At 46.9% G+C, this 57671-nt stretch carries 42 protein-coding genes (1 of these 42 running past the window's edge); 23 read left to right on the forward strand and 19 right to left on the reverse strand.

From position 1 onward, the window contains the following. Nucleotides 1-259: 259 nt before the first annotated feature. Nucleotides 260-700, reverse strand: a complete 441-nt coding sequence (locus HMPREF0650_RS06150) for a hypothetical protein (protein ID WP_004349245.1) — start codon at nt 698-700, stop codon at nt 260-262. Between the two features lie 158 nt (nt 701-858). On the opposite strand from HMPREF0650_RS06150, the gene mnmA reads away from it, so the two are divergent. The 8 genes from mnmA (at nt 859) to ahpF (ending at nt 14569) form a co-directional block, all read left to right on the forward strand. Beyond that, the gene (gene mnmA / locus HMPREF0650_RS06155) at nt 859-1941 is read left to right on the forward strand and encodes a tRNA 2-thiouridine(34) synthase MnmA (protein WP_004349247.1); all 1083 of its coding nucleotides are present in this window, start codon (nt 859-861) and stop codon (nt 1939-1941) included. Nucleotides 1942-2535: 594 nt separating this feature from the next. Next, on the forward strand, nt 2536-5847 hold the full coding sequence (locus HMPREF0650_RS06160; protein WP_004349249.1) for a SusC/RagA family TonB-linked outer membrane protein: 3312 nt from the start codon (nt 2536-2538) through the stop codon (nt 5845-5847). Between the two features lie 12 nt (nt 5848-5859). Further along, on the forward strand, nt 5860-7437 hold the full coding sequence (locus HMPREF0650_RS06165) for a RagB/SusD family nutrient uptake outer membrane protein (protein WP_004349251.1): 1578 nt from the start codon (nt 5860-5862) through the stop codon (nt 7435-7437). Between the two features lie 26 nt (nt 7438-7463). After that, on the forward strand, nt 7464-8387 hold the full coding sequence (locus HMPREF0650_RS06170) for a zinc-binding metallopeptidase (protein WP_040562665.1): 924 nt from the start codon (nt 7464-7466) through the stop codon (nt 8385-8387). An 11-nt stretch (nt 8388-8398) separates the two neighbouring features. Next, nucleotides 8399-10009: a DUF4302 domain-containing protein gene (locus tag HMPREF0650_RS12445; RefSeq protein ID WP_004349253.1), complete on the forward strand. Its 1611-nt coding sequence runs from the start codon at nt 8399-8401 to the stop codon at nt 10007-10009. A gap of 10 nt (nt 10010-10019) precedes the next feature. Next, nucleotides 10020-11333 carry a BACON domain-containing protein gene (locus HMPREF0650_RS12450; protein ID WP_155813592.1) on the forward strand — a complete coding sequence of 438 codons (1314 nt, stop codon included), beginning with the start codon at nt 10020-10022 and terminating at the stop codon, nt 11331-11333. Between the two features lie 954 nt (nt 11334-12287). After that, complete coding sequence (gene ahpC / locus HMPREF0650_RS06190; RefSeq protein ID WP_004349256.1) at nt 12288-12854, forward strand: alkyl hydroperoxide reductase subunit C; 567 nt, start codon at nt 12288-12290, stop codon at nt 12852-12854. 155 nt (nt 12855-13009) lie between these two features. After that, a complete protein-coding gene (gene ahpF, locus HMPREF0650_RS06195; protein WP_004349258.1) occupies nt 13010-14569 on the forward strand; it encodes an alkyl hydroperoxide reductase subunit F in 1560 nt (519 codons plus the stop codon). Nucleotides 14570-14745: 176 nt separating this feature from the next. Here the strand turns inward: ahpF and rsgA are convergent, their stop codons facing one another. The 3 genes from rsgA to rsmA form a co-directional block, all read right to left on the reverse strand. Next, a complete protein-coding gene (gene rsgA / locus HMPREF0650_RS06200) occupies nt 14746-15678 on the reverse strand; it encodes a ribosome small subunit-dependent GTPase A (RefSeq protein ID WP_004349260.1) in 933 nt (310 codons plus the stop codon). Nucleotides 15679-15917: 239 nt separating this feature from the next. After that, complete coding sequence (gene frr, locus HMPREF0650_RS06205; RefSeq protein WP_004349261.1) at nt 15918-16478, reverse strand: ribosome recycling factor; 561 nt, start codon at nt 16476-16478, stop codon at nt 15918-15920. Between the two features lie 168 nt (nt 16479-16646). Further along, nucleotides 16647-17462 (reverse strand): 16S rRNA (adenine(1518)-N(6)/adenine(1519)-N(6))-dimethyltransferase RsmA, encoded by an 816-nt coding sequence (gene rsmA / locus HMPREF0650_RS06210; protein ID WP_004349263.1) that lies wholly within the window; start codon nt 17460-17462, stop codon nt 16647-16649. Nucleotides 17463-17795: 333 nt separating this feature from the next. Here rsmA and HMPREF0650_RS06215 point away from each other — a divergent pair, with 333 nt between their 5' ends. From HMPREF0650_RS06215 to HMPREF0650_RS06240, 6 genes are all read left to right on the forward strand, one after another. After that, nucleotides 17796-18872 (forward strand): disaccharide 3-dehydrogenase, encoded by a 1077-nt coding sequence (locus HMPREF0650_RS06215; protein WP_004349264.1) that lies wholly within the window; start codon nt 17796-17798, stop codon nt 18870-18872. A 42-nt stretch (nt 18873-18914) separates the two neighbouring features. Then, entirely contained in the window at nt 18915-20399 is a 1485-nt protein-coding gene (locus tag HMPREF0650_RS06220; RefSeq protein ID WP_004349265.1) for a glycoside 3-dehydrogenase, read from the forward strand. 17 nt (nt 20400-20416) lie between these two features. Continuing rightward, the gene (locus HMPREF0650_RS06225; protein ID WP_004349266.1) at nt 20417-21259 is read left to right on the forward strand and encodes a 3-keto-disaccharide hydrolase; all 843 of its coding nucleotides are present in this window, start codon (nt 20417-20419) and stop codon (nt 21257-21259) included. Nucleotides 21260-21281: 22 nt separating this feature from the next. Then, nucleotides 21282-22166, forward strand: a complete 885-nt coding sequence (locus HMPREF0650_RS06230; RefSeq protein ID WP_040562712.1) for a 3-keto-disaccharide hydrolase — start codon at nt 21282-21284, stop codon at nt 22164-22166. Nucleotides 22167-22178: 12 nt separating this feature from the next. Further along, nucleotides 22179-23102 (forward strand): sugar phosphate isomerase/epimerase family protein, encoded by a 924-nt coding sequence (locus HMPREF0650_RS06235; RefSeq protein ID WP_004349269.1) that lies wholly within the window; start codon nt 22179-22181, stop codon nt 23100-23102. Between the two features lie 125 nt (nt 23103-23227). Continuing rightward, nucleotides 23228-23638, forward strand: coding sequence for a hypothetical protein (locus tag HMPREF0650_RS06240; protein ID WP_004349270.1), 411 nt, complete (start codon nt 23228-23230; stop codon nt 23636-23638). On the opposite strand, the gene mutY is transcribed toward HMPREF0650_RS06240, so the two are convergent. The 3 genes from mutY to HMPREF0650_RS06255 form a co-directional block, all read right to left on the reverse strand. Next, nucleotides 23639-24670, reverse strand: a complete 1032-nt coding sequence (gene mutY / locus HMPREF0650_RS06245) for an A/G-specific adenine glycosylase (RefSeq protein ID WP_245543467.1) — start codon at nt 24668-24670, stop codon at nt 23639-23641. A gap of 128 nt (nt 24671-24798) precedes the next feature. Further along, the gene (locus HMPREF0650_RS06250) at nt 24799-25284 is read right to left on the reverse strand and encodes a ferritin (RefSeq protein WP_004349274.1); all 486 of its coding nucleotides are present in this window, start codon (nt 25282-25284) and stop codon (nt 24799-24801) included. Between the two features lie 301 nt (nt 25285-25585). Further along, entirely contained in the window at nt 25586-27106 is a 1521-nt protein-coding gene (locus HMPREF0650_RS06255; RefSeq protein ID WP_004349275.1) for an ATP-dependent DNA helicase, read from the reverse strand. A gap of 121 nt (nt 27107-27227) precedes the next feature. Between HMPREF0650_RS06255 and HMPREF0650_RS06260 the strand changes: the two genes are divergently transcribed. Genes HMPREF0650_RS06260 through rsmD form a run of 3 tightly spaced genes read left to right on the forward strand, consistent with a single transcriptional unit; the run spans nt 27228 to nt 29051 of the window. Then, nucleotides 27228-27710, forward strand: coding sequence for a hypothetical protein (locus tag HMPREF0650_RS06260; RefSeq protein ID WP_040562671.1), 483 nt, complete (start codon nt 27228-27230; stop codon nt 27708-27710). After that, nucleotides 27691-28509 (forward strand): DUF3822 family protein, encoded by an 819-nt coding sequence (locus HMPREF0650_RS06265; protein WP_040562673.1) that lies wholly within the window; start codon nt 27691-27693, stop codon nt 28507-28509. Before HMPREF0650_RS06260 ends, HMPREF0650_RS06265 begins: the two co-directional genes overlap by 20 nt. Next, on the forward strand, nt 28509-29051 hold the full coding sequence (gene rsmD / locus HMPREF0650_RS06270) for a 16S rRNA (guanine(966)-N(2))-methyltransferase RsmD (protein WP_004349279.1): 543 nt from the start codon (nt 28509-28511) through the stop codon (nt 29049-29051). The genes HMPREF0650_RS06265 and rsmD overlap by 1 nt, the downstream gene beginning before the upstream one ends. Nucleotides 29052-29073: 22 nt before the next feature. Here rsmD and cls read toward each other — a convergent pair whose 3' ends face one another. Both cls and dnaG read right to left on the reverse strand, forming a co-directional pair. Beyond that, on the reverse strand, nt 29074-30498 hold the full coding sequence (gene cls, locus HMPREF0650_RS06275; RefSeq protein ID WP_004349281.1) for a cardiolipin synthase: 1425 nt from the start codon (nt 30496-30498) through the stop codon (nt 29074-29076). A gap of 80 nt (nt 30499-30578) precedes the next feature. Then, the gene (gene dnaG, locus HMPREF0650_RS06280; protein ID WP_004349283.1) at nt 30579-32558 is read right to left on the reverse strand and encodes a DNA primase; all 1980 of its coding nucleotides are present in this window, start codon (nt 32556-32558) and stop codon (nt 30579-30581) included. A gap of 585 nt (nt 32559-33143) precedes the next feature. Here dnaG and HMPREF0650_RS06285 point away from each other — a divergent pair. The 4 genes from HMPREF0650_RS06285 (at nt 33144) to HMPREF0650_RS06300 (ending at nt 37882) form a co-directional block, all read left to right on the forward strand. Then, on the forward strand, nt 33144-34013 hold the full coding sequence (locus tag HMPREF0650_RS06285; RefSeq protein WP_004349284.1) for an electron transfer flavoprotein subunit beta/FixA family protein: 870 nt from the start codon (nt 33144-33146) through the stop codon (nt 34011-34013). Nucleotides 34014-34468: 455 nt separating this feature from the next. Continuing rightward, nucleotides 34469-35491 (forward strand): electron transfer flavoprotein subunit alpha/FixB family protein, encoded by a 1023-nt coding sequence (locus HMPREF0650_RS06290; protein WP_040562716.1) that lies wholly within the window; start codon nt 34469-34471, stop codon nt 35489-35491. A 139-nt stretch (nt 35492-35630) separates the two neighbouring features. Beyond that, nucleotides 35631-36026, forward strand: a complete 396-nt coding sequence (locus HMPREF0650_RS06295; protein ID WP_004349288.1) for an endonuclease domain-containing protein — start codon at nt 35631-35633, stop codon at nt 36024-36026. Between the two features lie 131 nt (nt 36027-36157). Beyond that, nucleotides 36158-37882 carry an acyl-CoA dehydrogenase family protein gene (locus HMPREF0650_RS06300; protein WP_004349290.1) on the forward strand — a complete coding sequence of 575 codons (1725 nt, stop codon included), beginning with the start codon at nt 36158-36160 and terminating at the stop codon, nt 37880-37882. 170 nt (nt 37883-38052) lie between these two features. Here the strand turns inward: HMPREF0650_RS06300 and HMPREF0650_RS06305 are convergent, their stop codons facing one another. The 3 genes from HMPREF0650_RS06305 to HMPREF0650_RS06315 all read right to left on the reverse strand — a co-directional run bounded on the left by HMPREF0650_RS06305 (nt 38053) and on the right by HMPREF0650_RS06315 (nt 44306). After that, entirely contained in the window at nt 38053-40896 is a 2844-nt protein-coding gene (locus tag HMPREF0650_RS06305; protein ID WP_004349292.1) for a beta-glucosidase, read from the reverse strand. Nucleotides 40897-41039: 143 nt separating this feature from the next. After that, on the reverse strand, nt 41040-41957 hold the full coding sequence (locus HMPREF0650_RS06310; protein ID WP_004349293.1) for an endonuclease/exonuclease/phosphatase family protein: 918 nt from the start codon (nt 41955-41957) through the stop codon (nt 41040-41042). Between the two features lie 183 nt (nt 41958-42140). Beyond that, a complete protein-coding gene (locus tag HMPREF0650_RS06315; RefSeq protein ID WP_004349296.1) occupies nt 42141-44306 on the reverse strand; it encodes a helix-turn-helix domain-containing protein in 2166 nt (721 codons plus the stop codon). 700 nt (nt 44307-45006) lie between these two features. On the opposite strand from HMPREF0650_RS06315, the gene HMPREF0650_RS06320 reads away from it, so the two are divergent. After that, the gene (locus tag HMPREF0650_RS06320; RefSeq protein ID WP_040562719.1) at nt 45007-46110 is read left to right on the forward strand and encodes a metallophosphoesterase; all 1104 of its coding nucleotides are present in this window, start codon (nt 45007-45009) and stop codon (nt 46108-46110) included. 7 nt (nt 46111-46117) lie between these two features. After that, nucleotides 46118-46780, forward strand: coding sequence for a SprT-like domain-containing protein (locus HMPREF0650_RS06325; protein WP_004349298.1), 663 nt, complete (start codon nt 46118-46120; stop codon nt 46778-46780). Between the two features lie 531 nt (nt 46781-47311). Here HMPREF0650_RS06325 and HMPREF0650_RS06330 read toward each other — a convergent pair. The 7 genes from HMPREF0650_RS06330 to HMPREF0650_RS06360 form a co-directional block, all read right to left on the reverse strand. After that, on the reverse strand, nt 47312-50518 hold the full coding sequence (locus HMPREF0650_RS06330) for a S41 family peptidase (protein ID WP_004349299.1): 3207 nt from the start codon (nt 50516-50518) through the stop codon (nt 47312-47314). A gap of 48 nt (nt 50519-50566) precedes the next feature. Further along, a complete protein-coding gene (locus HMPREF0650_RS06335; protein WP_004349300.1) occupies nt 50567-51592 on the reverse strand; it encodes a hypothetical protein in 1026 nt (341 codons plus the stop codon). Nucleotides 51593-51598: 6 nt separating this feature from the next. Next, nucleotides 51599-52432 (reverse strand): LicD family protein, encoded by an 834-nt coding sequence (locus tag HMPREF0650_RS06340; RefSeq protein WP_004349301.1) that lies wholly within the window; start codon nt 52430-52432, stop codon nt 51599-51601. Between the two features lie 10 nt (nt 52433-52442). After that, nucleotides 52443-53453: an NAD/NADP octopine/nopaline dehydrogenase family protein gene (locus tag HMPREF0650_RS06345; protein WP_004349302.1), complete on the reverse strand. Its 1011-nt coding sequence runs from the start codon at nt 53451-53453 to the stop codon at nt 52443-52445. Further along, on the reverse strand, nt 53454-55280 hold the full coding sequence (locus HMPREF0650_RS06350; RefSeq protein WP_004349303.1) for an aminotransferase class I/II-fold pyridoxal phosphate-dependent enzyme: 1827 nt from the start codon (nt 55278-55280) through the stop codon (nt 53454-53456). Nucleotides 55281-55350: 70 nt separating this feature from the next. Next, nucleotides 55351-56802 carry a lipopolysaccharide biosynthesis protein gene (locus tag HMPREF0650_RS06355; protein WP_004349304.1) on the reverse strand — a complete coding sequence of 484 codons (1452 nt, stop codon included), beginning with the start codon at nt 56800-56802 and terminating at the stop codon, nt 55351-55353. A gap of 591 nt (nt 56803-57393) precedes the next feature. After that, nucleotides 57394-57671 carry the 3' end of an emp24/gp25L/p24 family protein gene (locus HMPREF0650_RS06360; protein WP_155813593.1) on the reverse strand. 1213 nt of this gene lie beyond the right edge of the window, so the window shows 278 of its 1491 coding nt (coding positions 1214-1491); its start codon lies beyond the right edge, outside the window; it ends in the stop codon at nt 57394-57396.

The raw sequence follows: 57671 nt of genomic DNA on the forward strand, positions 1-57671 counted from the left end.
AGTGAGGCTTTACGCAAGAATGGGCGACTCAAAAAACGAAAACTACAGGTGGTGGAGGAAGATAAGCCGGATGAAAACGCTGAAGAGCCTACCGCCTAAGCATCCTGTTTCTTAGCAGATGGATGAATGTTCTTACCTTCATTTATAATCCGCAACATGGGTATGCTCACACGCAATGACTGATTCGAGAAAATAAGCATGCCGAAGAAGGGAAAACCCTCTTCGGCATGTTGGTTTAAATGCGCTTGTGTCGTATGATTTACTTCTTCAGCTTTAGGTCGGTATTGGTACCTTCTCCTGCTTCTTCAAACTTGTCGGATACCAGACGCAGTGTCTGATCGTCCAACTGAAGGAAGGTCACTGAATCCATTTTTTCTGACTGTACGCGTACATAATTCTTGCCGTTGTTCTCAATCAGTCTGGCTACACCAGTGGTGCGAGCCATGGTTTCTTTACCCTTCGGGGTAACAGCAACCTGCTCGTAAGCAAACTCTTTGATGCTGTCTCCGTAGAGCGAAAGGCTGTACTGGTACGTGCCATCAGCGGCAGGACCTTCACCTTCGTAAACCAGTGTGTCGGTTACAATCATTGTGTCGGCTGCCAAAGAATCTGTACCTTCTGCATTGGCTGCTTTCTTACCATTTTGCTGACAGGCAGCGAACATAGCTGCAGCAGCGAACATAAATACTAACTTTTTCATATTTCAGTTTGTTTATAGAATGATACAAAGATAACTCTTTTTTTGCATTTATATTGCAGCTGCGTGTGGTAATATTTGTAAAAAACGAAAAGCCACCCAACCATACCGGCAAAAATGCGTATCTTTGCCGATGAAACTAAGCATAGGAGAGGCAAAAAATGGGAATCGACGTAGCTGATATCAAGGACAAACGAATCGCTGTGCTGCTTTCGGGCGGTGTAGACAGCTCGGTCGTGGTACACGAATTGGCGCAAATGGGACTGCATCCCGATTGTTTTTATATCAAGATAGGCCCCGAGGAAGCCGAAGAGTGGGACTGCTCGTCGGAAGAAGACCTGGAGATGGCCACCGCAGTGGCTGCGAAATACGGCTGCAGGTTGCAGGTTGTTGATTGTCATAAAGAGTATTGGAGCGAGGTAACAAAGTACACCATGGAGAAGGTGAAGGCGGGTTACACGCCCAATCCCGACGTGATGTGCAACCGACTCATCAAGTTTGGCGCCTTTGATGCAAAGGTTGGTCATCAGTATGACTTGATTGCGACGGGTCACTATGCACAAACCGAGGTGATTGATGGTAAGAAGTGGCTCGTTACCAGTCCCGATCCTGTGAAAGACCAGACCGACTTTTTGGCTCAGATCTACGACTGGCAGCTCAAGAAGGCCTTGTTTCCCATTGGGCATTATCAAAAGAATGAGGTGCGTGAGATTGCCGAACGTGAGCATCTTGTCAACGCCAAACGCAGAGACAGTCAGGGCATTTGCTTCCTGGGACAGATTGATTACAACGAATACCTGCGCCGCTATCTGGGCGAAAAGCATGGCGACGTGATAGAATTAGAAACGGGTAAGAAGATTGGCGAGCACCGCGGATTGTGGTTTCATACTATCGGTCAGCGTCACGGGTTGGGCTTTGGAGGCGGTCCTTGGTTTGTGGTGAAGAAGGATGTTCAGGCCAACGTGCTCTATGTCAGTAGGGGATACGACCCGAAGACGGCCTACAAGTCGGACTTTAAGGTACACGATTTCCATTTCCTCACCGAGCCTTTGGATATGGAACACATTACATTCAAGATTAGACATACGCCCGAATATCATCCGGCAACCATAGAGAAGACGGCTGAAGGCTGTTATATCGTTCATGCCGCACAGCCCATTCACGGCGTGGCACCTGGACAATTCTGCGTGGTATACGATGAACAGCACCATCGGTGCATTGGTTCTGCTGAGATTACCGTATAGGGTAAAATTGCTTGTGTTTTTCCTTCGTGACACATGGCTTTTTGCTCTTCCGTTCCAATAACATTGACTTTGGAGACCAATAGCATTGACTTTGGAGGCTAATAGCATTGACTTTGAAGGCCAATAGCATTGACTTTGGAGGGCTAAGTTAATGTTGTTGATTTTCAGATAGTTAGCCATCTTCTGTTGTTCGTTTTGAGTGAGGGACGACACACGGCGTAGGGATATTTCCATCAACTGGTCGATACGCTTTCTTCAGCATAACGACGTCATCGTTCAGATGATCCACACGAAAGCAAACAACCTTATTATTTTGGTGGATGATTGTGTAGATAAAGAGCTACGCCGATGCAAATTTTTATGAATTTTAATCAACAAAATAAAGAAAATTATAACATGTTAGTTGAAAAAATATACTGGTAGTTGTGTCGATTTGTAAGCTGTAAACAAGAAAAGTGATGTTTTTGCTTGTTTCTTCTTTCTTTTATGTTAATTTTCCTACTTTTCCTATATTATTCTTGCGTTTCTTGTTAAATTGTACTAACTTTGCGATTCATTTTAGTAAATAATTATTTTTAACGCAAGAGAGAAATTATGGAGAAAAGACTTGGGATGGTTATGGTCGGCCTGTTCCTATGCATAGGAATGGTCTTTGCCCAAACCAAAATTACTGGAACCGTAATCTCCGGTGAAGACGGTGAACCCATCATTGGCGCGTCGGTGCTGATTAAAGGGACTACCGTTGGTGGAACGGTCACTGACATTGATGGTCACTTCACCTTAAACACAGCTGAAGGCACAACCATTGTGATCAGCTATGTGGGTATGGAGACCCAAACGCTGAAGGCGAAGAATGGAATGAAAGTGACGCTGAGACCCGATCAGAAGTTGGTCTTGGATGAAGTAGTTGTTACGGGTATGACCAGTACAGACAAAAGGTTGTTTTCCGGAGCCGCTACGAAAATTGACGCCAAGGAGGCGAAGATTAGCGGTATGGCTGACATCAGCCGCTCGCTGGAGGGCCGTGCGGCCGGAGTCAGCGTGCAAAACGTATCTGGTACGTTTGGTACGGCGCCCAAGATTCGCGTGCGTGGTGCCACCTCTATTCACGGTAGCTCAAAGCCTTTGTGGGTGGTAGACGGCGTGATTATGGAGGACGTGGTGGATGTTTCGGCAGAAGATTTGTCATCGGGAGATGCCAACACGCTGATTTCATCGGCCATTGCCGGCTTGAACTCAGACGATATTGAGAGCTTCCAGATATTGAAAGATGGCTCGGCTACATCTATTTATGGTGCACGTGCGATGGCTGGTGTTATCGTCATCACCACCAAGAAGGGTAAAGCCGGACAGTCGCACATCAGTTATACCGGTGAATACACCATGCGCCTGAGACCTACCTACAGCACCTTCAACATCATGAACTCGCAAGACCAGATGTCTATTTACCGCGAGTTGGAGAAGAAGGGCTTCTTGAACTATGCTGAGACGGCCAACGCCATGAACAGTGGCGTGTATGGTAAGATGTACCAAATGTTGTCGGAATACAACAAAGAGACAGGTCAGTTTGCCCTGGCCAACACGGAGAAGGCCAAGAACGCCTATCTGCGCGCGGCCGAATTTAGAAACACCAACTGGTTTAAGGACTTGTTCTCAACAGCCATCATGCACAACCACTCGGTGAGTATCTCGGGCGGTACGGAGAAATCGCAATATTATGCTTCTCTCTCGGCCATGTTTGACCCAGGATGGACCAAGCAGAGTAGGGTGCAACGATACACGGCTAACATCAATACCACTTACAACCTCAACAAGCATTTTGACATCAACTTGATTGGAAATGCCTCGTACCGTAAGCAACAGGCACCAGGAACGTTGAACTCGGACGTTGACTTGGTGACTGGAGAGGTGAAGCGCGACTTCGATATCAACCCATATTCCTATGCGTTGAACACCTCGCGTACGTTGGATCCAAACGAATTTTACACTCGCAACTACGCCCCGTTCAACATCTTCCATGAGTTGGATAACAACTATATGGATTTGCATGTGTCCGATTTCCGTGTACAGGCCAGCATCGACTACAGGCCTATTCAGAAATTGAAGATAACCCTGTTGGGGTCGGCTAAGAGTTCTTCCACCTCTCAGGAGCATAACATTCTGGACGAATCGAACCAGGCTATGGCATACCGTGCCATGCCTACGGCCGCAATTCGTGACAGAAACCCCTTCTTGTACAAAGATCCAGATAATATCTATGCGCTTCCTATATCCGTATTGCCTTACGGTGGTATCTACGAGCGTCGCGACAACAGGTTCTTTGGATGGGACACACGACTCTCAGCCAGCTACAATGACGTGTTCAACGATACGCATATCTTGAACCTCTATGGCGGTATGGAAACCAACTTGGTTGACCGTAAGTCTACCTGGTTCCGCGGTTGGGGCTTGCAGTACAGCCAAGGCGAGGTGCCGCTGTATGCATACCAGGTTTTCAAAAAAGGTCAGGAAAATGGTTCTGATTATTTTACGATGGACAATACCCACATCCGCAGTGCCGCTTTCTTTGGTACGGGTACCTATTCTTATAAAGGACGTTATCAGTTGACTGGTACCATTCGCTATGAAGGAACCAACTATCTGGGCAAGGCTACCAGTGCACGCTGGATGCCTACATGGAACCTTTCGAGTGCTTGGAACGCACATGAAGAAAGTTGGTACGAAGGCTTGTTCAAGGATGTGCTAACACACAGCACGTTCCGTGTGAGCTACTCGTTGACGGGTGACCGTCCTGCCATCACCAACGCCCTGCCTATTTTCCGCAGCTCCAACCCATGGCGACCCTTCACCAACGTGCAGGAACCGGGATTGGACCAAGTGTTGGGTAATCCGGAGTTGACCTATGAGAAAAAGCACGAGCTGAACTTTGGGTTCGATTTGGGCTTCCTGAAGAACCGCATCAACCTGAGTGCCGACTTCTACTGGCGTAACAACTACGACTTGATTGGTATTGCCAACACCGAGTTGTATGGCCCGCAGTATGCCAATGTGGCATCCATGAAGTCGAATGGTATGGAGTTTTCGCTCTCTACTACCAATATCAAGACGGAGGACTTTACTTGGAGTACCAACTTGATCTACTCACACTCGCACAACGAGATTACTGAACTCAATGCGCTGTCTCGTGTTATTGACATGGTGCAGGGAACAGGTTTTGCCAAGGAAGGCTATCCTGTGCGCTCGGTATTCTCAGTTCCATTCCGCGGGTTGAACCGCGAAGGATTGCCAACCTTCCTCGATCAAAATGGCAATGTCACTACAACAGGCATCTACTTCCAGGAACGTGATCCGGAAAAGGTGAAGTTCTTGAAATATGAAGGATCGGCTGAACCTACAGACGTAGGCTCGCTGGGCAACATCTTCAGGTACAAAAACTGGACGTTGAACGTGTTCTTGACCTATTCGTTTGGCAACGTTGTGCGTCTGGATCCGGTGTTCTCCAACGAATATGACGACCTCTCGTCTATGCCAAAGGAGTTCCGTAACCGCTGGGAAGTGTCTGGCGATGAGCGAAAGACCAGCATCCCTGTGATAGCAAGTGCGCAGCAGAATAGGTTCGACAGAAACCTTTCTTATGCTTACAACGCATACAACTATTCGGATGCGCGTATCGCCAAGGGAGATTTTATCCGCATGAAAGAATTGTCTTTGGGCTATGATTTCCCAAACAGCGTACGCCAGTTCCTGAACGTAAACACGCTCTCACTGAAACTTCAGGCCACCAATCTCTTCTTGCTCTATGCAGACAGCAAGCTGAACGGGCAGGATCCTGAATTCTTTAATACAGGTGGTGTGGCCGTTCCAGTACCAAAGCAGTTCACACTCACACTTAGATTAGGACTCTAAAATACAGCAAAGATGAAAACAATAAAAATAACATATACAGCATTGGCCTTGACATTCTCGGCCCTGACATTGTCTTCGTGCAGCGAGTATCTGGACACTTTGCCAGATAACCGTACGACCATTGATACCGAGAAGAAGGTGGCCAATCTATTGGTGTCTGCTTATCCTCATTCCTCTAATCTGTTGATCAACGAGACGATGTCGGATAATGCAGACTATTATGGCGACAAAAATCCAAACGGTGACCGCTTTGGTGACCAGGTTTACTTCTGGCAAGACGTGACAGAGAGTGACAATGAGTCGCCCATGAGATTTTGGCTATCTTGTTATGATGCCATCGCAAGCGCCAACCAAGCACTGGCATCCATTGAAGAGATGGGTGGTGCCAAGACAGAGGCATTGCAGACCTCCAAAGCTGAGGCATTACTTTGCCGGGCATACGCACACTTCTTGCTCGTTAATGAATTCTGCATGAACTACAGTGAGGGCAGTAAGGCTTTGGGTATACATTACTCTGACAAGGTGGAAAACATCACCGAGAAACACAATCGTGGTACCGTTGCTGAGGTCTATGCGCGTATCGAGCAAGACTTGAAAGAGGCGCTTCCCCTCGTGACGGACAACTATACCGTACCGAAGTACCACTTCAACAAGCGGGCTGCATACGCTTTCGCTACCCGTTTCTATCTTTATTATGAGAAATGGAACGAGGCTGTGAAGTATGCTGACATGTGTTTGGGCAGCAATGCGGCAGCAACTCTTCGTGACTGGAAAGCCATGAGCGAAATGACCTCTGACTTCGATGCCATCTCACAGCATTATGTTGCAGCAGATGTCGCTGCCAACCTGATGATAAGTACGCATGTTTCTCAGCTGGGTGTATTCTTTGGTCCGTATACATATTTTAAGCGTTACGCACATGGCTCATATATTTCCAACAACGAAGACTTCGAGGCAACTAATGTTTGGGGCAGAGGTGGATTCTATTATAAACCGTTTTCACGCAGAGGTAACAACTTTGATGTAGTGCAAATATGGAAGTTGCCTTACCTGTTCGAAATTGATGACCCTGTTGCGAGGACCGGTCTTCCCCACACGGTGAACGTGGTTTTCACTACGGATGAAGTGCTGCTGAACCGTGCAGAGGCTTACATCATGCTGAAACAATACGATAAGGCTGCGGCCGACCTTGATATGTGGATGCATAATATTGTGAAAACTGATGTGACGTTGACACCAGAAAAGATACAGAATTTCTATAAATCTGTTCCCTATTCATACGACGATGCTTCGAAGATGGCGTCAACTGTGAAGAAACATCTGCATCCGGCATTCGCCATTGACGCAGAAGGATCCGTGCAGGAAACGATGTTGCAGTGTGTATTGGGTTTCCGTCGTATGGAAACTCTTCATCAGGGATTGCGCTGGTTTGACGTGAAGCGTTATGGTATTGAAATCGTTCGCCGAACCATGGGTCCCGATGGAAAGCCAGCTACGTTGACAGATGTGTTGAAGAAGGATGATAATCGCCGTGCCGTCCAGATACCATTGGATATTCGTCAGGCCGGTGTTGAGGCTAATCCACGTTAATTTAATCAATAAAAACGAATATGTATATGAAAAAATATATAGTATGCGCGTCGCTTTGCCTGGTATGCTTAGGGTTTGGATCCTGTTCGGAGGACAAGCTCGAGGCAGAAAGTGTCATCGTTGACTCAAATGTAAAGCAAACCGACTTCGACAAGTGGATCAAGGCAAATTTAACAGATCCCTACAACATTCAGTTCGTGTACCGGTACGATCATAATGAAACGGACATGAACTATTACAATGTGCCTGCCGACTATGAGCAAGCTGTGAAACTGGCACACATCGTGAAGTATGCCAGTATTGAGGCATATGACCAAGTGGCAGGAGTGGATTTCACCAGAACATACTTCCCCAAGTTGTTCTATGCAACAGGTGAGTTCCAGTATCGTAACAACGGTACTATGATTTTGGGTACAGCAGAAGGCGGAAAGAAAATATTCTTGGCTGGTACAAATCATTTGAATAAACTTTCTACAACGGTTGAAAGTTTGAACACGTATTATCTGCGTACCATCCATCATGAGTTCACGCACATTTTGAATCAGACGAAGAACTACACAGCTGAGTACCAGAAGGTGAACGGAAGTCTGTATATCGGCGACGCGTGGAGCTCACCCGAAGGACAGACAGGCTATCTACAGCGCGGCTTCATCTCTGCTTATTCGCAGATGGAGGCTCGTGAAGACTTTGCCGAGATGTTGTCTATGTACATCACGAATACACCTGAGCAGTGGGCGAAGTGGATGGCAGAGGCAGGAGCAAAAGATCCTGAGACCAAAGTGGAAGCACCAGGTGCTGGACACATTGCCAAGAAATTAGAGATGGTAAGGGTTTACATGCGTGACGAATTTAACATTGATATCGATGTGCTTCGCGATGAGATTTTGCGTCGTGAGGGTGATGTCATCAATGGATATGTGAACTTGACCGATTTGAAAATAGATAAGTAAAGGAGATCATCATGATGAAAACAAATAAAATATTGACAAGCTTGGCCTTGATGCTTTCGGCACTGCTGTTCCAGTCGTGCTTGAAAGATCAAGAGGATGTGTTTGACGAGTCTTCAGCCGCTCGTATGGAAAACTACCTGAATGAGGCACAGCGTGTGTTGATGAGTTCGGAGAATGGCTGGGTACTTGAATATTATCCTGAAACACACCGCAAGTATGGCGGCTTCACTTACACATTGAAGTTTACTAAGGATGAGGCTGAAGTGAGATCCGAGATTAATCCAGATGCGAAGGAAACTTGCCTCTATGCCATGAAGACAAACAATGGGCCGGAGTTGTCTTTTGACACATATAGCCCGATGATGCACTTCTTCGCAACGCCTTCGTCTGAATTGAATGAAGCCTATGGCGGTGACTTTGAGTTTGTCATCGACAGCATTGGGCAGGATGCCATCAAGTTCCATGGCAAGCGATCGCAGAATGTGATGTACATGCGCCGTCTGAAAGAGAGTGCCGCAGCCTACCAGAAAAAAGTGGTCGACGTGGGCGATAATTTCAACCTCATTGGCTCTGATGGCACTATAGGCGGAAAAAAAGCTCATTTTGAATATGATGTTGTTGCTCGCCAGCTTATCATTACGACGGACACCGACACCCTTGAAACAGCCTACAACTATACCGACAACGGGTTGCGACTGTACGAACCGCTAACGGTTAATGGCGTATCGGTTTCCGAGTTGACTTACTCTAAGGAAAAACTCTCATTGGCTGCTGACAAGATTGATTTGTCTAAGGGTTGGCAGAATCCGCAGATAGTCGTTGATGCAATCAAGAGTATCGGTTCGGATGATGAGGCCTTCAGCAGAACCTATCGCAATATTGATAAGCTAGGAGAATTCAAATTTGTTACGAGTGCCGACTGGGTAAACGTGACGACCAATGGCAACGACCTGACTGTTAGTATGACTCCAAATACCACAGGTGACGTTCGCTCAGCCGAAGTCTTTGTTGTGAATGGCAACTACCATTCATCGTTCGTCGTGACACAATGTGAGGTTGGCGATGTGACTGGCAACTATGCATTCATTTATAAGGACAATAAAGGAAACCAAAAAATGACAAAGGCATCGCTGTCTGTATCCGGCAAGGATATGAAGTTTACTTTCATGGACCCAGAGGACAAAAAGACTTACAGCATTCCTGTGGCCTTTGACCAGGCTACTGGTTCGTTGAGAATACAAGGTGGAAACCTAGGCAGGTTCAACTCTACCTATTATATGATAGGCGTTCTCTTGTTTGGCGAAGGAAGTCAGGGAACATGGGACCCCCGGGCCTATATGTCAGCGCCGTTCCAGCATGACGAGAAGAATGGTACCTATGCCATCTTCGGAGGAAAGGTTAATGATTATCCCATTGAAGGACTGCTACTCTTTGCTTCTGAGATTGAGACTCCAAAGTCTTTGAAAGATATGGCTGGCTTCCTGTTCTGGTTTCAGTCGCCTATCATTGTCAAGTTGAAGAACAAGAGTCAGCCTGCCAAGAGCTTCTATGGACTGGAAGAAAGAATTCCTCAGGTAAAGCGTTCTTCCATACCAGCATCTATCAAAATGATTGAAAAATAAATCAAGCAACATGAAGAAAATATATAGTTTCCTGCTACTTGCGGCCTTTACATTGGCTTTTAGTGCATGTAGCGACGATCAAGATCAAGTTGGCAGCGAGTATTCCCGCGCGTCTACTGTCAAGGTAACCAGCTCTAACCTTGTGTTTTCTGCAGCTGCCGGTACTGGCACGCTAGTGTTTGAAGCACCTTCAACAGCAACGGTGTCTGTTGATGCCCAATGGGCTTCGGCAGTTGTCAACGGCAACAAGGTTGATGTGAGCGTTAAGAAAAATCCTAAGTTGGAAGGGCGTTCGGCACTATTAACTATCAAATGTGGTGGTGATTCCACGCAGGTTACCGTTCAACAACGTGGAATGATGTTCAAATACGGTGGTAAAACATCTCAATTTATCTATAACGATGCAGCCAGAACCATTAGCATCCCAGTGAAGAACGAAGGGTCTAACCTCTCCATCAAGGGGCTTGATTGGGCTGAGGCAAGCATCAATGATGAAACCATCAACATCAAACTCTCTGAGAACAAGACGGGACATATCCGGTCTGGTGTCATTAAGTACACTACTGGACCTTATACAGACTCTATCTATGTGTGTCAGGGAGAGAAGAAAGACATCGTTAACAAGACTTACTATCTTGGTGGTTACGATTTGTCTAAGGTTACAGAGAACACGAAGAGTATCGATGAAGTATTCTCTGTTGTGAAGGTGATGGTGGCTGAAGTGAAAGGGCAGTTGCTGATTTATTTCCCTGATACCAACTGGATTTTACCGATGAAGCTCGATGAAGGTTCGTTGAGTTTCGATATTAACGCAGGTGAACGCATGGGTATGTATTACAATTACTACCATGTTTTCTCAGGTGTAGTTGATTATGCGTACCTGGCCTCCTTCGAGAAGAACGAGATAAGTTTTGCGTTTGCAAGCGCAGAGTCAAAGTTGAGTATCTCTGGATACTTTGACTATAGTGAAAAACAAAACGCAACAATCGCTTTTATGGGTGACAACAAATTTAATGATGCCCTTATTAAGCAGTTGACGAAGGATCCGACGGCCGAGTACGATGCCAATGCATTGGGCTTCTTTATCTTCAATTCCAATAAGGTAACGAAGAAAAGTTACCAGGGCGTGGCATCTCTCTTTTATAAGCCTTTCATGTTGGAGATTACTCCAAAGTCAGCCAAGGGTACCATTCTCGAATTTGGCAAGTCTGCCAATCAAGACGAAGTTTCTAAGCAAGCGGTTCTCGAAAAAGTGAGAAAGCAGCTTCGTAACCATCCACTTTCTGGTAAACTTCCATCAGAAATTCGTAAGGTATTGAGGTAGTCGCTGAGTAAGACGTATATTGAAAGCCTGGCTTGAGCTTGTTCAAGCTAGGCTTTTTGCTTGGATTACATCCGTTAACGCCCTTGAATCCGTCGCATAGATTGGCTATCTTTGTTTCTGTTATTGCACCAGCGTTCTGCTCCAAGGGGCACTATGCGCTGCGTGGAGAAATGTTCCGAAGATTTACACGACTGTTAATTTATTTCAAAATTTACAAGTTGTGAAATAGAAAAAATATGTTGCCTGTCAGCTTGTTATGAAGCGTTGAAAAGCAAAAAACAAGTAAAAAATGAGGTCATTGTATGCTTTTTAGTGTGCTGTTTGTATGATTTGAGCTCCATATTTACATGCAATAGAATCCTAAAAGCATAGAGTTTGAGGGCCAATAAGCATGCTTTTGATGAAGTAAAGCAATGCTATTGAAAAATGGCAACTGACGAGATTCCGTAACATCTTGTATGATAATGAGATGCGAAAAACGCGAATTTTGAGCGTTTTTTTGTTCAGTCCTTCTGTTAGTCGCAAATACGCGAGTATTGAGGGTGCTTGGCAAAATATTTCGTTGTTCATTAGTTGCTACACATTGTTTATAATATTTTCTGATGTGTTGACCAGGTAGTCATCCTCAATCTGTTCTGTCATCTTACTGAAAGAGGTGGTGTGCATGTTTGTGCTGTAAGCGTTGCTGATGTTGATTGTTTCGATGACTTGGGCAAGGAAGTTGCGACTCTCGACGCTGTGGCAGATTGCCGATTTTATATGCGGGGGTACAACTAGGAAGATGCAATGTATCTATAAATCTGTTAAGATTGAAGAAGAAACTGTAATTATAGTTATTATTCTCATTTTTGTCGTTAGAAGTTTCTTGTTTTTATCATTTAATGATTAATTTTGTAATAATTACAAATGGTAAGTTATCCATTCATTGTTTAATATTAAATAAATAGAATAAATATGGAAACAATAATCAATGCACAAATTCCTGAGTTTAAGGTTCAGGCATTCCAAAAAGGAGAGTTTAAGACGGTTTCAAACGAAGATATCAAGGGCAAATGGGCCATCTTCTTCTTCTACCCAGCCGACTTCACCTTTGTATGTCCAACCGAGTTGGTTGACTTGGCAGGCAAGTACGAAGAATTAAAGAAGATGGGCGTAGAGGTGTTCTCTGTTAGCTGCGATACCCACTTTGTACACAAAGCATGGTACGACACATCTGACAGCATCAAGAAGATTAACTACACCATGCTTGCCGACCCATTGGCAGTATTGGCAAAAGGCTTTGGCGTGTACAAAGAGGATGAAGGTGTAGCTTACCGCGGTACTTTCTTGGTAGATCCAGAGGGCAAGATTAAGATTGCAGAGATTCAAGACAACAGTATTGGTCGCAATGCTGACGAGTTGGTACGTAAGGTATCAGCAGCACAGTTCGTAGAATCTCACCCAGGTGAAGTTTGTCCAGCTAAGTGGAAGCAGGGTGAAGAGACATTGAAGCCAAGTATTGATTTGGTAGGAAAACTGTAGAAAGAAACAGGAACCCAACTTGAAAGGTAGCTGAGAGAAAACACCTACGAACTAAGTATCGTCGTTGCTTTCTCAAGCTACCTTTTTTTATACCTTTTACATTTCTGTTAGAAACATAATAAAAAATTACCCATATATAAACAATTTATAGCACAATGTTAGATTCAACCATCTTACAACAGGTTAAAGATGTCTTCAAAGATTTAACCCATCAATATACTTTCAAAGTAACGGCGCATCCGCAACATGAAAAAGCCGCAGAACTAAAAGAATTCATCAATGACTTTGTCTCCACATCCCAGCTTTTTACGGCACAATTTGCGGAGACCGATGACATGACTATTCAGTTCTCTCTGCTGAAAGACAATGAAGAAACAGGCGTTATGTTTCGTGGCATACCCAACGGTCATGAGTTTACATCACTTCTTTTGGCTGTCCTAAATGCCGATGGCAAGGGCAAAAACCTGCCCGATGATGCGATTTGCAAGCGTATTCAACGTCTCAAAGGAAACATCAAACTGCAAACATACGTCTCGTTAACCTGCACCAACTGTCCCGACATCGTACAGGCGTTGAACGTCATGGCGCTGACCAGTTCAAAAATTTCGCACGAAATGGTAGATGGTGCCTTGTTTCAAGACGAGGTGGACAGCTTGAATATTCAAGCTGTACCAACTGTATACGCCAACGGAGAATTATTGCACATTGGACGAGGCAGCTTGGGAGAGCTGCTCACCAAATTAGAAGACATGATTGGCAGCGAAGAGGATGAGAACCAAGAACCTGTAGAACGCCGTTACGATGTCGTGGTTGTGGGAGGTGGTCCTGCTGGAGCGTCGGCAGCTATTTATTCTGCACGCAAGGGTTTGCATGTAGCTGTCATTGCAAATAACATCGGTGGACAGATGAAAGATACGGTTGGTATCGAAAACTTCATCTCTGTTCCCAAGACAACAGGAGCGAAGATGGCTGACAATCTCCTTACACACCTCAAGGAATACCCTATTGATGTGTTTGACAACAGAAGGGTTGACAAGGCATTTTTCGACGAAGAACTAAAAAAGGTACATGTAAAAGGCGGTGAAATCTTTATCTCACCTGCGGTCATCATTGCTACAGGTGCAAGTTGGAGAAAGCTCAACGTACAAGACGAGGCTAAGTATATGGGGCATGGTGTACACTTCTGCCCCCACTGCGACGGTCCTTTCTATAAGAACAAGCATGTGGCAGTGGTCGGAGGAGGTAACTCTGGCGTAGAAGCGGCTATCGATTTGGCGGGCATCTGCAAACAGGTAACCCTGCTTGAATTTGGCGAGTCCTTACGAGCTGACACCGTTTTACAAGAAAAAGCGAAGAGTTTGGATAACGTGGAAATATACACCATGGCACAAACTACGGCTATCTTGGGCGACGGACAGAAAGTAACAGCCATTCGTGTGAAGAACCGCAATAACGATGAAGAACGTGACATAGCAGTAGACGGCATCTTTGTACAGATAGGATTGGCTGCCAATGCCGACCCTTTCCGTGAGGCTCTTCCGTTAAATCAACGTCACGAGATAGAAGTAGACAACTATTGTAGGACTTCCGTATCTGGTGTTTATGCCGCTGGAGACGTGACCAACGTACCTTATAAACAAATCATGATTGCCATGGGCGAAGGTGCCAAGGCTGCCCTTTCAGCTTTTGACGACAGGATTAGGGGCGTAATATAGTTTGTCGTTTGTTTCCTGAAGTTGTTACTTCTTAGGACAAAATGTGATTAAATTAAAAAGAATGTACGAATAAAGCAGCTTGTATTGCTTTTCATGTGTAGATAGGATGGCACTCCATGCGAGTGCCATTCGGTCTATAAGGTCGTGTGTGAGGATTTTGTCCGGATGGCTCTATGCTAATAGGCCGCACGATATTTGCTGTCATCTTTATCTTCCAACATGTTGAGATAACTCTGATAGCGGCTGACGGAGATGTAATGATTCTCAATAGCTTGTATCACCGCACAGCCAGGTTCATGTGTGTGTGTGCAATTGTTGAATTTGCAATCTTTGGAAAACTCGAAGATTTCCTTGAAATAGCTTGTCAGTTCTTCTCGCTCGATGTCAAAGGTTCCGAAGCCTTTGATGCCCGGTGTGTCAATCAGGTAACCACCCTCTGCCAGTTCTATCATCTCGCTGAAAGTGGTGGTGTGCATGCCTGTGCCGTGCGCGTTGCTGATTTCGGCCGTACGTTGATCGGCGTGTGGGATGATGGCGTTGATGAGGGTCGATTTGCCTACACCGCTATTCCCGCTGACCAGCGTTACCTTTTGTTTTAGGAGTGTTTGTAACTGGTCGATGCCCATGCCCGTTTCAGCCGATATCTCGATACACGGATAGCCGATGGTTTCGTACAGTGTCACCATTTGTTGTTGGTAGCGACGTTCGTCATCGTTGAGCAAGTCGGTCTTATTGAACACCAAGACTACGGGTACCCGATAGGCTTCAGCTCCGGCGAGGAATCGGTCAATGAAAGTAGTGGAGGTTTCCGGCTGCTTGATGGTGATGATGAGAAGAGCCTGGTCGAGGTTGGCAGCGATGATTTGGCTTTGCTTGGAGAGATTAGATGCTTTGCGTATGATGTAGTTTTTGCGGTCGTCTATGGCACTAATTAGTGCAGTTCCCTCGGCGTTCATGATGATGTCAACATAGTCGCCCACCGCTACAGGACTGGTGCTGCGGATACCTTTCAATCGAAAGTTACCTTTCACCTTGCATTCTACGATACGTCCGTCATCGGTCTTGACGGTGTACCAGCTTCCTGTATTCCTGATAATGAGGCCGTGCATGGATGGATTTAGTTTAAAGCCTCACCCCTGCCCCTCTCCAAAAGAGAGGGGAGTGGATAGACTTTTATACGGTTGGATAGTCTTGTGACTTTCTCTTTTATCATTCTTCACAAAAGAGTTGGAATTTTGAGGGACGAGTAGTTCATGACTCAATAAACGGATCAACTTACAAACTCATCAACTCACAAACTTATATACTCATTAACTCATCAACTTACAAACTCATCAACTCAAATTCCCTACACCGTCATGATTTCTTTTGTCTTGTCTTCCAGCAGATTATCTACCTGCTTGATGAACTTGTCGTGAATCTTTTGCAATTCGTTCTCGGCGTCCTTTCCCGCATCTTCCGACAGTCCGTCTTTAATGGCTTTCTTGAGTTTGTCTTTGATTTCAGAGCGCACGTTGCGCACTTCTATCTTCGATTTTTCGCCTATCTTGTTGCACTGCTTCACCAAATCACGACGACGCTCCTCAGTAGGTTGAGGGATTCCCAGGCGGATTATCTCGCCATTGTTCTCTGGTGTGATGCCCACGTCAGAATCCATGATGGCCTTTTCGATGTCCCGAATGGCCTTTCTGTCCCACGGTTTGATGGCGATGGTGCGCGCATCAGGAACAGAAACGTTGGCAACTTGGTTGAGAGGAACCATGGATCCGTACGAACTGACCATCACTCCGTCCAAGATAGCTACGTTTGCGCGTCCCGCACGAATGCGGTTCAATTGCTCTTCTAAAAATGTGGTAGCCATCTGCATGCGCTCTTCGGCGCCTTGTAATGTAGATTTTACGTCAATCATATCTTTTCTTGCATTAGAGTTAGTATTGTACAAAAATAAGCAATTACCAGGAAATAAACAACTGTTTGCTGGAAATTGTTTTACGTTATGGGACTAACGAGGGGCGGTGTAGTTGTTTTTTTTCAGTCTGTAGAGTTGTGTTTTATCCCTGTTTGAAGGTTTTTTGGCTCAGCATGATCCTTGTTGATGGAGGCGCTTCAGCTCGACTTCCACCTGGTTTGTCAATGCGACGAACTGTGCCACGGACAACTGTTCGGGCCGTTTGGTCATCAGTTCTCCTGCATAGAATTCGGCGGACGCACCCTCACCCGGGAATAGCTGTCGCAAGCTTACCCGCAACATTTTGCGCCGTTGATTGAAAACGGTTTTGACAACTCGTTTGAAGAACATTTCGTCACAACCCAAATCGTGCACCTCGTTTCGCGTCATGCGTATGACCGCACTCTTTACTTTGGGTGGCGGATTGAACACATGTTCGTCTACCGTGAACAGATATTCCACGTGATACCACGCTTGTATCAATACCGACAGGATGCCATACGCCTTGTTGCCAGGCTCAGAAGCGATGCGTTGTGCCACTTCGCGCTGTATCATGCCGGTGCAGCAGGGGATGAGGTCTTTGTAGTCGAGCATCTTAAAGAAGATTTGCGAGGAGATGTCATACGGATAATTACCCGTCAAAACAAACTGTTGGCCGTCGAACACCTGGTGGAGGTCCATACGTAGGAAATCCTGTCCGATGATGTTGTCACGCAGTTTGGGAAAGTTCTCCCTAAGATATGCTACCGACTCGCGGTCTATCTCGACCGCTTTTACTTCCCGTGGTTTCTCAACAAGATATTGTGTCAGCACGCCCATGCCGGGGCCTATCTCCAGTATGGGGATGCTTGGACATGCGTCAACGGTATCGGCAATGCGCTTGGCAATGCTCAAATCGGTCAGGAAGTGCTGTCCTAAGTTCTTTTTTGGTTTTACTATCTTCATGGGTCAGTTGTTTTCAGTAGGCAGGTATGGCGCTACAACTCTCTGCGTTTGAATAGTCATACATGCCTTTTTCGCAGGACAAAGATAAATATTAAAAATGAATTATATAGGTGCGGCCGTGAAAATATCACCCAAAAGATCAAAGCTGCAGCTAATCGTATTGGTTCACTTACAACTTGATAGCTGTGATTGTTGGTTACTTTCCAAACGGTGTGCCGTTGTAAATATTAACTATTTTTTTGACAGAAACACTGCCTTTTCCTGTTATTTTTAGCTATATTTGCAAACACTTAAATTTTTAATAACTCAAAATTCTTTAGGTAATTTTTTCGGATGAAAATAAAAGTTGCGATTATCGGGTTCGGTCGAATGGGAAGGTTTTACCTTCAGGAGTTTCAAAAGAGTGCCCGATATGACGTAGTATATATATGTGATATTAATGAAGGCTGCTGTAAATTGGCGCGTGAATTGTCTCCAAGTTCAAAAGTTATCACCAACAGCGATGTGGTTTTCGATGACCCTAACGTACAGCTGGTTGTTTTAAGCGCATTTGCAAGTGATCGTAGAGATCGCATTGCCTTAGCTGTAGCCAAGGGAAAACATATCATTGCAGAAAAGCCTATTGCTGACACTGTAGAAGCAGAAGAAGCCTGTGTGCAGATGACAGAAAATTACGATGGCATCTGTACGGTGAACATGTACTTGCGTAATTCTTGGTATCACAGCGAGTTGAAGGATATTGTGGCTAGCGGAGAATTAGGTGATTTGGCCATTCTTCGTATTTGTCACATGACGCCAGGCTTGGCTCCGGGTGAAGGACATGAGTCGGAAGGACCGTGCTTTCACGACTGTGGTATGCACTATGTGGACGTGGCGCGATGGTATGCTGGCAGCGAATTCAAGACCTATCATGCCCAAGGCATTCGAATGTGGGATTACAAGGATCCTTGGTGGTTGCAGGTACATGGTACCTTTGAAAACGGCATCGTGTTTGACATCACGCAAGGTTTTGTCTACGGACAGCTTTCGAAGGATCAGACACACAATTCTTATATAGACATTATCGGAACAAAAGGTATTGCTCACATGACGCACGACTTCCAAACAGCAGTTGTTGACGTGCGAGGGGTGAACGAAACACTGCATATTGAAAAGCCTTTTGGTGGTAAGAATATTGATGTGCTCATTGAGCGCATGGCCAACTCGATAGAAACAGGAGTACGTGACTCGCATCTACCCACCTTCAAAGATTCGGCCATCGCATCCAAATTCGCATGGGATTGTCTGGACGATGCGGCCAAACACGACCTTCCAGCCATCGGAAATCTAGAAACATTGGAACAAATCAGGTACCGCAGAAGGCACATGACCGATGGATATGGACTACTACCTAGTAACTCAGAAGTTTAATCAACGTAAATTGTATATCTATATTAACCAAACTAAACAATTATGGCAGACATTTCAAGAAGAGACTTCCTTAAGAGAGGAAGCGCCGCATTGGCGGGAATGATTGTGGCTCCAAACATCGTACCAAACACGGTGTTGGGTAAAGCACGCGGAAAAAAATCACCAAGTGACAAACTGAATATCCTCGGTGTTGGTATCGGAGGACGTGGTGCCGCTGACCTCAGTGCCATGGAAACAGAGAACATCATTGGCCTTTGTGATGTTGACTGGAAGTATGCTAAGCATGTCTTTGACAAGTATCCTAAGGCAAAGCGCTACAACGATTATCGTAAGATGTTCGACGAGATGCTTAAAAGTGCAGATGCTGTGATGTGTGCTACGGCCGACCATACACACGCCATTATTTGCGCCGATGCCATTACAGCAGGCAAACACGTATATGTAGAGAAGCCAATGACACTCTATCCTTACGAATCGCGCTTGCTGGCTGCGCTTGCAAAGAAATATAAGGTGGCAACCCAGATGGGTAACCAAGGTGCTTCCAGCAGTGGTGCCCGTCAGGCATTGAACTGGCTTTGGAACGGTGAAATTGGTGAGGTAAGGCGCATTGAAGCATTTACAAACCGTCCTATCTGGCCACAAGGTATGCCAACTCCTACAGAGAAGATGGCTATTCCTTCTACGATGAACTGGGATGCCTTTATTGGTCCGGCACAATACCGTGATTTCAATGCAGCCTATACACCATGGAACTTCCGTGGATGGTGGGACTTTGGATCAGGTGCTTTAGGTGATATGGCTAACCATATCCTGCAAGTAGCCTTCAAGGGATTGAACCTTGGCGCCCCTGCTGAATTGATTGGCAGCTCAACCATGTTGATGACCGACTCTTGTCCGTCTGCAGAGAAGATTACTTATCGCTTTGCTGCTCGTGAAAACATGCCTAAATTGGCTCTCCCAGAGGTTGAGTTGGCATGGTATGATGGTGGGTTGATACCACAATATCCAGATGGAATGCCTCAAGGAAAGAAGCTAAAGGCTGACGGTTGCTGTATCTTCTACGGTTCTAAAGATACGTTGGTTGCAGAGTGTTACGGCTATGAGCCTTACTTGTTGTCTGGCAGAAAGCCGGTCGTACCCGAACTAAACCGTATCGTTAAGAACGATAATCACCAGCAAGACTGGATTAGAGCTTGTAAAGAAAGTCCAGAGAACCGTATTCCTAGCGAGTCAGATTTCAAGTTTGCGGCTCCTATGAACGAAGCGATTGTCTTGGGTTGTGCTGCTGTTCGTCTGCAAGACCTTGGGCAGTGGCTGAAGTATGATGCAAGGAACATGCGCTTCACCAATATCCCGGCAAATGCAACTTTGCGTAGTGTCATAGAGGATAAGTTTGAAATTCATGACGGTCATCCAACATTCGACCGTACATATACCAACCCAGTTAATGCTAATGAATGGGCTGCACGCCTCATCAAACCAGTATATCGCCAGGGTTGGAAACTTCCTGAAATACCTAACGTATAAAAGAAATAGGATCATACATGAAACATTTGTTATTAACTGTTGCATGGTGCTTTTTGGTGTTGAACGCTTCGGCGGCAACACCAAAATCAAACTATGGCAACAAAGGAGCGGTTACATTGTATTTCTCGCAAGGCTTTCAAGGCCCCGAGAAGTGGGAAAAACATACTTTCAAGGTCGACAAAAAAGGCTTTATCAACATCTTTGACGGCAAAACGTTGAGGGGGTGGCGTGGCTATGGCAAGACATACGTGCCTTCACGCTGGATTGTTGATAATGGTACCATTCACTTTATCGGCAACGAGAGTCCTGAATCTAAAGGCAAAGAAGGTGGCGACTTGGTGTTTGCACACAAGTTCAAGAACTTTGAATTGGACATGGAATGGAAGGTTGGAAAGGGAGCTAACTCTGGAATTTTCTACTTGGCACAAGAAACGGTCAATGAGAAGGGTGAGTTGCAGCCTATCTATATCTCCTGTCCAGAGTGCCAAGTTCTCGATAATGAGAACCATCCAGACGCAAAATTGGGCGTTGACGGCAATCGTAAATCTTCATCGCTTTACGACATGATTCCTGCTAAACCACAGAATGCAAAACCTTATGGACAGTGGAACCATGTAAAAATCCGTGTATTGAACGGTACAGTTACACATTTCCAAAACGGCGTTCAGGTATTGCAGTACAAATTGTGGACACCCGAATGGACTGAACTCTTGCAGAAGAGCAAGTTCAGTGAAAAGGCATGGCCCATTGCTTTCAGGTTCCTCAACGACTGTGGAGGTGCTAACCGTGAAGGATTGATTGGCATACAAGACCACGGAAACGATGTTTGGTTCCGTAACATTCGTGTGAAAGAATTATAATAACCAATTAAAATACAGAATGATGAAATACACATTATCAACATTAGCAATAGCTTCTTTGCTATTCATATCTTGCGGAAATAATAAAAAGTGTAATTGTGGATGTAAGCAATGTTGTGACAATGCCGACTCTACAGCTGTCGCTGCCGGTGCTTTAGATTTTAAAGTAGCTGACAAGCAGAACGTCGATTTGAGCAAATATCCTGTAGACAAGGATGGTTTTATCACGCTGTTCGATGGCAAAACTTTGAATGGTTGGCGCGGATATGGCAAGGATGCAGCTCCTGAAAGCTGGAATGTAGAAGACGGTGCTATCCACTTGGTGGGTTCAGGCACAGGTGAAGCTCAGATGGAAGGTGGAGGAGACCTCATCTTCGCACATAAGTTTAAGAACTTTGAACTTGAGTTTGAATACAAAATATCAAAGGGTGGTAACTCTGGTGTGTTCTATTTGGCACAAGAAGTTACGACGAATGTTGATGGCAAGGACGAATATCTTCCTATCTGGCAGTCAGCTTCAGAATATCAAGTACTTGACAATGCCAACCACGAAGATGCCAAACTTGGTGTCGATGGCAACCGTCAGTCGGCTTCCTTGTACGACATGATTCCTGCCAAACCACAGAATGCGAAACCATTCGGTGAGTGGAATAAAGGAAAAATTACCGTCTTCAAGGGTACTGTTATCCACGCTCAGAATGGTGAAAACGTTGTGGAATACCACTTGTGGACACCAAAATGGAACGAAATGTTGAAGAACAGCAAGTTCAAAGAGGATGGTGAATTCCCCATTGCTTACAAGCTATTGAAGAATATGGGCGGTGACAAGCATGAAGGATATATCGGCTTCCAAGATCACGGAGACGATGTTTGGTATCGTAATGTACGCATTAAGATTATAGACTAAATCAAGAACGACATGAAAAATAAGATAGTTTTATCACTTATTGCCTTGATGCTCCTTAGCAGTACCACCACTTTCGCACAACGTCGTGGCCGAATGCAGCGTCGAGTGTTGCCTCAGAAAGAACTGGCTTTGCAGCTTTATTCCATTCGTGAGGTAATTGGTGACGCCGATAAATATGCCAAAAACCATGTTGACGTGTTCAAACGTCTTAAGGCTATGGGTTATACAGGCGTTGAAGCAGCTAACTATGGCGATGGAAAGTTCTATGGCGTGTCTCCCGAACAATATCGTAAAGATGTTGAGGTAGCTGGTCTCAAGCCCATTTCTTCACATACGACTCGTGCATTGAGTGATAAAGAATTGAAGAATCATGATTTCACAGAAGCGTTGAAGTGGTGGGACGAAGCAATCAAAGCGCACAAGGCTGCGGGCATGAAGTATATCGTAACACCATGGGCATCTGTTCCAAAAACACTCAAAGATGCTCAGACACTTTGTGACTATCACAACGCAATTGGCAAAAAGTGTAAAGCGGCAGGACTTCTTTATGGCTATCACAGCCATTCACACGAGTTCGTCAAGGTGGAAGGGAAGGACTGGTACGAATACTTTGTGAGTCACACCAACCCCGAATACGTGTTCTTCCAAATGGACGTGTATTGGGCCATGATGGCGCAGCAAAGTCCTACGGAGTGGTTCCGAAAACATCCTGGACGTTTTAAGATGCTCCACATCAAAGACAAGTATGTACTCGGAGAGAGTGGCATGGTAGGCTTTGACGGCATCTTTAAGTATGCTGACAAGGCCGGCTTGCAAGATTTCGTTGTCGAAATGGAAGGAACAGAGGGCGGAATGAACATTATGGAGGGTGTCAGACTTTGCGCTCGATACATTCAAAAAGCCCCATTTGTCAAGCGAACTTATACAAAACAATAACCTACTTGATTATGTATCCAATAAAATCCCGGATTCTCCATCGAATCCGGGATTTATTTTTTATCTTTGCGTTTGTTTGTGTTTGCGGATGCTGACAAATGTTCTATCCTGCACATTCTTATATAATGAAAAAACTATTACTCTTTTTTCCCATCTTCCTATTCATCTTAGGATTCTCCACTTCTTGCAAGTTTGCACCTTCACAAGAGTTGGGCGACACTGTTGCAGCCGAGGTCTTTGAACCAATCGACACAGCCGTTTTGAAGCAACAGCAAAAAGAAAAAATGTCGAAAGCAAAAGACAGTGTGGACATCTTCATTATTGGTGAAGGCTCTACCCGTGACAAACTACAACTCATCTCATACCCTTCGCACCGCGACACCATGCTCTTTGGCAAGAAGCGCCCAGTGAAAGTGACGGGTAGCGCAGACTATGGCCGCGTGGTCCGCATTGTTTTTGTGATGGGAAAAGACAGTACAAAACTTGTTAAACAGGTAGAAGAAATCAAGATGGATACTGCTGTTGCGGCTCCATGATTACATGTCGTTTTCTGGTAGTGATTCCAGCAGTAGTTCGATGAGGCGTGGCAAGGCATATTGGTCCAGTTCACTTTCTTCCACCCAGATGTAGTCATCTGGTAATGCCGGTTTTTCATTGGCTTTTAAAAGGTAAAAGTCAGCCTGCAAGATGCGGTGCGTCAGCACGTGCTTCACACCTTTTTTTAGCAACAATAGCTGTCCGGGGAAGTCGGGTAGTTCTTCGTTTTCATATAACAACGGTTCCCATAAGCCCTGCCAAATGTCACCGGCCGCTCGGCGATGAATGGCTGTTTTTCCTTGCCATCGCACATACACATATACCAATTTGCGCGTCTTAATCTTTAAAGTTTTCAGTTTGATGGGCAGTTCATCAACCTTACCTGTCCGCAAAGCCATGCAGGAGTCCGTCAAAGGACATATCAAGCAGCGAGGCGATGTGGGTGTACACTGTATCGCACCGAAGTCCATGATGGCCTGGTTGTAGGCCGATGGCTCAGTTGCGGGCAACAACGATTGTGCCAGTGCGGCAAATTCTTTCTTTCCTTCGGTGGTGTTGATGGGCGTATAGATGCCGTAATGACGTGCCAACACCCGATACACGTTTCCGTCAACTACTGCCACCGGTAGTCCGAAGGCGATTGAGCCAATGGCTGCGGCCGTATAGTCGCCCACGCCTTTCAGGGCCTTCAGTCCTTCCATCGTGTTGGGAAAATGTCCCAACTCCACCACTTGTTTGGCTGCATGATGCAGGTTTCGCGCCCTGCTGTAGTAGCCCAGCCCCTGCCATAACCGCAGCACCTCGTCCTCAGAAGCCGCTGCCAAATCTTCCACTTTCGGGAAACGAGCCATGAAACGCTCCCAGTAGGCCCAGCCTTGCTGTATGCGTGTCTGCTGCAAAATCACCTCACTAATCCAGATGGCGTATGGGTCGGTTGTCTCACGCCATGGCATGCTACGCCCGTTCTCGCTGAACCAGCGCAGCAAGGCCAGTGTGAACGGGCTGCTTCCCATGTCGTTTTCTTTCTTCATTTGTTGGAGATTCCTGTTTTCGTGCTGTTGGTGTGGCTTGCTGATCCACAGCCAAGTGACGGAAAAAGAGATTATCATCCCCCTGTAGGGCTGATAATCTCTTCTATGTTACATTACATGTCTAGGGGCTATTTCATGCGTGAGCCGTACTGCTGGTCAAGGTTGAAGATAGCCGTGTCGCCCATACGCTTGATACGGTCTACAATACCGCTGGCGGTAGCTTCTTCCTCTACCTGCTCGCGTACAAACTGCCAGAGGAAATCCTGGGTGGCCTTGTCATTCTCTTCTACAGCCTTGTCGAGCAACTTGTCAATCAAGTGGCTGATGTGGCACTCGTGCTTGTAAGCGTCCTCGAAGGCATCCAGTGGGCTGGTCCATGTCTGCTTCACAGCCGGAATCTGGTTAACAACGGCCTCACCGCCACGCTTGATGATGTAGCTTGCCATCTGATAGGCATGATCCATTTCCTCTTCCGACTGTCTTTTCATCCAGTTTGAAAAACCGTCAAAACCCTCTTTCTCTAAGTAGAAAGACATGGAAAGATATAAATTAGCTGAAAAAATCTCTTCAACAATCTGTTTGTTGAAAGCATCTTGCAATGTGTTTGAAATCATATTCTATAATATTTTAGTGAAACATTCTATATGCAAATATACTAATAAAAATGCAGAAACGTGTGCTTTTGTCATGATTTTTAGTTTTTTTCGGTCAGAATCTCCACACCTATACAGCCTACAAGCTGCTCTTGAGTATCACCATGCTTGTCAAAGAGCGTTTGTTGTCGTTTTAAAGGTGGGCGACGAGATGGGCCTCATGACACAAGTGAGTGTAAGAAGTGATGAAATCACGGACGACCCTGTGGTCTACAAAAAACGAAAAGCAGGGCGGTGGGTGGTTTTTGATGGCCGCCCTCGCTCAATCATCGTTATCGTGCGTTTGCGTTTTAGGCCAATTGACCAAATACAAACGCTCGGTGGCGCGGGTAAATGCGGTGTACAACCAATGCACATAGTCGGGCGTAAGCATGTCGTCGGTCATATAGCCTTGATCCAGATAGACATGCGCCCACTGCCCACCTTGCGCCTTATGACAGGTGATGGCGTACGCATATTTCACCTGAATGGCGTTCAACAACTTGTCTTGTCTCATCTTTTTGAGCCGTTCCCGCTTCAAGGGAATGTCGGCATAGTCGGCCATCACCTCCTGAAACAATCGCTCGTTTTGCGCTTGCGTCAACGCCGGTGCCTCTGTGTTAAGGCTGTCCAGCACGACCGTTGCTTGCAATTCGTATTGGTCGTAGTCGGGGAATTGCAACCAGACGTCAGCAAAACGGAAGCCGTACACTTCGCGCACGTTCCTCACCCGCTGCACCAAAGCACGATCTCCGTTGGCCAAAAAGGAGATTCCGTTGGTGTCATTCCCATCTTTTTCCGCCTCACGCATGGCCGAAGAGGCGGCGGCATCACTCGCAAGCGGCGCATCGTTCACCAACGATTCGATGGATTGTTGCAACCAAAAATAATTGTTCCGCACCACCATGAGCCAATCACCGGAGCTTAGTTCCTCCTCTCTGTCCAGGATGGTGTTACGGATGCCACGGTTATAGATGTTGGCTCGCTTGTTACTTCTCGTTACAACGATGGTTTCGTCCATGCCCACTTCCGTGTAACTGTCATTGAGCGTCTCAATCAATTCATCGCCTGGCACCATCTTGATGTCAGCGAATCCATGGAAATGTATCTGGGGTAATTCGGTCAACTCGTCACGAGTGATCATCCGCCTGATGAGCGTTGCATTGTACAGAATGCCGCTCTGTCGGCTCTGTCGCAACACCTCACTGAGCGTACACTCGTAAGTTTTCAGTCCATACCCTTGTAAGAAGTCGGCGTTCAGCGCCGGAGATTCGGTCTCACCGATAGGCGGCAACTGCGCCTGATCACCGATGAGCACCATCTTACAGTTGCGCCCACCGTAGACAAACTGCACCAAATCGTCTAACAGACACCCGCTTCCGAACGACGAGTCGGGCATGCCGCGGTTGGCAATCATCGAACATTCGTCTACCATGAACAGCGTGTCGCTATGGCGGTTGTAGTTGAGATTGAACACGCCACCATCGCTTTCAAAGGTTTTCTGTCGGTATATCTGGTGATGAATGGTGTAAGCTGGGTGCGTGCTGTTCATGGCAAACACCTTTGCGGCGCGTCCGGTAGGCGCCAAGAGCATCACCTTTTGCCCCAGTGTCACCATGGTACGCACGATGGCCGCAGCCAAAGAGGTCTTCCCGGTGCCTGCGCTTCCACGCAAAATCATCACCGCATGGGGGTCGTCATCCATCATGAAACAGGCAAAGGTGCGCAGAGCATCGGCCTGTTCGGCAGTAGGTTCGAGTGCGAATTGTCGTTTGATTTGGAAGATAAGTTCGTCTGTGAGCATGTGTTCAGAAAGAGATAGAATGAGAAATTTACCGATTTGTCGGTTTATTGGAAACTATTTTGTACTTTTGCAAGTGTAAGATGGTTCGCCATACGCACAAAGATACAACAAAAAATCGGTCATGAAAGTCAAAATAAAGCATAATTATCTTTTAACCTGCTGCGTCTTGATTCTGGCCATATTGTGCATCTTGAGCATCTACGATCCCATTCACTTCAAGCAGCAACAGACTGAACGGGAAACAGCAGTGAAGCGCCATTTGGTGCAAATACGCTTGGCCGAAGAGAAATACCGCATGGCCACGGGAGGCTATACCGCCAGCTTCGATAGCCTGATACGGCGGGGCTTGCTGACCGACTCCCTGCGGTTTGTTCCGCATACCAACCACAAGCAGTTCGAGATAGAAACCACCATGCAACTCACTAAGTCGGGGCGACAGCTGCCATTGATGGAATGCAGGGCCTATTATGCTGACTTTTTACAGGGATTGGACCAGCAAGCCATCCAACAATTGATAGACGACGAGAATGCAGCGGGACGCTTTCCCGGACTGAAAATCGGAGATCTCAACACTTCAAACAACAATGCCGGAAACTGGGAATGACATACAAAGAAAGAGAGCAAGGTTGACTTTCAGAGTTAGTCAGCACTCCTTGAGTTTCTCCGTGATAGACAATTCCACGGAGAGCCAATTGGCTTTCGAGCCTTATATCCTCAAGAGTGGCATTTCGTTGGCTGCCAACTTACGCGAAGCCTTTGAAGAAAGCGACCTGCTCTCGTATGGCTACCAACGGGCACAGGTCATGGTCGACTCGCCCGTTCTGATGATTCCCATTGACGAATTTGATGAAAGTGCCATCGAAATCCTTTACCATCACACCTTCATCGGGCATGGCGACAGCGCAGTGTTGCACGCCATTCTGCCCAATCTCAACGCAGTGGCCGTGTTCTCCATGAACAAAGACCTGAAATTGGTTATCACAGACCACTTCAACGACGTGCGTTTCCACCCCATGTTGCAGCCGGTTTGGAGCTATCTACATAAGCGAAGTTTCACAGGAGCGTACCAAAAACTGTACGCATACTTTCATGATAAGAAGGTAGACGTGTTCTGTTTTCAGCACAACCGCTTCAAGTTTTGCAACACGTTCAATGCGGCAAGTGCGCAAGATGCCATCTACTTTCTGCTGTATGCATGGAAGTTGCTGGCTTTGGACACCGAGAAAGACGAGCTGCATATAGCGGGCGACGTTCCCGAACGCAAATGGTTGACCGACAACCTGCACCGCTATTTGCAAAAAGTGTATTACATCAATCCCGCAGCAGAGTTCAATCGTGCCCCCATCATCAACATCAAAGGAATCACATTCGACCTTATCACCCTCTTTTTGAAAGGAAAATAATGCGCATCATCACAGGCTTATACAAGGGAAGACACTTCGACATACCCCACACGTTCAAAGCCCGACCCACGACAGACTATGCTAAAGAGAGCATTTTCAACGTGCTGAACGGCTACATTGACTTTGAAGGAGCCATGGCTTTAGACCTCTTTGCTGGCACTGGCAGCATCTCCATGGAACTGTTGTCGCGTGGGTGTGAGCAGGTAGTGAGCGTGGAAGCCGACCGTGACCATGCCAACTTGATTCGCCATTGCATGCAAAAATTAGGAACGGAGAAGAACGTTTTGATTCGAGAGGACGTGTTTCGCTTCTTAAAAAATTGCCACCAGCGGTTCGATTTCATCTTTGCTGACCCTCCATACACTTTGCCCGAACTGGAGAAGGTACCCGAACTTGTTTTGCAATGTGACCTGCTGAAGCCAAACGGCGTATTCGTATTCGAACACGGAAAGAAGAATGATTTCAGCACATTGCCGCAATATGTCGAACACAGACACTACGGCAGCGTCAACTTTACCATATTTCAATCCAAAGACATGTAGTTGCTGACGAAAGGAAGCGTCATCATAGAAGCGGAGCAAGCAGACGTACCAGCGACTCCCAAAGCCTGTTTAAGAACGGCCTACGCATGAAATCTGCCAGCCTGTCGACAAGCACACACGATTCTTGATCGGTCAAAAAGACCTGCTTCATGCGCAAAGCCAGTTCCTCATCATAAAAGAAAATGTTAGCCTCGAAGTTGTTTTCAAAGCTACGGAAGTCGATGTTGGTGGATCCACACGTACATAAACTGTCATCAGCCACCAAGAGTTTAGAATGATTGAACCCCGCTTTGTAAAAATAAACCTTCACGCCCGCCTCAATCATGATAGGGATATACGACCTGCTGGCCCATTCAACTAACTTCACGTCCCCATGCCTTGGCAGCATCAGTCGCACGTCAACACCAGTCAAGGCCGCTGTGCGAATGGCGAAAAGCACTGGTTCCGTGGGTAGAAAATAAGGTGTTTCCATGTAGACATAATGGCGGGCTTCGAGCAAGATGCGCACATATCCCTGCATCATTTCAGGCCAAGGGGAGATAGGACTGCTGGTCACAACCTGCGCAAGACAATTGTTTGTAATGGGTTGTTCAAAGGGTGGATAATACTTTTGACTGCTGATGAGCGTCCTATCCACGAAATACCAATCTACCAAAAAGGCACGCTGTATGGCGTACACAGCTCCCCCGCGCACCTTCATGTGCGTATCTCTCCATGGCTGTTTGGCCGAACCGCGTATGTAGCGCATGGCAATGTTCATGCCACCGATAAAACCTATCTGCCCATCTACGACGGCCAGCTTGCGGTGATTGCGGTAGTTTACCTTGCCAGTGAATGCCGGAAAGTGCACTGGCATGAAAGAACGCACATCAACACCGGCGTTGCGAAGCCGCTCAAAATACCTGCCTGGAACCTTCCAACAACCCACATAGTCGTAAATCAGGCGCACCTCAATGCCCTCCCGCGCCTTGTCAATCAAGGCATCGGCAATCAACTGCGACAGCGGGTCTTCTTCTATGATATACGTGTCGATGTGTATGTGATGTTTGGCACTGCCTATCGCCTTGAGTAACCCCAGGAAGAAGTCGGCCCCTTCGGTATAGATTTCCACCTCGTTGTCCTTGAATGGCAATGACATGTTTTGATTGGCGAACAGCTGTATTAACGGTTGGTACCGTTCGGGCAGCATCAAATCTTTCTGTTCGGCAAACTCCAACATCGAACGCTTGGTGAGTTGGTCGATGCTTCGCTGACTCATCATACGCTGCTTGCGTGTGTTTTGGCCGAAGAAGAAATAAAGAATGATGCCCACGATGGGTAAGAAAATGAGCACAAGCAACCACGCCATTGTCTTCGACGGCTGTCGGTTGTCCAACAAGACGGTGACAATGGTGCCGATAATGATGATCAAATAGATCAAGATAAGCGTCCAATGAAGGTAAACCATAGTATTGTTTATGCTGCTGGCAAGTCCGATTTGCCGGTCGGTTGGCACGACAAAGTCGCACCAGCGTGTCATTTTCGGTGTTACACGATGATGTTGTTGCCCAACTGTTTGGCCAAGGCATTGCGTATTTGGTGCATGTCTTTATATTCCAGCATGAGCTGTTGCATGCGTTCAGCGTCGTTCGACGCCTCAGCTATCTCGCGCATCAGGTCTTTCAACCGCTGTTCAACATAGTCCATGCGGTAGTCCTTCACCAAGTGGATGGTATGGTTTCGGAGATCCTCTTGCGCCTCTCTCGCCAATTGTTCCTCGTCGACGTATTTCGTTTCAGATGCTGGTTTTTGTGTTTCCATCACCTGATAAGCATCCATGCTCAACCTGCTGGCCAGTTTGCTGATTTCAATATCATCATGATGCACGAAGTATTGTTCAGCCACAAAGCCTTCTTCTCCGCTGTGACTGACAGCCTCTGACAGGATGCGCCTGTAGAGTTCGTTGCCCAATTGCAGCTGGTCACCATTCAGGATGTAGTCGATATATTGAGCCACGGTGAAGTTTACGACGTTGTGATTATCATCTTCCACGCCCTCGTAAATCAGCTGTTCGCCCTTCCTAATCACCAGTTGGATGAGCATCAGTTCTACCTTCGAAGCCTGTGCCATGGGTTTTGCAGACGGTGTGGGGTGGGAAACGGGCACGGATTGCGCCGCCTGCATGGCCGTTCTTTGCTGCTCTGTGGTTCTGGCACCTCGATTTTCTCGGATGTAACGATTCATGGTGTTAATCAAAGTCTGCTCACTCATCCCGATTCTGCGCGCGCAATCCTGCACATAAGTATCACGCAGAATCTGATTGGGTACCACGGCAATGCTGCTGATGATGGAGTTGATGCCCTCCGAACGCTTGAAGGGGTCGGCGACGTTGCTCACCAGCATGTCGGTCTTGAACTGTATGAAGTCAACCTGATGCTTGTCGATGTATGCCTTGAAGTCATCGGCCGAATGTTTTCGTGCAAAGCTGTCAGGGTCGTCACCGTCAGGCAAAAGCAGTATCTTCACATTCATGCCCTCACTCAAGAGCATGTCCATTCCTCGGAAGGCCGCATGGATGCCGGCAGCGTCACCATCATATAATAAGGTGATGTTCGACGTGAATCGGTGCAGAATGTGAATCTGATGCATGCTGAGCGCCGTTCCTGAGTTGGCCACCACGTTCTCAACGCCACACTGGTGCATGGAGATGACGTCGGTATAGCCCTCCACCATGTACACCCAGTCTTCTTTCGCAATGGCCTTCTTGGCCTGGTAGATGCCGTATAGCTCACGGTCTTTTTGGTAAATCTCTGATGCCGGCGAGTTGACATATTTCTGATTAACCCCCTTGGTGCGCGAGTCGAGCACCCTACCGCCAAAACCAACCACCTTACCATTGAGCCCTATCCACGGAAAGATAACCCGCCCGCTGAATCGGTCGATTAAATCACCACGCTCGGTTTTATAACAAATGCCCGTCTTCAGTAAGAACTCTTCCTGATAACCCTTGCCGATGGCCGTGCTGGCCAACCGCGTTCGGTCTGGCAAGTCGTACCCCAATTGGAACTTCCTGATGATGTCGTCGCGAAAACCACGGCTGCGAAAATACTGCATGCCAATGGCTTGTCCGTCCGGGTGGTTGTGCAACAAGTCGCTGAAATAGCCCGCCGTCCACTCGTTGACGATGAACATCGACTCGCGCTCGCTCTGTTCGCGCCGTTCCTCATCCGTCATCTCGCGTTCATGGATTTCGATATGATACTTGCGGGCCAGCCAACGTAGGGCTTCGGGATAATTCATCTGCTCGTGTTCCATGATAAACCCGATGGCGTTTCCTCCCTTTCCGCACCCGAAACAATGGCAGGTGCCGCGGGCAGGTGAAACGATGAAAGAGGGTGTCTTCTCGTTATGAAACGGACAAAGGCCCTTGTAGTTGGCGCCACTCTTGCGAAGTGTCACAAACTCACTCACCACATCCACGATGTTGGCCGTGTCTTTTATCCGTTCAACGGTGGCTCTGTCTATCATAGTCATGCAAAGTTAACGAATAAAATATGAAGCGCCGAATATTCTCTTCCCTATTTTTCAGAATATTTATCTGCGTCTGCCGCTGTTTCATTTCATACGTCATGGCCCATCCTGAGCTTGCTGCGTCCCATTTCTTTGCCATGAAGAGCTACCGGCAACCATGTCATCACGCCTCTTGAAAACACGCAAGTGGGGCACCCTTACAAAGCGGTTTGCGATACCGCTCTATGTCTTTATCTTATTCATAATGAAGTACTTATCTTGTTTTTCTACTTGATACATTCCCCTTGGCCGTGACTTTCCAATCCAAACTCATTGACTTTGGCAGTCAAAGTCAATGAGTTTGGGCATCAAAGTCAATGGGTTTGGCACACAAAGTCATTGCTATTGGAAATCATGTAAATAGCGGCTTGATTTATCATGTTTCGCCCTTGATGCATAAGGAATGTGAAACCGAATCCTGATTGTGCATTTATGCACCCATTTTTTTTGGTAAGAACCAAAAAGTTAGTACATTTGCGAGCAGACAAAAGTCCTAAAAGGAATCTGTTAACGACCATTATATTATAACACAGAATATATTCTATGAAACTGAAAATCGTTGTACTTGCCAAACAAGTACCTGACACAAGAAACGTCGGAAAGGATGCCATGACCGAGCAAGGCACGGTGAATCGTGCCGCACTGCCCGCCATTTTTAATCCCGAAGACTTGAATGCCCTGGAACAAGCACTGCGAATTAAGGAGCAAAATCCAGGTTCTACCGTGGGCGTGTTGACCATGGGACCACCGCGTGCAGCTGAAATCATCCGCCAAGGTTTGTTCCGCGGCGCTGACACCGGATGGCTGCTGACCGACCGTTTGTTTGCCGGAGCCGACACGCTGGCCACGTCTTACGCGCTGGCCACGGCCATCAAGAAGATAGGACATGTAGACTTGGTGATTGGAGGTCGCCAGGCCATCGATGGCGACACGGCACAAGTAGGTCCGCAGGTTGCACAGAAATTAGGCCTCAACCAAGTGACCTACGCCGAAGAAATATTGAAGATAGAAGACGGTAAGGCAACCATCCGCCGCTTGATTGATGGCGGTGTCGAGACGGTAGAGGCTCCGTTGCCCGTGGTTGTCACGGTGAATGGAAGTGCGGCCCCATGCCGTCCTTGCCATGCCAAACTGGTGATGAAGTACAAGTACGCCACTTGTCCGATGGAACGGAAAGGCGATGAGCCATGGACCGAACTCTATGAGCAGCGTCCTTACCTCACATTGAACCAATGGTCGGTGGCCGATGTGGACGGCGACCCAGCGCAGTGTGGTCTTTCAGGCTCGCCAACGAAGGTGAAGTCGGTGCAGAACATCGTGTTCCAAGCCAAGGAGAGCAAAACACTTACCTCATCTGATGAGCATGTGAAAGCACTGATGAAAGAGTTGATTGAAGAAAAGATTATTGGGTAAGTAAAAGGAGCCTCTCCCCCGACCCCTCCCCAAAAGGGAGGGGAGTAGTTAGCTTTTCTAATAGAGAGGTTGAATGGGGAGGGTTAAACAATGACTACCAGAAAACAAAACAAGAGGGGGCCTCTCCCCCGACCCCTCCCCAAAAGGGAGGGGAGTAGTTACCTTTTTTAAACAAGGAGGTTGACTAGGGAGACTTAAACAAGGACTACCGGAAAACGAAATAAGAGGGGGCTCTTCCCAAACCCCTCCCCAAAAGGGAGGGGAGTAGTTACCTTTTTTTTAACAAGGAGGTTGACGGGGGGAAACTTAATCAATAATTATCAAAACAAGGAATTAAACAATAGAAAGTCCTCATCACCTACAACCAACGAGTCTAATCACTCCCCTCCCTTTTGGGGAGGGGTAAGGGGGAGAGGCTTTTTTGGGGGGAGAGGCTTTTTAACACCAAAATGTATATGAACAACGTATTTGTATATTGCGAGATAGAAGGCACAACCGTTGCCGAAGTATCTCAAGAACTACTCACCAAAGGGCGCACGCTGGCCAACCAACTGGGCGTTGAGCTGCATGCGCTGGCAGTGGGCACGGGCATCAAGGGCAACGTTGAGAACCAGATATTGCCTTATGGCGTCGATAAATTGTTTGTCTTCGATGGAGAAGGATTGTATCCTTATACGTCGGCACCACACACGGACATCATGGTTAAACTGTTCCAGGCAGAGCAACCGCAGATATGTCTGATGGGTGCGACGGTAATCGGTCGCGACTTGGGACCGCGCGTGTCGTCATCGCTCACCAGCGGACTGACGGCTGATTGCACACAACTGGAGATTGGCGATTACGACGACCGTAAAGCCCAAAAGCACTATGACAATTTGCTTTATCAAATCAGACCGGCCTTTGGCGGCAACATCGTAGCCACCATCGTCAACCCCGACCATCGTCCACAAATGGCCACCGTGCGTTCGGGAGTGATGAAGAAAGCTCTCTATGAGGGCGAGGCGAAAGGCGAGGTGGTGTATCCCGTGGTAACGGAATACGTCAGCCCTGAGTCGTATGTCGTCAAGGTACTCGAACGACATGTAGAGGAAGCCAAGCACAACTTGACGGGTGCGCCCATCATTGTGGCTGGTGGCTATGGCGTAGGAAGCAAAGAGGCATTCCATCTTTTATACGAATTGGCCGACGTGTTACACGGTGAGGTGGGTGCCAGTCGTGCGGCTGTTGACGCAGGTTGGATAGAGAACGACCGCCAGATTGGTCAAACGGGTGTTACGGTGCATCCCAAGGTGTACATCGCCTGCGGCATCTCCGGGCAGATTCAGCATGTGGCTGGCATGCAAGACGCGGGCATCATCATCGCCATCAACACCGATGCCGACGCCCCCATCAACCAGTTGGCCGACTATGTCATCACTGGCTCAATAGAAGAGGTGGTGCCCAAAATGATTAAATATTATAAGGAGAACAGCAAATAAATCAAGAGGGGCCTCTCCCCCGACCCCTCCCCAAAAGGGAGGGGAGTAGATAGTTTATCTGACAGAGGATGCTGATTTGCTCCTTTACGGTTTCATTTCTTGCTCAGAGGTTGAATATCATCTTTATGATAGTGTAACGATGCACAATAAAAAGCATGATTTTGGATATGCTACGGCAGCACCCGACCGATATCAGATGCTGAAAGAATACGCCAAACAGCTGAGAAAGAACATGACAGAAGCTGAAACTATTTTGTGGGAGGAGCTTAGACAGCTTGATGGTTATCATTTTAGGAGACAACATCCTATCAATGATTATATTGCCGACTTTATCTGCCTGTCAGCTCATCTCATCATAGAGGTAGACGGAAAATATCATGACGTGCCTCAACAACAGACAGAAGATGATACGCGAACCGATGCTTTAAGCAAGATGGGATATACGGTTGTAAGGTTTACCAACGAAGAGATTATAACCGATGTAGATAGGGTTGTAGATGAAATCTATAATATTTTAGATGAGCAAGATGAGTAAGCCACAAGTGAATATGGTATATTACAATAATAACGAATAAACAAAATGGTCTCTAAATCTCCCTGTTAGCCATACTAATCACTCCCCTCCCTTTTGGGGAGGGGTAAGGGGGAGAGGCTGATTATCAAACTATGTCCAATTACTATACTGACCATCCGGAGATTGAATTTCACTTAGATCATCCGTTGATGAAGCGAATCGTTGAGCTCAAGGAGCGCAACTACCAAGACAAAGAGCACTATGATGATGCTCCGGTAAATTACGATGATGCCATCGAGAACTACAAACGCATTCTCGAAATCACAGGCGACGTGGCGGCAAACATCATCGAACCCAACTCGGAAGACGTGGACAAAGAAGGTCCGCATCTTGAGAATGGGCGCATGAAGTATGCCAGCAAAACGCTTGACAACATCAAAGCAACCCAGCAGGCTGGCCTGTGGGGCGTATCGATGCCACGATGTTATGGCGGACTGAACTTGCCCAACGTCACCTTTTCGATGATGTCGGAGATGATAGCCGCAGCAGATGCAGGATTTCAGAACATCTGGTCGCTGCAATCGTGCATCGACACGCTGTATGAATTCGGCTCGGACGAGCAGCGCGAGGAGTACATCCCACGCGTTTGCAAGGGTGCCACCATGTCAATGGACCTGACCGAACCCGACGCTGGCTCTGACCTTCAGCGCGTGATGCTCAAGGCTTCTTACGATGAAAAAGAAGACTGTTGGCGACTGAATGGCGTGAAACGCTTCATCACCAACGGCGACTCGGACATCCACCTGGTGCTGGCACGGTCGGAAGAGGGTACGAAAGACGGCCGAGGACTGTCCATGTTCATCTACGACAAACGCAATGGCGGGGTGGATGTGCGCCACATTGAGAACAAACTGGGTATCCATGGCTCGCCAACCTGTGAGCTGGTGTACAAGAATGCCAAAGCCGAACTGTGCGGAAGCACGCGCATGGGACTGATCAAGTACGTCATGGCACTGATGAATGGCGCCCGTTTGGGCATCGCTGCACAGTCGGTTGGTGTTGAACAAGAGGCATATAACGAGGCTTTGGCATACGCCAAAGAGCGTCAACAGTTTGGACAAGCCATCATAGAGTTCCCTGCCGTGTACGACATGCTGTCGCGCATGAAGGCCAAACTCGACGCAGGCCGTTCCTTATTGTATCAAACGGCTCGTTACGTTGACCTCTATAAGGCATTGGAAGACATCCAACGCGACCGAAAACTGAGTGCCGAAGAACGTGCGGAGATGAAGAAATACACACGTTTGGCTGACGCCTTCACGCCATTGGCCAAAGGCATGAACTCCGAATATGCTAACGAAAATGCTTATGATGCCATCAGCGTACATGGCGGTTCGGGCTTCATCATGGCCTATAAGTCCCAGCGTTTGTTCCGCGATGCACGCATCTTCTCCATCTACGAGGGTACAACGCAACTGCAGGTGGTAGCCGCCATTCGCTACATCATGAACGGTACCTACCTCAACATCATGAAAGAAATGCTCGACAAAGAGGTTGAAGACGCATGGAAACCTTTACACGACCGCTTGGAGGTGCTGGCCCAGCAGTACGAAGAAGCTGTCAACATGGTGAAAGAGGCTGACAACCAAGAGATGCAAGACTTCTTGGCTCGTCGCCTATATAACATGACAGCCAATCTCTTGATGTCGGTATTGCTCATCGATGACGCTTCACGTTCACCCGAATTGTTCGGCAAGAGCGCACACGTCTACATGCGTCACACGGAAGAAGAGAATACAGGGCACTACACGTTCATCAAGAACTTCCGCGCTGAAGACTTAATCAACTATCGTTCCATGGAGCAAGAAGCAGAGTAAAACCTCTTCTTGATGGCAAGAAAATAATGGCTGTTCGAATCTACTTCGAACAGCCATTATTATTTATCAATCATGTCATGGACGGTTGTTGCATCAGATGTATGGACAACTTTCCATGAAACACAGGTCATGTTCAATTGGTCACGACAGACAATCCGCACACACCTGTGCTACTTATCCACTTTGATTTCGGCTATATTCAACGTGCCTTGCTGGCAAAGTACCCTAATATCACTAACCCCAGACCGATTGATTTGCAGCTTTTGTTCGTGTCCCGAAACCTTTCCTGTGAAGACATCCAAGAACTGACCACCACCCGACGATAGCTGAATCGTAAATTCCGCATCAGTTGAACAGCCTTTCGCAAACACAATAGTAAGGCTTCCTAATTTCTCAGAGGCTGGCACAGATACCGTCAGAGAGGCGTTAGTCTGCCCCTGCCAGTAAGTGGAAGCGTTTCCATCCACCGCATATTGGGCGGTTGGAGTTGCAGGAACTGCCACCACATCCAGGCGATGAGCACGATTCTTGGTAACCATTGAAGTGTTAGGTTCGATGACCGTAAACGTATCTTCCAATCGTATATCCTCTGATGAGGCACCCATCATCACCTTGAAATCACCGGGTTCAACCACATGTTGATACTGCTCATTGATGAGCTGCAAATGCTCTGGCTTGATGACAAACGACAAAGTGCGTGTTTCACCAGGCTTAAGATGCACTCGTTCAAAGCCCCTGAGATTCTTCTCATACGTAGTCACCGTGCTCAACACATCTTGAATATAAAGCTGTACCACTTCATCTCCGGCACGTTGACCGGTGTTCGTGATGTCACAGCTTACCACAACTGAGTCGGTAGGACTGATGTTTTGCGCAGACAAACGCAGGTTCGAATATTTGAAAGTCGTATAACTCAAACCATGTCCGAAATAATAAAGGGCACCATTTGCGCGCGAAGCATTGCCATGCAACCCCAACTTGTTTCCGCCATCGACCAAGGCAGCCGGCTTAGAAGGGAAGTTGAAAGGAATCTGCCCCACTGTCTTTGGAAAAGTAACGGTAAGTTTACCACCAGGATTGTAGTCGCCAAACAGCACATCGGCGACAGCTGTTCCGCCCTGTGAACCAGGATACCACGCCTCAACAATGGCCGGAACGAACTTATCAGCCCAGTTAACAGACAGCGGTCGGCCATTAATCAACACCAATATCACCGTCTTTCCCGTAGCCTGAACGGCCTTTAATAGTTGCAATTGTCTGCCTGGCAACTCCAAGGAAGAGCGTGACTTGTTTTCGCCACAAGTACGCGAATTGCCACCAAGTACCACCACAGCCACATCACTCTGCCTCACCTGCTCCACGGCTTTGTCAATCTCGTTCTGCTCATCAGCCGTCATGGGATAATCTACCAACTCTGATTCGGGCCAATGCGCATCCACAAGATCACAGCCTTTGGTATAAGTCACCTCAACATCACTTCCCACCTTGTTGCGTATTCCTTCAAAGACTGTTGTCACCTCAACAGCCAACGGACCATAATGGGTAAGCGCATACGCTGCGTCATTGGCATTAGGACCACATACAGCAATCTTTTTAATGGACGCCTTGTTTAACGGCAACGTGTTGTTTTGGTTCTTCAATAACACAATGCTCTCGCGTGATGCCTGCAACGCCACTTGCTGATGACTCTTCCCATCCACTTCCTTGTCGGCTGCTTGCAGATTCATTTGATACGGACGATCAAAGATACCCACCATGAATTTCACCCGAAGAATATCTCTCAACCGCTCATCAATCACCTTCATTGGGATGCGGCCCTCTTTAACCAGCTCACGCAATGGCAAAACAAATGAATCGGGTGAGCGGAATGTACACCGCACATTCAAGCCCGCCATGACAGCTTTGTACACGGCTTCTTTCATGTTAGCAGCGGTGCGATGCTTGGAAAAGAGATATTCCAACGCATCACTGTCGGACACCACATAACCTTTAAAGCCAAACTGTTGGCGCAACACCTCAGTGAGCCAATGAAAGCTACCCTGTATAGGTACCCCATCATAATCGTTGTACGAGCTCATCGCACCCAACAATCCCGCTTCTCTCACCACCCTGCCCCATGGGTATAGGTGTATATTCTGCACCTCGCGGGGTGACATCTGCGGATCCACGCGAGCCATACCCTCACGCGCTCCTTTGTTATTGCTATAAGCAGCAAAGTGCTTGCCTGTAGAGGCTACCTGGTAATTGGTTTGCAACCCTCGTGTCATCTGTATGCCAAGCTCGGCTACGAGAAACGGACTTTCCCCATAAACCTCCTCATAACGCCCCCAACGTTGGTCACGTCCCACGTCCAAAATAGGAGCATACACATTGGTATAGCCCAACAAACGAGCCTCACGTCCTGTGATATAGCCTACCTGATGAATGAGCTTCCGGTTCCATGTCGTACCCAATCCCAACTGTGTAGGAAAGTTGGTTGCCTTGAAACTCTCCACGCCTCGTATGCCCTCATTGGTGAAATCAACGGGAATCCCAAGACGCGTTTGCTCCACAAAGAATCGCTGAACCTCATTAATGGCCCATGCATGCTTTGAGGCAGGCCACACCCATGGATTGTCTGAAGGCGGCAAACCCCATTCTTGAAAGCCATTGAGGTGCTCGTCAATGGCACCAATTCCATCTTTCCACAACTTTTGTTTCCAACTTTCGTTGGGCAAATCGTCTTGCAACACACGTTTGTAGCCATAGAGAGTCACCATCTGGCAGGTCTTCTCCTCAAGCGTCATCTGACTGATCAAATCGTTAATACGCTCATCAATTCCGGCCGTAGGATCTTCGTAGACATCTTTTTTGCCATTCTTGTTGTAGTCTATCCAGCCTTTGTGGTAGATTCTGTTTTTCGGCAGGTTATAGAATTTCAGTTTGGCACTATACTGATTAGGCTTCTGCGCCCAAGCTACATTCCCACATGATGCGGCCAATCCTAACAGAACAATGAGTATGTGTTTCATCATATTAAACGGTAATGGTGTAAAACGTTTCTGCAAATATATGAATATATCTGTTCAAAAACGTATCTTCGGTTGTGATAATTTACAACGTCAACCTGGAGTATCATCGTGTGCGGGACAGCGACATATACCCAAGCAGACGGATTCTACTTCTGATAGTTCAACTTGACCATCACCGGATAGTGGTCAGAAGGCAAGCGATGTACATACTGACGGAAGTTCAACTCCTGTGGCGCAGCACCTTCTTTGCTTACCTCACGACTGGTTCCCTCAGTCCAATAGCCATTGGTTAAGATGCCATATTGGTTTACTTGGAACTTGTTGGAAACAAAAACGTGGTCGATGCGACTGTCTGTCAGTAAGGAAGACTTGAAACCTTGGAACGTTCCATTCTCGGCAAAGCGCATTCTGGCAGCGGTGTATGAATCTTTCAGGAGACCCGATTGGGTAAAGATTTGATAAATCTCGTCATGCTGATCAACATTAAAGTCGCCGGTGAGAATGACAGGCGCATTGCTGCCTGCAATCTCTTTAATTTTCCTTACAACCAGTTTGGCAGCCTCTCTGCGAGCCACGACACCCACATGATCCATGTGAAGATTGAAGAAATAGAACTTCAACTTGGTCTTTACGTCTTGAAACTTTCCCCAGGTGCAGATGCGAATGCAGGCGGCATCCCAGCCTAAAGCGGGTTTGTCGGGCGTTTCATTCAACCAGAAGTTGCCATAGTCCAGACGTTTGAGCTTGTCTTTCTTGTAGAAAATGGCCGAATACTCACCAGCCTCTTTGCCATCGTCACGTCCCACGCCGATGCAATCGTAGCCGTCCAGTCCTTGTTTCAAATCACGAAGTTGCCCCACGAGCACCTCTTGTGTGCCAAAAATATCGGGCTGCTCAAAATTCATCATGTCGCATATCACCTGGCATCGCTTGGGCCATGCGTTACCTTCCTTACGGTCATCCGAATTGTCATTGCGAATGTTGTAGGTTCCAACAAACAGATTTTGTGAACTAACGCATAGCGTTATTGCCATAAACAGGAGTGTGAGTGTGTACTTTTTCATTGATTGAGTATTTAAAAGATGATTTTCTAAGTGGTACAAAAATAGAGATTATTCATGGAAGCGGCAAGACGTTTAACGCTTTTTCACCCGAAAATCAAACCAGATAACAACATAGTAATGTATTCAACATGCCGTTGTCGTAGTTGTGTCTTGTCGCCGTCAAGCTGGCATGACAGCCAGTTTTCACGATTTCTTTTTGAGTGAAGCGGTCACTAAGTTAATCTCTTCGAACGTCACGTCGGGTGAACAGAGGGCCTTGATGGCCGCCTTGCCGTTGTCAAGCCCCACTTTCTCAATGACCTGCCGGATGTTTTGAAGATGTTTCTCGTCTATCAATTGCAGCAACTCAATGTCGCCTTGCCGGACAAAATGGCCCAGATGCGTGTATATGGTACCCATGGTCAGCTGTCGTTCAGCAGCGATTTGAGCAGGCGACAGCCCACTTTTGTAGAGTCTGAAGGTGATGTCTTTCGTTTTCTCTTTCTTCTTTTTGGGTGCCTTTTGCGCCTTCGACCAGCTTTTGGCATGCGGTGTCAGCTCGTCCATGGCCATCAAGAGTGCTTCTTGTTTGGCCTTAAGATAACCTTGAACGGTAAACCCGTTCTCAACGATGTGCCCGAGTAAGAAAGTTTTGGATAGATACAGCTCGCGCAAATCAGTGAGATAAGTGTCCAAACGGCGCATAGCCAACTTGTTGTTCGACGTGACATCCTGCGATTGCTCAAGGATATCACCCAGATACTGCTTCAATGTCTTGCGAAAATAGTCGGCTCCCGCCACTACTCTTTCCAAGAATTGAGGGTCACGCAGTTGCGCTGTTGTCAATCGGCCGATATGTGATGTCCACTTGTATGCAATGACGTTCACCTTGTCTTGCAAGGCCTTGACGGTAGCCTTGTGTATCAACGTGAGCTTGGGATAGGCATGGAAGAACTCGATGAACAGGCGGCACAGCATGTCTTCGGCCCGCCAAAGATCTAAGAAATTGAAGAGTTCGATGAGCTGATGACGCTCGTATTCATCCTTGAGTTGGGGCAATTGCTCGATGCTTCGTTGGGCCTCATCCTCCTGCTGACGGATGTAGGACATGACGCGCTCATCGTTCATCACCGCATGTGCGGGGATGGGCGATGCCAAGACCAGTCCTTCCAGACTTCTACAGCGGCTCAAAGCCACGTACACCTGTCCCGAGGCGAACGACGATGCGGCATCGATGATGGCATGGTCGAAGGTGAGTCCCTGGCTCTTGTGGATGGTGATGGCCCATGCCAGGCGCAGAGGATATTGGCTGAAGGTGCCTTGTACCTTAGGTTCTATCTCCTTGGTCTGCTCATTGATTTGGTAGGTGGTGTTCTCCCACGTTTGTCTTTCCACCAGGATAGACTGCTCATCGCCTGGGCAGAGCACTTCGACATGGTCGTCATCCAGATACACAACGCGGCCGATGCGACCGTTATAATACAGTCGTTCCAACGAACTGTCGTTCTTGATGAACATCACCTGAGCACCAACCTTTAACGTGAGCAGCTCGCTGGTGGGGTAAGAGTACTCCGGGAAGTTGTCTTCGACGGTGGCTTTGTATTGATAAGTTTTGGTGGTAAGACTGTTCAACTCACGTTTGTTGTAGCTGTCGGCCATGCTGTTGTGCGTGGTCAGTCGAATGTATCCATCCTCCTGTTGGGGGCGGAACGTTGGGTTATAGCGGCTGTTGAGCAAGTCGAGGTCACGCTGCGTCAACTGATTGTCACGCAAATGGTTGAGGATGTCCAAGAAAGCCGAATCCTGCTGTCGGTAAACCTTTTGCAGCTGTAGGGTGACATAAGGCGTTTGTCGCAGCGCATGGCTGCCAAAGAAATAAGGCGTGTCATAGTATGGACGGAGCAACTCCTCATCGGCAGGCGTGACAACGGGTGTTAACTGTTGCAAGTCTCCAATCATCAAAAGCTGCACACCACCAAAGGGTCGGTCGCGATGACGATATCTTCTGAGCACCGCATCAATGGCATCGAGCAGGTCACTGCGCACCATACTGATTTCATCGATAACGAGCATGTCGAGCGTGCGGATGATTTTGCGCTTCTCCCTGCCAAAATCATATCGGTTTTGTACCACTGCATTGGGCACGAAGGGCGACAACGGCAACTGAAAGAACGAGTGGATGGTGACGCCTCCGGCATTGATGGCAGCCACACCCGTGGGCGCAACCACCACCATGCGCTTGCTGCTGCGCTCCTTGACCTTCTTTAAGAATGTGGTTTTACCTGTTCCCGCCTTTCCCGTAAGGAAGATGCACTGGGCGGTATGTTCCACAAATTCCCATGCAAGTTCCAGTTCTTTATTCTGTTCCATATCGTAATTGTCGTGGATTAAGCTGATTGACATCCCAACGAACGATACAAAGGTAATCAAAAAAACGATGAGTAACAAACCGCCACGAGGCTATATCGATAGCCTCCGATTTGTATGAATTTTCTTGACAATGAACCTCTTTATACTTGAAGAATTTGCCAACAACTGGGCGTCTTGTCGCAAATACGCTCAAAATGAGATGGTTTTGTAAATAATTAATACATAATTTGTTACGTTAATATCTGCTCGCTGCATGCCTACTTTTGCTGCTTTTATTCGTGAAAAGCATTGAGTTAAGGGTCCAATAGGCATGTTATTGCGCAGCAAACCTATGTTCATTGCGAGCCAAAGGGATGCTTTTAAGCGAACAAAGTCAATGCTTTATGGCAAAAAAAGGATTTTTCTTGCCAACTTAACTCCTGTCTTGCTCCCTGTTTGCCTATCGTTTTTTTCTAAATTGAAAGTTTTTATGTGCCGTTTTTGGGGCGATAATTGGTAAAAAAACACAACGACCTAGGCGGCATCCTACTTGTATTGTTTGAATGGATAGGTTGGCCTATGCGTGCACAAAGCATGAAAAATAATTCACACTTCCTGGTTTTTTGTGTACCTTTGTGGTGCAATTCACATTCATGTGCGGATGAGAGCGGAGGACAGCGTGCCTGATCACCCTCTTCTTACGCACAATTATTTTTCATTCATGAAACTCTGGGGCATTCTTTTTCTGGTGGCTCCCTTGCTGGGAAGTGCCTATGTTTTCTGGCGAAGCTGGCAGCTGTTGCCATTCTGTACGCTTGCCAAAACGCTCATACTTCTCCTCATGGCATTGGCATTCATGCTGGTTTACGTCACTTTCAGCGGCACCATCGACAAGCTGCCTATATGGTTGGCCACCACGGTTTATCACGTCAGCACGTCATGGCTCATCATTTTGTTTTATCTCTTCATGGTGTTTTTGGTGCTGGACGTGGGAAGATGGGTGCATCTCATCCCCCAATCGTTTACTCATCACAGCATGGTAGGTACATTGAGCGTGTGTGGGTTCATGGTAGGCATCTTCGTTTATGGTTATTTCAACTATCGCCATAAGGTGCGAGTCGCCATAGATTTGAAGACCGAAAAACAGCTTGAACGGCCGTTGAAGATGGTGATGGTCAGCGATTTGCATTTGGGTTATCACAACCGTCGGGCTGAATTGACTCGGTGGGTCAACCTGATGAATGCCGAAAAGCCTGACATGATTTTGATTGGTGGCGACATCATCGACCGCAGCATGCGACCGCTGCTGGAAGAGAGGATGCACGAGGAGTTTAAAAAGCTACAGGCTCCCATCTATGCATGTTTGGGTAATCACGAATATTACAGCCAATACGAAGAAGCACTGCAATTCTATCGTGACGCAGGAATCCATCTGTTGATAGATAGTGTCACGTTGGTCAATGGGATTCAGGTAGTTGGACGCGACGACAGGTTCAATGTTCATCGAAAGTCTTTGCCCGAATTGATGCAGGACGTTGACGGCTCTCGGTACACCATCTTGCTCGATCATCAGCCTTTTCATCTTGATCAGGCCGAGAAGGCTGGTGTAGATTTCCAGTTGAGTGGGCACACCCACTATGGACAGGTGTGGCCGGCATCGTGGGTGGAAAAGGCCATTTACGAGAATGCCTACGGATCTTTACAGAAGGGCAAGACACAATATTACGTGACAAGTGGCCTTGGTATTTGGGGAGGAAAGTTCAGAATTGGTACGCAATCCGAGTATCTGGTAGTAACTTTGATGTCCACGGTTGCAGTAAATTGATGTCAATATGAATGATATGGTTGTGATTGATGAGGCCTGGTTGCATGCGTCTTTTGACACTTTCAACCGCTTGTATTTTGACAATGCGTTGCCCCGTCCCCGACTCTCGTTATCGCAGTCGCGCACAAGGCTCGGCAGTATGTCGTGCAAGCATAAGCTTACCTGGAGAGGTTACAAGTCTTACCAGTATGCCATTCACGTCAGTACCTACTATAATCAGACCGAACGGCAGTATCAGAACGTGCTGTTGCACGAGATGATTCATTATTACATCGCCTACAAAGGCATCGCGGACACCTCGCCGCACGGCAAGGTTTTTCGCCAGGTGATGAAAAACTTGAATGAAAAGTATGGTTGGGAAATCAGCGTTAGCTCTCGGATGAGTGAGGCAAAGCCAGCCTCGGTGCAATCATCAGCCACGCCGCGGCTCATCCTTTTGCTCGAGGTACGGGGACGGGGGCATTTCGTTTCGGTGGTCAACCCCAAGTATGCGTCTGCGATGGAACACGAGCTACAACGGCTGTCAGAAGTGAAACAGCACGCATGGTACCTGTCTACAGATGCTTATTTTGACAGTTTTCCGGTGGTAAGGAGTCTTCGGGGCAGAAGGATAACAGTGGAAACGCGAAACGAACTCATTGCCAAACTCACACCTTTGAAGCAAGTTTGACTTGTTTTGTAGTGTCCCTTTTGATGCTACTCGTGTTGTTCGCGCTACGCACCATGGTTGAGTTTGTTCTGTTGTTCTTTCATTCAAGGGCGGTTCTGTAAATTAGCTTTGACAGATTGTGAGACTGTTTTTGAGGTCAATTTGTTTGTGAGTGAAGGAGTATAGCGAGCTATACGACTGAATGAACAAGCAAATTGAACCAAAAAGAGTCCACAAGATGACAAAACGTAAAAAGACTTACATAAAAAAAACCTTACGGTGGTAATTTATAGAACCGCCCTCAAAATAAGAAAACAGACCCATCCCGCACCGATGGTTTGGTGATAGGGATGGGTCTGTTCTATGCTTTATGAGAGATTATCTCTTGACAATCTTCAATACGGCAGGGCTCTTGTCACACATACCCCTTACGATGTACATGCCCGTTGGCAGTGCTTGGAGGGATACGTGAGTGTTGGGATGCTTTTGTATCATCACTTTTGTACCAGAGGTATCAGTCCTGTATGTTGATAAAACATGTCAAATCCTGACTTATTTTCTCAACATTTCCTCGACAGCTCGTTTTAATTGTTGGTCGTTGCCATTGATATAATCCTCGGGAGTGTTGTACACTTCGATGTCAGGATTGAGTTGTGTGTTCTCTCCAAAGTTGCCTCGCATGTCTCGGCAACCTACCTGTGGGATTCCAAAGACCATGGTATTGTCGATGAGTGTCTCCCACCAAACGGCGGTCATAGTACCCGCAACTGGCGTACCAATCAGCTTTCCAATGCCCAACTCCTTGTACACGAACGGGAATCCATGTCCATTGCTGTAATCGTCTTCGCACACCATGACGCACGAAGGCTTGGTCCATTTGTTCCAAGGGTCTTTGCCAATGAACTGTCCGCGTGGGACAAAGCTCTGATATTGCTTGCCTGAGAGCAGCGTACACAAGTCATCGTGCAGCCAGCCACCACCATTGTGGCGCTCGTCTACAATCACAGCCTCGCGATTTCTGTTCTTATCGCTCAGCAATTCATGGAACACAGTGCGGAAACTCTCGCTATCCATCGCCTTCACGTGTACGTATGCCAACCGTCCATGCGACAGACTGTCTACCAATTGGCGGTTCCTGTCCACCCATCGTCTGTACAGCAATTCGTCTTGATAGCCCTTGCTAATGGCTTTGACCGTTACATCAAAACGCTTTTTGGTGGCGGGATTGTACACCGATACCCTGACATTGCGACCCGACTTTCCGTCCAACATATAGTAGTAGTCTTTGTCTTTCAATATCGGTTCACCGTCTATCTTTTCAATGATGCAGCCTTTCGTAACCCCTGTTTTCTTCACTGAGAAAGGTCCACGATTGATAACCTCTTCGACTTTCAGTCCATCTCCATCGTATGTCTGGTCGTAGAACAAGCCCAAGGTGGCAGTGCTAAGGTTGGCACCACCGCCAAAATAGCGCGCACCTGTGTGCGATGCGTTCAGTTCGCCTAATATTTCGCTCAGCATTTCACTGAAGTCATAGTTGTTATTGATATAAGGTAAGAATCGTGCATAACTCTTTTTGTAGCCTTCCCAATCAACACCGTGCAGGTCGACCTTATAGAATTTATCCTTCACCTGCTGCCAGATGTGGTTGAACATGTACTCCCTTTCTCGATAAGGCTTGTAGTTGAAACGTGCCTCAAAGGTGACATTCTTCGACGAGTTGCTACCTATATCTATCTTCTTGATACCTCCTCCAGAGCATAGGTACAGATTTTTGAAGTCTTTGTCAGCCAGCATACCGCCACCTCCAACACCTTTCAATACAATTTTTGTACTCTTATCTTGTAGATCATGCTTCCATAAGTCGTAACCACCTTCGAAGGCAGCTTGATAATAGAGGGCGTTTCCGTCGTTGCTTAGCACAGCATCGCCCAATCGGCATGAGTTGACAGTGAGCCGAAGCACACGGTCGCGACAGTTGTCCAAGTCGAGTTTGATAGGCTCTTCCTTCTTTTCTTTCTTCTTCACAGTCACGTCTACCGTCTTTGGCTCTTCGGCTTTCTTCTTCTCTTTCTCGGCTTCGGCAAGGAGGGCCTTTTCCTCTTTCGTCATCTTGAACTTCTCATATTCGTCCAAATCGAAGAACATGATGTACACATCGTCCTCCGTTCCCCAACTTCCATGACTGCGATAGCCTGCTCGATCGCTTTGGAAGATGATGGCTTTTCCGCCTAACACCCATTTTCCATTACCGGCATTGTAGCCACTTTGTGTAAGGTTGTAAATGGGCTTTTTACCTTCTGCGTCAATCAGGGCGATGTCTTGGTTGTTCCATCCCCCTGTTCCGATATAATTGGAGATGAGCCACTTGCTGTCTGGACTCCATTCAAACCAAATGTCTCCGTCGCTATAAGAGTAAACATATTTACCGTCCATCACGGTTCTTACTTTCTTGCTCTTTACATCAAGTACCTTGAGCGTACCCCTGTTCTCAAAGAAGGCAATGCTTTTCCCATCGGGACTGTATTGCGGTTGGAAAGAGGTATAAGCCGAATGGATAAGGCGTTCTTCCTGTAAGTCGGTGGCATACGCAAACTGTTTCTCCGCTTTATTCTTCATGGTTGTTTGGTAAATCTGCCACAACCCTTCTCGTTCTGATGCGTAGACAATTGCTAAGCCATCGGGAGAGAACTCAATCGAACGCTCTTGTTCGGGTGTATCGGTAATTTGTTTGGTGGTTTTGTATTCGATGTTGGTCACATACACGTCACCATGCAGCACGAATCCTATTTCTTTTCCGTTGGGGGAAAGAGCAATCTCTGTCGCTCCCCATGTCTTTATCTGTCGACTCAAGTCGATGTCATTACGGTCGGCAGTAATGCTCACGTTTACTTTTTGTGGTGCAGCCGACCCCATTTGGGTATATATCTCACCGTCGTAACTGTAACAAATTCGCCCATTTTGTGCCACCGACAGATAGCGCACGGGGTGTTTGGTGTGGTGAGTGATTTGTGTCTTGTCTGCGCTTTTCACCCCTCGCTTGTACACATTGAAGGTTCCGTCTTCCTCACTTAGGTAGTAAAAAGATGCACCGTCGGGTGCCCAGCGTGGTGTACGATCCTCACCATTGAAGGTAGTAAGTTTGCTAAAGTTGCCATTTTGGTTGAGCCATATATCCCTTGTGATAGGCGAGTGGTGATGTTTACGGAAGGCATCCTCGTATCCTTTCTTGTCATGATATAATATCTCGCCCTTTTGGTTGATGCTCAAGTCCTCCATAGTCACTACCGAGAAGAGCTTTGGGCGATCGCCTTTTAGGTTTACCTCGTACACTTGTGGGAAACTGCTACTCGCAAAAAAGATGGATTTTGCCGTTGGCATGATGGCTGCACTGAACAGGATGTGTTCGTTGTCACGCCATGCAATGGGAGTTTCGTTGGTGCTTCGGGTGGTCAACCGCTTGGGTTCGCCACCGAATTTGTCCATTACGAAGATATCTAAGCTACCTTCACGGCTCGATGCGAAAGCAATCTTCTTGCCGTCAGGGCTCCAAATGGGGTAGGAATCGTATGCTGCATTCGAGGTAAGCTGTCGTGCCTGACCGCCCGAAGCGGGTACGGTGAACACGTCTCCTTTGTACGAAAATGCAATGGTTTGCCCATCGGGAGAGATTGAAGTGTGTCTCATCCACAACGGATTGGTTTGGGCTGCCACGGATAGAGATAGTGTGAGGGCAGCCAGAATGAGTGTTTTTTTCATAAATGTAGGTTTTTTATTGTTTTAGATGTTTTCTCTTTTAAGTTATTGTTAGTCCCATTTGGATTTGCCACAGAGTTTCCGCATCCGATTGATCATTGCTTCTTTGATGCGTTTGAAGTTGCCTTTACGCAAGTTGATGAACAGTTCTTCTACCGATCGTCCTATCTTGAGCCATGGATGTCCCCAGCCCATGATGCGGAACATGCGGTGCTTGTAGCCCACATTTTCAATGACATATCGTGGGTGTTTCAGCGGAAACGACAGTTCGTGGCGTTGCATGGTGAAGATTCCTCGAATGGCTTTGGGCAAGTCGTCGTTGCTCCCACTGAGGTGAACACCGTCTTCGGTAGCTCCAGCATTGCTGATCATGTTCACTCGGGGAACGATACAGAGTTGTGAATGGAAGAAGATGGCTGCATGAAAAATCGTTTCGTAATAAGCTTTCCCCACCGAACGGTGATACTCGCAAAACTCGATAAAGTCGCTTTGGTATTTCCTTTCTTTAATAAGGGCTTCCAACTGCTGCCGATTGTACTTGTCGTCAAGGAACGAATATGTAGCGTCCCATTTGTCAACTACCCGTTTCCACGATGCCCAACCACTGATGCTAAAGGTAGTGGTGAAGAAATAATCATCGGGAATCCCCTGTGTTTCTTCATCGTAATTCATGCCCGCAATCATGCCGATGCGCTCATCATGAGCATATCTGTCAAGCAATTCTTTGCAAAAAGGGAAGAACGAAAGGGCAGGCACGTTGTCATCTTCCAAGACAATGCACTTGTCTTCATGGCTGAATGCCCACTTTTGGGAGAGATATTCGGAAGGGTCGCAGCCCCTGTTCACCTCTTGGTAGTTGCGATGCACTTCACATTCCCAGTCAATCTGTTCATCGTCGAGCAGCTTTCGGCACGCTTCCATGCGTGGCAAGTCGCTGTCGTTGCGTGGTCCATCCTGATACAGATACAACTTGCTGGGGCGAGCCAGTTTGATTTGTTCAAACAGGTTGCCCAGTTCCTTGGGACGGTTAAAGAAGAGTATCAGTACCGCCACGTCTGTTTTTGCAGGCTCTTTCATATCCTATCAATGTTTATTGGTTTCGTTATTGTATATTTCAATGCTGCCTGTATGAGGCTTCAGTTGGCTTAAATCGGGCAGCTTCATATAGTCGCCATAAATGTGTCGCAACATACGGTCGCTGTCATGGGGAGCCATGAAGGGTCGGTTCTCAAACATAATGGTTGTCAATGGGAATATATCCTCCTCGTATCGGGGATTGTGAAACGGAATTCCAAGTCCGCTGGTGATGGTCTTTGCGCCCGTGATGCGATTCACCAAGCGCAGTAATGGGTAGATAAATCTTACATTCCACGCATACAGTCGTTTCACTTTTTTCATGCACTCCTCGTCGCTTCCCTTGTAAGTACGCATGAGTTTATACGCATGACCGAAGGAAAGTTCCGAAAGTTTGTGTGTCCACATGTGTTGCTTCTCCAAAGGGAAGATGTCTATATAGATGCCACGATGCTTAAAAAAGCGGTCGTAGTTGGGCTTCTCTTCGATATAGGAACAACGGTCGCGCACCTTTGCGTAATGGTAACAATAATTTGGGTCGGTGCTATGGGCTTGTAATGCTAAGTCATCGGGCAGTTCGTGGGGTAGTATTTCCAAAAGTCGCTCGTAGTCCGAGCGCATCATCTCAATGTCCAAGTCATCATCCCAAGGGATAAAACCGCCATGCCGAACGGCACCTATCAATGTTCCACTACTGAGCCAATACCGAATGTTGTGGCGTTGGCATATCTTGTCAACCTCAACAAGGATGTGCAGCATGCGCATCTGTTGGCGACGCAGCAACGATCCGTCGGGATTATATCGTTGGCGCAGTTCCTCGTGTGGTATGAGTGGTGTGTTCATGAGTGCTGTTTTATTTTGACAATTGACGCATACCCCATTCATAAACTTTGTCGATATGTGGAACCTCTACACCGTGTTGATGCACCAAACGGTGAATGATAGCCAGCCCATAGGGGAAGTCTTCTGTGAAATACCTACTGGAAAAGTCGGGTTGATAACCTCCCTCAACGGCTTTCATGGGTGCAGGTATGCCTTGAAAGGCAGCAATGGACGACAGTTTTTTGCTTAAACTATGTGCATCCGTACTCTCGTAATAATCAAGAACAGTGGGTATTGCGCCCTGCTTTACCTTTAATTTGCTCAATAGAGTTTGAAGTTCTTCATCCATTTGGATGTATAATTGTGCGGCTTCATCGGTCCAATCAGTGTAGAAAAGCGGCACCTCTTTATATATAATCTCCTTGTGCCAAGTGTGCCATAGCTCGTACAAGCGAGCGGTGTGCAACAGCGGATTGCTATTTGTTAAACTCGCTTCGTAATAGTTATCTAACAAACTGATGGGGGTATGCAACATTTCTTGTAATGTTTCCCTTAATGCTTCGGTAGCCTCGTCACCTCGTTCAATTGCTAAATTGAGTTGAGGTTTATAGCCCAACAGCGATGCTCGATGTCCATATTGAGTGGTTCGTGCAATGAAAGGTACGCGCTGAAAGCCAAAGAGAGGTGTGGTATCGGGCAATATGTTCAACGCCTCAAAGAAGAATCCCGTACTCGACACGATGCTTCCCACAGGTACGTGGGGCGACAGGTACTTACTTATTTGCTCCAGTGTGTCGTGCAGTGCATCTCCAGGGAGACACAGCAAAACCAACTCTGCAGAAGGTATTACTTCTTTGGCATGCGTACTGATGTGGCATAACTCTCCCTTCAACACCTCTCCATTGGGGGTGTCAATGAGCAAATGATGCGTCCACCGTTCAGGATGTCGTGTCAACAAACTCACCTGATGAGTGGGCTGTGCAGCCAAAAAACCAGCTACTACATGCCCTAAGTTACCTCCTCCGCAAATACATATTTTCATTTATATGGTTTCGTTTTGTAGGTTGAGCAATGCTGTAATCAGTTGATCGTTGTCCACTTGGTTGCGGATAGAGATGCGAATATAATTCAATCCCTGAAGCGATGTCTTGCTGTTGCAATCTTTTATCATGATGTCAAAGCGTGCCAACAGTTGTTTAGTCAGCTCGGCTGCGGTATAGGGCGGTTTCACCTCACAACAGAAGTAGTTGGCTTGGGTTGGCAGAACACGCAAAAAATGTATCTCCTTCAAGCGTAGGGCAAAGCGATTGCGCTCGTCAATAAATTGCTGACACGCCTTTTCGTATTGTGCTTGATATTTATTGTATATCTGCATGAAGAACTCGGCAAACGAGTTGATATTCCATATTGACACGTCTTTCTTGATGCGAGCAATAGTTTCTCGTTGCGAGGTAGCCAAAATTCCCAACCGAAGTCCGGGGACGCCGTACGATTTTGAGATACTTTTCATGACCAACAGGTTGGGATATACTTCCAATGTCTCATCACAGAGAAGTGAGTTGTGTAGAAAATCATCACTAAAGTCAACAAACGACTCGTCAACCACTAACTGTATATTTCGCTCCTTGCACCATGCTGCCAGTCTCACAACGTCGGCTTTGGGTATGAAGTTACCCGAGGGATTGTCTGGATTGATGAGCAACAGCATGTCTATGGAGTTGTCTTTGTAGAAATTCATCAAGTCGTTGGCAGTATATCGCAGCGTGTCCAAGGGCGGAACAAACGATACTATCTGCTCTTTTCGCAGTCGATGCGGATATTCCTCGAACGTGGGGAACACCATACCCACATGACCTTTAACGTTCTCCATGAGGCTCTTGATGAGTTCTGCTGCACCGTTGCCCACCACCATGTATTCTTGTTTAATGCCAAAACACTTGCCTGCCAACAGCGAGTTGACATACATACCCGAAGGATATTCGGTCAAAAGGGTGTCAAAGTTGGCTTTCATCTCGGCTTTCATCTGCTTACAAGGAAAGTAGGGGTTTACCAAATAGCAATAGTCCAGCATCTTTGGAAAACGCCAATGCCCACCATAGCGATAGTTATACCGCTTGAGCATCTCGTCGTCTTTAGCGAAAATGGTTTCTGCAATGTCCAAGTCTTGCACATCGTCTATCTCGTACCACTTCTCATTACCAATGTCAAGTGCTTTGAGGTTGGTTTTATCTAACAACGTAATCACGCGCAACACCTGTTCGTAATATTCGTTATTTCCCAAAGCTTTACAATAAGCATCAAGAAAAGGAACGTACTGTGTTTGCGAAAACGTTTTGCTAAACTTGTAAATGTTCACCGTTTTATAATACGAGTCAACCTCCTGATAGTTGAAAGCCTTTTTAGGAACAAAGTTCACGATGTTGCCATCGCCGTCAATGCGCACCATGGTACCGTCCATCCATGTCTCATATTTGGCAACGAGGGCAATGTTGGGATGCTCATCTGCAAGTATCATGGAGAAAAGTCGGTCTGAGAAGATGAGGTCCGACTCTATCAAGAGCGTGTCGTCTTCTTGCATTTGCTCCTTTACCAACGACAATGAATAAATATTATTGGTGCGGTCGTAAATAGGATTTTCTACATATTCTATCTTTAGAGCGTCTGCATATCGCTCTCCGATGTGGTGGATGAGTTCTTTTCCCTTATAGCCCACCACCATCAGTACACGCTTTAGATGCAATGCGGAGAGTTGCGTAAGCATGCGGTCAATGAGTCTTACCCCATTAACGGGTACCATACATTTGGTGTTCTCCTTGGTGTAGCTTCCTAAACGACGCCCCATTCCTGCGGCTAATATAATGGCTTGCATGTGTTAAATTTCTGCTTTGATTTTCAACAATGAGCAAATATACATAAAAATATGGATTAAGTGGATGTCCTTAGCGCTTTTTCTTCCATTTAGAAAGAATGGCTGTCTGGCATTCGCGGAGTATCTCTGCTTTGGCAATGCGCATGATGAGGTAATACAAAACAGCTGCCATTACCACCCTGACGACTAATAATGGGAGCAGATGAGTGATGCCCAACGTGGCATAATAGGTCACAATCATGACCCCTGATGCACTGACTGCAAAGGGCAACACATCCTTAAAAAACTGCGGAAGCGTATATCCCGTGGACATTCTCACGAAGTAGAACCACACAAAAAGCCAACTCACATTGAGGCACACATAGGCAATAACCATGTTGCGGATGCCATAGGGCCACAGCAATAGCATGAGGACGATTTGTAATACGCCCAAGGCAACGGTGCAACCAAGGTAGATATTGGCTTTCCCTTTGCTGATAATGAGGTTCGACATCAGTGTGATGAGGGGGAAAATAGCCCCACTCACGCACAACAGCCGAAGGAGTTGGGCGCTGGGAAGCCATTTCTCGGTAATGGTAAGCACGATGAATTCGCGCGATACCAGTCCCAGTCCCAACAAGAGGGGGAAACTGAGAAATGCCGAAAAGCGCATCATCTTGCGAAAAGCATGCAGCTGTCGGTCGGTCTCGTTCTTCAGTTCAACGAGTACAGGTTGTGCTACTTGGTTCACTATGCTCTGCACCAACTGAAATCCCTTGCTGTCCCATTGGTAGGCTTGGTTGTATTGTCCCACGTCGTGTTTGGTGTATAACCTGCCCAACAGAATGTTCAGCACGTTGTTGTTGACTTGGGTAATGAGCGTGGTGAGTAGGATTTTGAATGAGAACTTGAACATTCGTCTCACGGGAGCAAACGAAATGTGGTGTATGGAGGGTCGCCAAGGCGAATAATGCCAGTAGAGTAGGGTACACAGCAGGATGTACACCAAACTTTGAGTGGCTAATGACCAATAACGAAAACCGCCCCACGCCATCAGTACTCCCGTGATGCTCGACAGCAATACGGCAACGATGTTGGCTTTGGCTTGTTGCTTGGCGTGTAAGTTCTTGAACAGCCATGCCGATTGGGCGGTGCCGAACGAGGCGAAGAGGATGCCTAAAAAACTGTATCGGCACAAGGATGTCAGGGCTGGCGTGTCGTAGAAAGAGGCTATCAGAGGAGCGGATAGGAACAAAAGGATGTACAAGGTGCCGCCAACCAAGATGTTGAACCAAAACACAGCGTTGTAGTCATCGTGGGTAGGGGATTTCATATTGGTGATGGCTACTGTGAACCCACTGTTTTGAAGGGCAATGGCAACCAACTGAAAAATGGCTATCATCGCCATCATGCCATAGTCTTCGTCGGACAGGATGCGACCCAGCATGATGCCAAACACCACGCCTACCAATTGCAGGGTGATGTTGCTCATCGCCCCCCAAAATATACCTTTTGTCGTTTTCTCTTTGAGTGTCTCTGTCATCCGCAGGGAATTTGGTTACAAAAGTACTTGTTTTTAGGCAGAAGTACAAGTTTTTTTCTTTTATAAGGTCTTGTCGTCACACTTCTTTCATTTATTTTGAACAGGTTGTTTAGTTGTAAGAATATGATTTATGTTGCAACGGAGTTTCACGGAATTTCACTGCATATCCGTGACGTTCCGTGTCATTCCGATGCAATGAAAAATCGTCTTAAAAAATCTGAAATATATTGACAAACGCTCTCTAAATACGGGCATATTTGTAACGAGATGGATACTTGCTCGCAAATATGCGAAAAATAAGAGTGGTTGATAATCAGCGTGTTATAGAAATAGGGGCGTCATTTAGCCGAAAAAACGGTACGAAATGGCCGTAAAAACCATGATTTTGCGTTAGAAAAGCAAAGGGTTAGGCATGTTATTGCATTGATATTGGCCAGTTAACTCACTGAGTTAACCCGTCAATGTCATGCTTATAGCCCAATTAAGGCTACGGAACATCCAAAATATCCCCTATATTTTTTCTATTTGTGAGGTTCCAGAAGTGTTAAAATTAGGGAAGAAAAACGGACAAAATCTGTGCTTCACACCTTTTTATCGATTCTCCATGTCACGTTGTACTGGGCTTGTTGGTCGTGGCACAGGTGCCATGCCATGCAGGTGGGGCATAGAGCGCAGTTTTTTAGTGAGCCGACTTTTGGTAGACCTTACGGCTTGTTCTGAGCAGCAGAACGCCTTTGCTTTCTCGCTGTCGGCCATGCCGTTGCGTTCCATGATGCAGAAAAATGTTTCTTTGGGTGTCAGTGCCAACGACTGGTTGTTGAGCAGTTCAGCCAGTTCGGCATCGATATTGGGCATGATGCAGGTCACGG

Origin of the sequence: Hoylesella buccalis ATCC 35310 (assembly GCF_000177075.1) — a bacterium.
GTDB classification, from domain to species: Bacteria; Bacteroidota; Bacteroidia; order Bacteroidales; family Bacteroidaceae; genus Prevotella; species Prevotella buccalis.

Excerpts from the sequence above, each read along its gene's own strand:
- HMPREF0650_RS06240 (WP_004349270.1), top strand. The coding sequence starts at position 23,228 with ATGAAAAAACTATTACTCTTTTTTCCCATCTTCCTATTCATCTTAGGA.
- HMPREF0650_RS06325 (WP_004349298.1), top strand. The coding sequence starts at position 46,118 with ATGAATGATATGGTTGTGATTGATGAGGCCTGGTTGCATGCGTCTTTT.
- HMPREF0650_RS06220 (WP_004349265.1), top strand. The coding sequence starts at position 18,915 with ATGGCAGACATTTCAAGAAGAGACTTCCTTAAGAGAGGAAGCGCCGCA.
- rsmD (WP_004349279.1), top strand. The coding sequence starts at position 28,509 with ATGCGCATCATCACAGGCTTATACAAGGGAAGACACTTCGACATACCC.
- HMPREF0650_RS12450 (WP_155813592.1), top strand. The coding sequence starts at position 10,020 with ATGAAGAAAATATATAGTTTCCTGCTACTTGCGGCCTTTACATTGGCT.
- HMPREF0650_RS06300 (WP_004349290.1), top strand. The coding sequence starts at position 36,158 with ATGTCCAATTACTATACTGACCATCCGGAGATTGAATTTCACTTAGAT.
- HMPREF0650_RS12445 (WP_004349253.1), top strand. The coding sequence starts at position 8,399 with ATGATGAAAACAAATAAAATATTGACAAGCTTGGCCTTGATGCTTTCG.
- mutY (WP_245543467.1), bottom strand. The coding sequence starts at position 24,670 with ATGAAGAAAGAAAACGACATGGGAAGCAGCCCGTTCACACTGGCCTTG.
- HMPREF0650_RS06285 (WP_004349284.1), top strand. The coding sequence starts at position 33,144 with ATGAAACTGAAAATCGTTGTACTTGCCAAACAAGTACCTGACACAAGA.
- HMPREF0650_RS06170 (WP_040562665.1), top strand. The coding sequence starts at position 7,464 with ATGAAAAAATATATAGTATGCGCGTCGCTTTGCCTGGTATGCTTAGGG.
- HMPREF0650_RS06295 (WP_004349288.1), top strand. The coding sequence starts at position 35,631 with ATGCACAATAAAAAGCATGATTTTGGATATGCTACGGCAGCACCCGAC.
- HMPREF0650_RS06215 (WP_004349264.1), top strand. The coding sequence starts at position 17,796 with ATGAAAATAAAAGTTGCGATTATCGGGTTCGGTCGAATGGGAAGGTTT.
- HMPREF0650_RS06250 (WP_004349274.1), bottom strand. The coding sequence starts at position 25,284 with ATGATTTCAAACACATTGCAAGATGCTTTCAACAAACAGATTGTTGAA.
- HMPREF0650_RS06165 (WP_004349251.1), top strand. The coding sequence starts at position 5,860 with ATGAAAACAATAAAAATAACATATACAGCATTGGCCTTGACATTCTCG.
- HMPREF0650_RS06340 (WP_004349301.1), bottom strand. The coding sequence starts at position 52,432 with ATGAACACACCACTCATACCACACGAGGAACTGCGCCAACGATATAAT.
- frr (WP_004349261.1), bottom strand. The coding sequence starts at position 16,478 with ATGATTGACGTAAAATCTACATTACAAGGCGCCGAAGAGCGCATGCAG.
- HMPREF0650_RS06320 (WP_040562719.1), top strand. The coding sequence starts at position 45,007 with ATGAAACTCTGGGGCATTCTTTTTCTGGTGGCTCCCTTGCTGGGAAGT.
- mnmA (WP_004349247.1), top strand. The coding sequence starts at position 859 with ATGGGAATCGACGTAGCTGATATCAAGGACAAACGAATCGCTGTGCTG.
- HMPREF0650_RS06345 (WP_004349302.1), bottom strand. The coding sequence starts at position 53,453 with ATGAAAATATGTATTTGCGGAGGAGGTAACTTAGGGCATGTAGTAGCT.
- HMPREF0650_RS06290 (WP_040562716.1), top strand. The coding sequence starts at position 34,469 with ATGAACAACGTATTTGTATATTGCGAGATAGAAGGCACAACCGTTGCC.
- HMPREF0650_RS06315 (WP_004349296.1), bottom strand. The coding sequence starts at position 44,306 with ATGGAACAGAATAAAGAACTGGAACTTGCATGGGAATTTGTGGAACAT.
- HMPREF0650_RS06265 (WP_040562673.1), top strand. The coding sequence starts at position 27,691 with ATGCCGGAAACTGGGAATGACATACAAAGAAAGAGAGCAAGGTTGACT.
- HMPREF0650_RS06160 (WP_004349249.1), top strand. The coding sequence starts at position 2,536 with ATGGAGAAAAGACTTGGGATGGTTATGGTCGGCCTGTTCCTATGCATA.
- ahpF (WP_004349258.1), top strand. The coding sequence starts at position 13,010 with ATGTTAGATTCAACCATCTTACAACAGGTTAAAGATGTCTTCAAAGAT.
- HMPREF0650_RS06235 (WP_004349269.1), top strand. The coding sequence starts at position 22,179 with ATGAAAAATAAGATAGTTTTATCACTTATTGCCTTGATGCTCCTTAGC.
- cls (WP_004349281.1), bottom strand. The coding sequence starts at position 30,498 with ATGGTTTACCTTCATTGGACGCTTATCTTGATCTATTTGATCATCATT.
- rsgA (WP_004349260.1), bottom strand. The coding sequence starts at position 15,678 with ATGCACGGCCTCATTATCAGGAATACAGGAAGCTGGTACACCGTCAAG.
- HMPREF0650_RS06150 (WP_004349245.1), bottom strand. The coding sequence starts at position 700 with ATGAAAAAGTTAGTATTTATGTTCGCTGCTGCAGCTATGTTCGCTGCC.
- HMPREF0650_RS06330 (WP_004349299.1), bottom strand. The coding sequence starts at position 50,518 with ATGAAAAAAACACTCATTCTGGCTGCCCTCACACTATCTCTATCCGTG.
- HMPREF0650_RS06305 (WP_004349292.1), bottom strand. The coding sequence starts at position 40,896 with ATGATGAAACACATACTCATTGTTCTGTTAGGATTGGCCGCATCATGT.
- HMPREF0650_RS06355 (WP_004349304.1), bottom strand. The coding sequence starts at position 56,802 with ATGACAGAGACACTCAAAGAGAAAACGACAAAAGGTATATTTTGGGGG.
- HMPREF0650_RS06335 (WP_004349300.1), bottom strand. The coding sequence starts at position 51,592 with ATGAAAGAGCCTGCAAAAACAGACGTGGCGGTACTGATACTCTTCTTT.
- HMPREF0650_RS06260 (WP_040562671.1), top strand. The coding sequence starts at position 27,228 with ATGAAAGTCAAAATAAAGCATAATTATCTTTTAACCTGCTGCGTCTTG.
- HMPREF0650_RS06350 (WP_004349303.1), bottom strand. The coding sequence starts at position 55,280 with ATGCAAGCCATTATATTAGCCGCAGGAATGGGGCGTCGTTTAGGAAGC.
- ahpC (WP_004349256.1), top strand. The coding sequence starts at position 12,288 with ATGGAAACAATAATCAATGCACAAATTCCTGAGTTTAAGGTTCAGGCA.
- HMPREF0650_RS06255 (WP_004349275.1), bottom strand. The coding sequence starts at position 27,106 with ATGCTCACAGACGAACTTATCTTCCAAATCAAACGACAATTCGCACTC.
- rsmA (WP_004349263.1), bottom strand. The coding sequence starts at position 17,462 with ATGAAGATAGTAAAACCAAAAAAGAACTTAGGACAGCACTTCCTGACC.
- HMPREF0650_RS06310 (WP_004349293.1), bottom strand. The coding sequence starts at position 41,957 with ATGAAAAAGTACACACTCACACTCCTGTTTATGGCAATAACGCTATGC.
- HMPREF0650_RS06230 (WP_040562712.1), top strand. The coding sequence starts at position 21,282 with ATGAAATACACATTATCAACATTAGCAATAGCTTCTTTGCTATTCATA.
- HMPREF0650_RS06225 (WP_004349266.1), top strand. The coding sequence starts at position 20,417 with ATGAAACATTTGTTATTAACTGTTGCATGGTGCTTTTTGGTGTTGAAC.
- dnaG (WP_004349283.1), bottom strand. The coding sequence starts at position 32,558 with ATGATAGACAGAGCCACCGTTGAACGGATAAAAGACACGGCCAACATC.